The sequence below is a fragment of the Vibrio proteolyticus NBRC 13287 genome (genome assembly GCF_000467125.1).
GTDB lineage: Bacteria > Pseudomonadota > Gammaproteobacteria > Enterobacterales > Vibrionaceae > Vibrio > Vibrio proteolyticus.
This window is the reverse complement of sequence record NZ_BATJ01000010.1, coordinates 1-57,671: the sequence shown is the minus strand read 5'-3', so window position 1 is coordinate 57,671 and position 57,671 is coordinate 1. Positions and strand designations below refer to the sequence as shown.

Genomic DNA, 57,671 nt, shown 5'->3' with positions numbered 1-57,671 from the left:
AGATCGCTCAGGTGCTGGCCGGTTACACCTTGGGTGGTGCCGACATGCTGCGCCGTGCGATGGGTAAAAAGAAACCGGAGGAGATGGCCAAGCAGCGTGCGGTGTTCCAGGAAGGGGCCGAAAATAACGGCATCGACGGCGAACTGGCGATGAAAATCTTTGACCTGGTAGAGAAATTTGCAGGTTACGGCTTTAACAAATCGCACTCCGCCGCCTATGCTTTGGTGTCGTACCAGACCTTATGGCTCAAAGCGCATTATCCTGCCGAGTTCATGGCGGCGGTCATGACGGCCGATATGGATAATACCGAAAAAGTGGTTGGCCTGATTGACGAATGTATCCGCATGAAGCTAAAAGTGCTGCCACCGGACATCAACGCGGGTCTGTATCGGTTTAACGTTGATGAAACGGGCGCGATCGTTTACGGCATCGGGGCCATCAAGGGCGTTGGTGAAGGTCCGATTGAAGCGATACTTGAAGCGCGCAACAAAGATGGCTATTTCAAAGATTTGTTCGATTTCTGTGCTCGTATCGATCTGAAGAAAGTCAATAAACGAGTGATAGAAAAATTGATTTATGCCGGAGCCCTCGATCGCCTTGGCCCTCACCGTGCTGCGATGATGGCGTCACTGGACGATGCGGTGAAAGCGGCCAGCCAGCACCATCAGGCAGAGGCTTTTGGTCAGACCGATATGTTCGGTGTTTTGACCGACGCACCGGAAGAAGTCGAGCACAAGTACACCAAAGTGCCACCTTGGCCGGAAAAAGTTTGGCTGGAAGGTGAGCGTGATACACTGGGCCTGTATTTGACCGGGCACCCAATTAACGCCTATATCAAGGAACTCGGTAAGTACACCAGTTGTCGACTAAAAGACGCCACTCCGACCCGGCGCGATCAAAGCGTTACCGTGGCCGGGCTGGTCATTGCGGCCCGAGTGATGACGACGAAACGCGGTACGCGAATTGGCATCATGACCCTGGATGACCGCAGTGGTCGTATGGAAGTGATGCTGTTCTCTGATGCGTTGGAAAGGTATGCAGAGCTACTGGAAAAAGATAGAATTTTGGTCGTTTCCGGACAGGTCAGCTTTGATGATTTCAATGGCGGTCTTAAAATGTCGGCGCGCGAGGTTATGGATCTCGGTGCCGCACGTGAAAAGTACGCTCGTGCCTTGTCCGTATCGATCAATGCAAAGCAGATTGACGATCAGTTTTTTGAGCGCTTTAGTCAGATCCTGGAGCCTCACCGGGCAGGCACTGTCCCAGTCAATGTATACTATCAAAAGGCCGATGCCCGGGCGCGTTTGACGCTGGGTACCGAATGGCGCATTACGCCATCAGATACATTGCTAGATGAATTAAAACAGTTACTTGGCAAAAGCCAGGTAGAACTCGAATTTAACTAAAATTCGATTCTGAAGCAGAAAGAGTCGAGTAGAAAAGGATCCCTAGATGAGCCTAAATTTTTTGGAATTTGAAAAACCTATTGCCGAACTTGAAGCCAAAATCGAAGCACTTCGTGATGTTTCTCGTCACGGTGGTGAGTCAGGCGTCGATCTGGAGAAAGAAATCCAGCAACTGGAAAAGAAAAGCCTGGAGCTGAAGAAAAAAATCTTCAGTGACTTGGGTGCCTGGGAAACCGCTCAACTGGCCCGTCACCCGCTGCGTCCGTATACACTGGATTACATTGAGCATGTATTTACCGAGTTTGATGAACTGGCTGGTGATCGTGCGTACGCTGACGATAAAGCGATTGTGGGTGGTGTCGCTCGTTTGGATGGCCGTCCGGTGATGATCATCGGTCATCAAAAAGGCCGTGAAACGCGTGAGAAAGTGAAACGTAACTTCGGCATGCCAAAACCGGAAGGTTACCGTAAAGCGTTGCGTTTAATGGAAACCGCAGAGCGTTTCGGTATGCCAATCATCACGTTTATTGATACGGCGGGTGCTTACCCGGGTGTCGGTGCGGAAGAGCGTGGTCAGTCAGAAGCGATCGCGACCAACTTGAAAGTGATGGCAGGCCTGAAAGTGCCGGTTATCTGTAACGTCGTGGGTGAAGGCGGTTCTGGTGGTGCTTTGGCGATCGGTGTCGGTGATTACGTCAACATGCTGCAATACTCAACTTATGCTGTGATTTCACCAGAAGGCTGTGCGTCGATTCTGTGGCGTGATTCTGACAAAGCACCTCAGGCAGCAGAAGCCATGGGGCTGATTGCGCCGCGTCTGAAAGAGCTGGAATTGATCGACGAAATCATCGAAGAGCCACTCGGCGGTGCACATCGCGATCATGCACAAATGGCGGCCAACATGAAAGCCACTCTGCTGCGTCAGTTGGAAGATCTGGAGCAGCTGGATCAGGACTCGCTGCGTGAGCGCCGCTACCAGCGTCTGATGAACTACGGTTACTGCTGATAATTGGTTTGGTTTCATGAAAGGTCGGCTTCTGCCGGCCTTCTTTATTTCTCAGGAACCCGCGCGCGACAAGCCGTTACTGGCGTTGTAAGATGGCACTCATCGTTTGTCTGACCCTCAAGCCCCATGCTAGATATTTATCCGCGTTTTTGCGCTGCCGTTACGCCCTACTGCCAGCCTTCATCACGCCTTGTGGTGGGGCTAAGCGGTGGTGTTGACTCTCGAGTGTTGTTGGCGCTGGCTGCGCGTTATGGGCGAGAGTATCAGGTGCCATGCGTGGCGGTTCACGTGCATCACGGACTCAGTCTCAATGCCGACGACTGGGCCAGTCAGTGTGCGCACTGGTGTGAGGAAAGCGGGATTGCACTGGTGGTTGAGCGAATTACACTGGCGCGTCAGGGCGGGGAGAGTTTGGAGCAGATTGCCCGCGACGGACGCTATCAGGCGCTGCACCGCCATATTTGCCCTGGCGATTTACTGTTGACGGGACAACATGCCGATGATCAGGTTGAGACCTTTCTGCTGGCATTGAAGCGCGGCAGTGGGCCGAAAGGGCTGGCTTGCATGGCGCCAGTGTCATCTTTTGGTGAAGGCATGTTGATTCGCCCGCTACTGGAGGTCACTCGTGAGCAGATCGAAGCTCTGGCCCTGAGTGAATCGTTGGAATGGGTGGAGGATGAGAGCAATCAGGATACCCGCTTTGAACGTAATTTTATTCGCCATCAACTGACGCCACAACTAACGGAGCGTTGGCCAGTTTTTCGCCGCTCGGTGCAGCGCAGCGCCCGTTTGTGTGCAGAGCAGGAAGCGTTGCTGGATGAATTGCTTGCCGACAAGTATCAGATGGTCAGCGCGAAGGACGACAGCTTGAGTATCTCTGCATTGGATGAATGCAGTACGGTGATGCGTAACCGCCTTCTCCGGATGTGGTTCGCCGTGCACCAGCAACGTATGCCGGGCCACGCTCATCTGGCGCTGATCTGGTCGGAAGTCGCGTGTGCACAGCAGGATGCGAATCCACGCCTCAAGATCGACCAAGTTGAAGTTCGTCGTTTCGCCGGGCATTTATATCTGGTGGCCCATTGTGCCGATGTGTCTGGTTGGCAACATCCAATCTTACCAGATCAGCCTTTAAGCTTACCGCAAGGGCTGGGCCAGTTAAGAATAATACATACCGAAGGCCAGGGGCATCTCAACTTGTCGCATTGCGACCCGAGTCAGTTCTGGGTGACGTTTGATCCAACAGGGCTCAGTGCGCACCCGGCAGGGCGCTCCCACAGTCGGAAGCTGAAAAAACTGTTTCAGGAGTACGGAGTGCCCAGTTGGCTGAGACGGCGTACGCCGATCCTGATGTATCAGGAGCAGGTCGTTTGTGTGGCCGGTGTGTTTGTCGACCGGGCATTTAAAGGTCAAGATTGTGAACTGATTTGGGACAAGTAAACCGTTTTTGTGTCAAAATCGTACAATAAAAACGCATAAAAACCACGATTACATAAGGAAAAGCAATGAATAAAGTCGCTCTAGGAATGGTGCTTGGAATGAGTTTGTTGGCCTCTCAGGCCATGGCTGCTGGTGATATTGAAGCAGGGAAAGCGAAAGCGGCCGTATGCGCTGCGTGTCACGGTGCGGATGGTATTGCGGTGATCCCGGGGTATCCGAACCTGAAGGGACAAAGTGAGCAATACTTAGTCAGTTCGATTAAAGCCTACAAAAATAAAGAACGTACTGGCGGTCTGGCGGCAGTGATGCAAGCTCAGGCTGCGATGCTCAGTGATGAAGACATCGAAAACGTGGCTGCGTACTTCGCCAGCCTGAAATAATTTTTGCAGTGCAATCGTCGAGAAAAGCCCGGGCTGATGCTTGGGCTTTTTATTGATTGTTGTTGTCAGCTAACAGATAATAGCCAAAATAACAAAGTTTAAGGGATGAACATGAAGAAGATCGAAGCGATTATCAAGCCGTTCAAACTGGATGATGTTCGTGAGGCGCTGGCCGAAGTTGGTATTACCGGTATGACAGTCTCTGAAGTAAAGGGGTTTGGGCGCCAGAAAGGTCACACGGAGTTATACCGCGGCGCAGAGTACATGGTGGACTTTCTGCCGAAAGTGAAATTGGAAATTGTCGTTACGGATGATGTGGCGGATCAGTGTGTAGACACGATCATTGAAACAGCACAAACTGGCAAAATTGGCGATGGTAAAATCTTCATTACCGATGTGGAACGCGTGGTGCGTATCCGTACTGGCGAAGAAGACGAAGACGCAATCTAAACAGATTTTACCAAAGAGCCGCAAGGCTCTTTTTTCTACCAAGGCCAGCGATGTTAACACCAGCCAACCCAGCTTGATGGTGACTGGTTATTGGTAAGACTCCCTATATGAAGAAAAAGCTATTATTTGGTGTACCGGCCGTGGTCGCGGCCGGCATGACGATCGGTTATCAGGTCGTATTTTCCCTTCCGGAACAGCCTCAATTGTCTACCATTACCAACAGTGATGTTGAGCTGGCGTTGCGCTGCTATGACAACCCTGCGCCTGTTGCCATTGATGACAATGGTCGGCTGAATATTCTGGTATGGAACATCTACAAACAGAACCGCTCCAACTGGCGCCGGGCATTGAACAAATTTTCTGCCGATAAACAACTGGTGCTGTTGCAAGAAGCCAGCATGGGCGATGAGCTAAAAGCCTGGATCAATCAGGGCAAGTGGAACGGCAATCAGGTCGACGCATTTAAAGCGTTTGATAAGACGGCGGGAGTGTTGAACCTGGCGCCGCAGTTGCCGGTGGAAGCCTGCGCGTACACTGAATTGGAACCCTGGATTCGTTTACCCAAATCGGCGTTATACGCCACATACCAGCTATCGAATGGTGCGCAGTTAGCCGTCGTTAACATCCATGCGGTTAACTTTACCTATGGTACTAAAGAGTATCGACGCCAACTGAACACACTGACTGAGGCGCTGATGCAGCATCCGGGGCCTGTGATCATTGCTGGAGACTTCAACAGCTGGAGTAAAGAGCGTCTGCAGGTGATGCGAAACACACTGGAGATGATTGGGGTACATGAAGTGAGCTATTTACCGGATCACCGCAAGCAGTTCATTAATGGTCTGCCGCTCGATCACGTGTTCTATAAAGGGCTGAAGTTTGAAAAAGCAGAGGCGCCTTCAACTGACGCCTCTGATCACAATCCGCTGATGGTTCAGTTCAGTCTTTAAAACAGAACAATATACAACGCCCAGATGAGATAAAATGCCAACCACGGCAGCGTAGCAATCACCAGAGCCTGACCGCGCTCGAACTCGGTCCAGGTTCCGACGGCGGCATACCCCAGCGCGATGTACCAGGGTAAGAGCAGTGGAAATGCACTGGCAAACTGGGCCCAGTCACTGGTCAGAGGCAGTTTAATCAACCCGTTCAGGCTGTTGAGATCCGCCGCGTATGACATTACCTGGCCGTGTTTTAGCAGGACGCTGACGTAGCTGGCCAAATCACCAAGTACTGCCGGGAACGTGATAACAGCACTGGCAGCAAACCAGCGCCAATATCCGTGTTGATGCTGGCTGGCTTTGGTCGCAAGGTTAAACCACAGCGCCAGCATGGCGATGGTCAGGGTGCGGCCAAACACATCACTGATGATTTCACTCGCCATCAGGGTGTTTTTATCCAGTAGCTCCAACTGGCTGGGGTCGACGTTGGGTAACTGCTGCGTCAGAGCGGCTTTCAGCCAGGCAAAATCGACGATATCAAAATACGCGCCCCAGAACAGGAAAGGGGTCAGCAGTAAGACGATATACGGTTGCCATCCCCACATTCCTCTTTGATAAAGCGCGACAAACGCTGCCGATGGGGAGCGGAAAATATCCACCAACATGATCAACGGATTACTTGACGGGGTCATACACTTACCTTAGTCACATCCACGTACAGTTTAAGCTTCTGTCCGGGTTGCAGGTAGCGACCGGCACTCAGACCGTTCCACTTCACGACATCCTGACTGCGTACTTTGAATTTCTTCGCGATGCCGCTGAGGGTGTCACCGGAACGCACCGAGTAGAACACCGTACGGATGATTTTGCCGTCGCTGGCATTCTTCCAAATGACCAGCTTTTGCCCTACGCGTAGCGTGTCTCTCGGGCCCATGCCATTCCATTTAGCCAAGGCGCCGGAAGACACCTTATTGGCTTTGGCGATGGACCACAGACTTTCCCCGGATTTAACCGTGTGTGTCAGTTTAAACTGGCCACGGCTGCGTTGCTGAGTCTGCTTGAGGCGGTTAGCTGCACTTAGGGTGTACGCCTGTTCATCTTTGGTCGAGGTCGGGATCATCAGATACTGACCGATACGAATATTGTTATTCGACAGGTTATTGGCCTTTCGAATCACTTTGCTGGTGGTGTTATATTGATTTGCCAGGACACTGAGAGTATCACCCGATTTCACTTTATAATGCACCAGTTTCATCCCTTTACCGCGGTTTTTGCTGACGTTTGCGGTAAAGTGTGCCACAGAATCGATCGGCAGCAGCAACTGCTGTGGTCCGTTCGGAGAAGTGGCCCACTGATTGTAGGCTGGGTTCAGGCTTTGCAGTTCTTTGACCGAAATACCCGCGTAGTTCGCGGCAATGGCCAGATCGAGTTGTTCTTTTGGATCGACCAGTTGTACGACAGGTTTGTTCGGGATAGTTGGAAGACCGATGCCGTATTTTTTCTGATTAGCAATAACGTCTGCCAGCGCGAGCAATTTCGGTACGTAGCTGCTGGTCTCTTTCGGCAGATCCAGCGAGAAGAAATCCGTCGGCTTGCCCAGCTTCTGATTCTTGCGAATGGCGCGGGACACCCGGCCGCCGCCACTGTTGTACGCTGCAATGGCGTGTTCCCAGTTTCCGTCAAAACGTTTATTCAGGGCTTCAAGATAGTCCAGTGCGGCATCTGTGGCGGCATCCACATCCCGACGTCCGTCATACCAGAAATTCTGTTCCAGGCCATAGGTTTTACCCGTGGCGGAAACGAACTGCCAAAGCCCGGCTGCGCTGCCATGCGAGTAGGCAAATGCATCAAATGAGCTTTCTACTACTGGCAAAAGCGCCAGTTCCATTGGCATATTACGTTGTTCAATTTTGGTCGTGATCAGGTACAGAAACGGCTTCGCACGCTCGGACACCACTTTTAAGTGGTTCGGGTGTTTCAGATACCAGGTCCGGTAATAATTGACCTTCTGTTCATCAGGTACGCGCATCTCAAGTTGCATTGCAATTCGTTGCCATACATCTTGTTGATCCTGAGGAGTGATCGTGACTAGGGGTTTATCTGAAGGGACACTTGCTGGAGTTTTTGTGACCGATTCTGGCGTCGGTTTTATGGGTTTATTCGTGTCTTTCGTTGTGTCTGTCTGTGTTTGCTGGGTCAGTTGACAGCCTGCTAAGAGCAGAGCCAACGCCCAACTGTACTTTACTCGCATTCTACAGCCCTTTTTTTGAACGGCTGCTGATAATACTTGCCACTTTGGTCAAGTGGCAAGCAGCAAATCGTTAAAATTCGTTTTTCCACTCACGCAGCGCAGTAAAAATGGCGACTGGATCTGCTTTTGATGTGCGACTGGAAGCGGACTTGATCACCGCCGGTTGATCGCAGCGCAGGAACGGGTTGATCCATTTTTCGCGGCGGATGGTGCTTGGCAGCGTGGGCTTGTCTTGCGCACGCAGGCGAATCACTTCATCACGGTACTGGCGCAACTGATCATTTTCAGGTTCAACGGCCATAGCAAAGGCGACATTGGCCGCCGTGTATTCATGGGCGCAGTAGACCTCGGTTTCTTCCGGCAGCGCAGCCAGCTTGTTCAGTGAGGCGAACATTTGCTCCATGGTTCCTTCGAAAACCCGTCCGCAACCGGCAGAGAACAGCGTATCGCCACAGAACAATTTGCCGTCGCCGACATAGCCGATATGTCCGAGCGTATGCCCCTCCAACCCTAAGACCATAAACACCTCATCAAACAGCTCGATTTGATCGCCTGCTTCCACCGGGTGAGTCAGCGTGGGGATTGGTTCCTGTTTGGGGCCAACCACGTCAATGGTTGGAAAGTGATAAACCAAGTCTGGTACGCCACCGATATGGTCATGATGGTGGTGCGTGATAAGAATGGCGTCCAGCTGTAGTTCATGTTGTTTGAGGTAATCGAGCACTGGTTGCGCCTCACCCGGATCGACCACTGCACACCGCTGATCATCATTTTGAATCAGCCAGATGTAATTATCGTTAAATGCAGGTATGCTTTTGATATGTAACATTGTTAAATCTCCAGTCACCCAGGGTGAAACAGGTTATTTGATGAAGCCAGCTCGCAGTGAAAAAAAGCTAGAAAAGCCACATTCTTGGTCGCAGCTTAAGAACGGTCAATGGGTGAGTGAATCCATTCAAACCCGTTTGGACGAGTGGTGCCCCAAATTGTTTGGCTACCATATGCTCAAACTGGGCGGGTTGAGCTGTGAGCTTTCCAGCGGTAATTGTAACATTCAACACCAAGTAAATCTCGATATCCATAACCCGTTGCATAATGTGATCGCCGATGGTTACGATTTGCCCTTTTTAGAAAAAAGTTTTGACGCTGCTATTCTGGCTCATCAGTTGGACTACTGTAATGATCCTCACCGCATCTTACGAGAAGTAGACCGGGTGATGATAGACGATGGTTATCTGATTGTGACTGGATTTAACCCGCTTAGTCTGACGGGGCTCGCGAGTCTGATGCCATGGCGCAAGAATAATTTGCCGTGGAGTGGACGGATGTTTACTCTCAATCGCATCAAAGACTGGCTGGGGCTGCTCAACTATCAGGTGATCCATTGTGACTGCTATGCGTTGTTTCCAATGCAAAAATACCGCACGATGTGGACCTGGCTGGAGGGTGGGTTTGGTGATTGGGCTTCGCCGTTTGGTAGTTTGTATTTTATCGTGGCACGCAAACGGACGTATCCGCTTAAACCGATCAAACCGCACTGGCGCATTAAACGCCGCCTGTCACCGGTGAGTGTTAATTATCGGCTCAGACGGCAGAATTCATCGGATCAGCTAGGGACGTAGCCAGTGTCTTCTTCCGTTGGGTTTTCAGCGGCGGCTCGGGCTAGTTCATCACAGATTTCATTTTCGCGGTGGCCGGCATGGCCTTTAACCCAATGCCACTCAACCTGATGGCGTTGAGTTTCTTTATCGAGCTCCTGCCACAAATCCGCATTTTTGACCGGCTTTTTGTCCGCGGTTTTCCAGCCGCGTTTTTTCCAATTGTGAATCCATTGCGTGATCCCCTGACGAACATATTGGCTGTCGGTGGTCAGTATCACGTGGCACGGCTCTTTTAACGTTCGCAGTGCCACAATAGTGGCCAGCATTTCCATCCGGTTATTGGTGGTCAGTGTGTAGCCTTTGGCTAAAGTTTTTTCGGTCTGCTTGTAGCGTAATACAATGCCATAACCGCCGGGGCCGGGGTTGCCAAGACAGGAACCATCAGTGAAAATTTCCACCTGTTTCGTCATGATTTGATACTATTTGGTTTAAGCACATTATTTGCATAGTCTGACACACATTTTGTTATGAATACCAGCGACAATTCCAGCCAGCGACGTATAGTGGTACTCGATACCGAAACCACAGGTATGAACCGCGAAGGTGGCCCTCATTATCAGGGACACCGCATTATCGAAATCGGTGCTGTTGAGATCATCAACCGCAAACTGACCGGTCGTCATTTTCACGTCTATATTAAACCGGATCGGGAAATCCAGCCGGAGGCGATTGAGGTTCACGGTATTACCGATGAGTTTCTGGTCGATAAGCCCGACTACCGGGCAATCCACGATGAATTTCTAGAGTTTATCAAAGGCGCCGAACTGGTTGCCCATAATGCGCCCTTCGACGTGGGCTTTATGGATTACGAGTTCGGTATGTTGAGTCCAGACATCGGTAAAACAGATGATTTCTGTAAGGTGACCGATACGTTGGCCATGGCGAAGAAGATCTTCCCGGGCAAACGCAACAACCTCGACGTCTTGTGTGACCGTTACGGCATTGATAATTCACACCGGACGCTCCACGGGGCCTTGCTCGATGCGGAAATTTTGGCGGATGTTTATCTGCTGATGACTGGCGGTCAAACGACGCTCCAGTTTAATGCCGGCAGCAGCGATGGCGGGGCCGGTGAGTCGATCCGACGGGCCAGCAGTGGCCGAAAAGCGCTAAAGGTTCTACGTGCATCGGCCGATGAAATGGAAGCACATCAACAGCGATTAGACATCGTAGCGAAGAGTGGTAACTGCCTCTGGCGTCAATAGGAGAAAGGATGTTGAGGATTTTTCTGGCCCTGGTTGGGGCATTGTTAGCGACACACAGTCTGGCGAGTGAGGAATCCTCCCTGTCACTGCTCGATAACCGTTTTCGAGTTGATCCGACCATCAAGCAGATTACTTTTGTGATTTATCGGGCTGAGCGCTCCCAGCCTGTGGTGTTGGTGCGTCCCGACGGTAAGAAGTACTATTCGTGGAAAAGCCCGGACAATGTCAACTGGTATCAGGAGTCGGCGATGGACATCGTAACCATTGACGATCCGATGCCAGGCCCCTGGCAGGCGATTGGCAAAGTAACGCCGAAAAACAAAATCAAGCTGCTCTCGCATCTCAAGTTGACCACAGATACTTTCCCCAGTCGTTTGTTTCATGGTGAACAGATCAAGTTCACCGCGCGTTTGACCTCAGAAGATAAACCTGTGGTGCTGAGGGATTTTCTCGACCGGGTCAAACTCAAAGTCACTTTTACCAAGTTTGTTGAAAATGAAGATTCACTGGCCAACGAAGCCCGTCCAGTGCCGGAAGTGATCGGTGAATTTGCCGACGATGGGCGCGGTCTGGATGAGCTGCCGGGTGACGGTATATTTACGGTCTCGCTGCCCATTTCCCCTCAACCTGGCAAATATCGGGTCCGGGTTACATCTGGAAACGGAGTCTTCCTCCGAGCTCAGGAGCAGGAAGTGCTGGTGTACCCAACGCCAGTTCAGGCTACCTTTATTCAGGCTCGTGAGAAACAACAGGCGCATCAGATCGTCGTCTCCGGAGAGCAGGGCATGATAGAGCCCGGCACGATCGCCGCGCATATTGAACATGAAAACGCCCAGGGTGACAAACTGGATGTGGAACAGGCGGCCAGCCAGGATGCGATGAAAGTTACCTTGATTGTACCGCAGGCCGATGAGCTGGGTAATTTTCGCTGGAGTGGGGTAGTGTATGCGTCAGAGTTGTCTACGCGTCGCCCGTTAGTGTTCCCGTTGACGGAGAAAACATACAGCGTAGTGGACGATGTGAATATCGCGGAAACGCGTCGGTTGCAGGAAGAAGAACAAGCCAAGCGGGATGAGATGCTGGAACAGATTCGTTTGTTGCAAGAGCGGGAAGCACAGCGCCAACGCAGCACGATGATCATACTTATCGGCAATATTGCGGCTATCGCTTTAGGCCTGATTGTGTGGTTGGTGCTGCGCAAAATTCGGATGAAGCGAGCGGCCATTCCTGAAATGCAACTGGATATGCCAACGAAAAAGTGAAGACCAGAGCAATAAAAAAGGCTGCCATGGGCAGCCCTTTTTCATGGCGGTGATTTGGTTATGCCACGTCATCCATGGCCGGATACTGTGGCTTTGCGGCCAAAGCTTGGGGGGCAAAGTCGTCCACGTTAATGGTGTACAGGCGATGCGTTTCGGCGTCTTTCAGTAGCTGAGCTTCCGCTTCACTGATCAGTCCTTTTTCCAGCCCTGTTTCTGCCAGGCTGTCCAGATTCATGAACGGCCGACGCTCGTTGAGGGCTTTACACAGTTTGTTGAAGACTGGCTCTGCTTCCAGAACCACTGTCAGTGCCTGCTCAATTTTACCAGCCGGGTTGTGCTCGGTTGGCTCCAGGTATTGGAATCGGCCCAGACGAGAGCGTGTCGCACACGGTGTTTGTAGGATCTGTGCAACCTGGTTGTCCAGTTTGTCATTTGGCGCTTTACGTACGCGGCCAAATGGCAGGATCAATACCCGCAAGGCTTTTGCGATGACTTTGTTCGGGAAGTTCGCCAGAAACTCGTCAATCGCGACTTCCGCTTGTTTCAGGCTGTCTTGCAGTCCCCAGTGCACCAGAGGCAGATCGTCCGCTGATCGCCCGTCCTGCTCAAAACGTTTGAGTGTGGCTGAGCTTAAGTACAGCTGACTGAGAATATCACCAAGGCGCGCAGACAAGCGCTCTTTACGCTTCAGTGAGCCGCCAAGCACGGCCATTGAAATATCGGCCAGCAGGGCAAGGTTAGCGCTATAACGGTTGAGTTGCTGATAGTAGCGCTTAGTAGTGTCTTTGGTCGGGGCAGAAGAGCCACGACCATCCGTCAGACCAAGCCACGCACTGCGAATCAGGTTACTCATCGTAAAACTAACATGGCCGGCGAGCGCGCTGTCAAACTGTTCTACTGCGTCGGAGGCGTCAGAGTAAGCGGCATCCATTTCTTTTAACACATATGGATGGCAGCGAATCGCCCCCTGGCCAAAGATGATCATCGAACGGGTAAGGATGTTCGCGCCTTCAACCGTCACGGCGATCGGTGCGCCCTGATAAGATCGGGCCAGGAAGTTGGACGGCCCCATACAGATCCCTTTACCGCCCACGATGTCCATCGCATCAATGATCGAGCGCTGGCCCCGGTGGGTACAGTGGTATTTCACAATAGCCGAGATAACCGACGGCTTTTCGCCCAAGTCGATACCAGCGACCGTCAGATTGCTGGCAGCATCCATCACATAGGCGTTACCCGCCAGACGCGCTAATGGCTCTTCGATGCCTTCCATGTGACCAATCGGCTGTTTGAACTGACGACGGATACGGGCGTACGCACCGGTCGCCATAGCGGCCGTTTTAACACCGCCGGTAGAGTTGGATGGTAAGGTGATGCCGCGTCCGACCGACAGACACTCCACCAACATTCTCCAGCCTTGGCCTGCCATTTCCTGACCACCGATGATGAAATCAAGAGGCACGAAGATGTCTTTCGCGCGAGTCGGACCATTTTGGAATGGTACGTTCAGCGGGAAGTGACGGTTACCGATTTCGACGCCTTTCAAGTGAGTCGGAATCAGGGCACATGTGATCCCCAGATCTTCTTTGTCACCCAGCAGGCCGTCAGGATCGCGCAGTTTGAATGCCAGGCCAAGCACAGTGGCTACCGGTGCCAGCGTGATGTAACGCTTGTTCCAGGTCAGGCGCATACCCAGTACTTCTTCGCCTTCCCATTCGCCTTTGCACACCACACCATAATCGGGAATGGCGCCAGCATCAGAGCCGGCTTCCGGACTGGTCAGTGCAAAACAGGGGATCTCTTTCCCCTCCGCCAGGCGCGGCAGGTAATGGTTCTTTTGCTCTTCAGTGCCGTAATGCTGCAGCAGTTCACCGGGACCCAGAGAGTTTGGAACGCCGACGGTGGAAGACAGTACGCCAGAAACACCAGTCAGTTTTTGCAGCACCAGCGATTGGGCATAAGCTGAAAACTCCAGGCCGCCATATTTTTTCTTAATGATCATGGCAAAGAATTTGTGGTCTTTCAGGTATTGCCAGACTTCCGGAGGCAGATCGGCCAGTTCATGCGTGACCTTATAGTCACTGACCATGGCACACACTTCGTTGACCGGGCCATCCAGGAAAGCCTGCTCTTCCGCGCTTAATGTCGGGGCGGCAATGTTATGCAGTTTGTTCCATTCTGGTTTGCCTTTGAACAGCTCCGCTTCCCACCATACCGTGCCGGCATCGAGAGCTTCTTTTTCTGTCTGTGACATCGCTGGCAGGACTTTCTTAAACAGTGACAGGGCTTTCGCACTGATCAGCTTTTGACGTACTGATGGGACGGCCAGCAGTGCCACCGCTGCAAGGTACACCACCCAGCTGATTGGGCCGACACTACCAAAGATGGTTAACGCCGCCATGGTAACCGTCAGGACGGTCAGCGCGGTGCCGATCGACGTCCTGTGATAAAGGCACGCAGAGAGTACCGCGAGGAAACCAAGTGTAGAGAGCAAGATGTCCATAATTATTGTTCCTTCTGAAACATACCCGCTGTTTGGATATGTGACGTATTATAAGTGGTCTAACCAGTTATAAGTGTAATCAAAATATTAATGAAATGTAAAACATGAAAGTGTGCAAAAAGTGATCTCAGTAGAGTGAATATTCTAAATAGGTGAGCTGTGGCAGACCCTGAGGTAACAGAAATAGCGAGAAAGACAGAATTCTTACCGCTTCACTATCGACAGTGAGAATTGTTTGAGTAAACTCAGATTAACCGTGCGCTCTCCCCGGAGCGTAAACGAAATAACAAATAAGAGATGAACCTATGTACCAGGATCTGATTAGAAGTGAATTAAACGAAGCGGCCGACGTTCTGCATAAATTCCTGAGCGATGATCACAATATCGCTCAGATTCAAGCTGCGGCCAAAGTGATCGCGGATTCGTTCAAACAAGGCGGCAAAGTGTTGTCTTGCGGCAACGGCGGCTCTCACTGCGATGCGATGCACTTTGCTGAAGAGCTGACGGGGCGTTACCGAGACAATCGTCCGGGTTACCCTGGTATTGCGATTTCCGATCCGAGCCACCTTTCTTGCGTCAGTAACGATTTTGGCTACGACTACGTCTTTTCTCGTTATGTCGAAGCGGTCGGCTCTGAAGGGGACGTACTGTTCGGTTTATCGACTTCTGGTAACTCTGGCAATATTCTGAAAGCGATTGAAGCGGCCAAAGCCAAAGGGATGAAAACCATAGCTCTGACGGGTAAAGACGGCGGCAAGATGGCTGGTCTGGCGGATGTGGAAATTCGGGTACCGCATTTTGGTTACGCAGATCGTATTCAGGAAGTGCACATCAAGATCATCCACATCGTGATTCAATTGATTGAAAAAGAAATGGAATAAGCCTTATAGGGCGATCAGGGAGTTTTTAAAACCATGTGTGAACTGCTCGGCATGAGCGCAAATGTACCCACCGATATCTGTTTCAGCTTTACCGGACTGATGCAGCGGGGAGGAAAAACCGGCCCACATCGTGATGGCTGGGGGATCACCTTTTACGAAGGGAAAGGGTTTCGTACCTTTAAAGACCCTAACCCGAGCTGCCAGTCTAAGATCGCGGAATGGGTGCAGAACTATCCGATCAAAAGCTGCGCGGTTGTGAGTCATATCCGACAGGCGAACCGTGGGGGCGTGAATCTGGAAAATACCCATCCGTTCACTCGCGAGCTTTGGGGACGTTACTGGACATTTGCGCACAATGGGCAGTTGTCAGGTTATTTGGACATGGACACCGGTCGGACCAGGCCGGTGGGCCAGACCGACAGCGAGCTGGCTTTTTGCTGGCTGCTCAACGAGATGGAAGAGAAGTTCCCAGAGCCACCTCAGGACATGATTGGTGTTTTCCAGTTCGTGGCAGCGCGCTGTGGCGTCCTCAAAGAGAAAGGAGTATTCAACATGCTGCTTTCTGACGGGGAATATGTCATGGCCTACTGCACCAATCATCTGTACTGGATTACCCGCCGGGCTCCGTTTGGCAAGGCGACCCTGATTGATGAAGATGTGACCATCAACTTTCAGGAAGAAACCACCCCGAATGACATTGTCTCGGTGATCGCGACCCAGCCACTGACCGATAACGAAAACTGGCATCGGATGAAGCCTGGCGAATACGGTCTGTTTCATTTCGGTGAATTGATCGATGGTAATGCGGCACAGCTGCATGATGTGCCGTTTGCAGCGGCCAAGCCGGGGAATCAGGCGCCGACTGAGCCTCTGGAATAATTCCAGGAAAAGAAAAAAGGGTTGATAAGACATCAACCCTTTTTTGATCGCGTGAGTATTTTACTCGCTGGCGTAGCCATGAATACCAAGCTGCTTGCCATCGAGAAACGCTTTACCGCCGCGCATTTCCAGGCGGTCGTTTACAAACCATTCCACCACCAGTGGGTAGATTTTGTATTCTTGCGTTTGAACCCGCTCAGTCAGCGTGTCGATGGTATCGTCATCGAAAATGGGCACTTTTGCCTGGAGGATAACCGGCCCGCCATCCAGTTGCTCAGTCACGAAGTGAACGCTGGTGCCATGCTCTTCATCACCCGCATGAATGGCGCGTTGATAGGTATTTAAGCCCGGATATTTCGGTAGCAGTGAGGGGTGAATGTTGATCATGCGCCCCATGTAATGGCGAACGAATTCACCGCTCAGGATGCGCATGTAACCAGCCAGCACAATCAAATCCGGGCTGTACTCGTCAATCTGTTTCATCAGTTCATGATCAAAAGCGTCACGGGTATCGAATGACTTTGGATCGAGAAAGACACCTGCTGCCCCGGCTTTCTTGGCACGCTCTAAAGCATAAGCAGTTGCTTTGTTTGAAAAAACAGCGGTCACTTTGCCATTATTAATGCTGGTTTCACAAGCATCGATAATCGCTTGTAAGTTGGAACCATTTCCTGAAACTAAAACAACAATACTTTTCATGCTCAGTTGATCTCTACCTGTTCTTCTCCAGCTTGAGCATCAGCGATTTCACCGATGATCCAAGCGTTTTCTCCTTCCTGCTGCAACAGAGCAACCGCAGCATCGGCGTGCGCTTTTGGCAGTGCGACAATCAGGCCGACACCACAGTTGAAGGTGCGATACATTTCATGTGTCGTGACGTTGCCTTTTTCTTGCAGCCATTTAAAAATGACTGGCCATTCCCAGCTGTTTCCATCAATCACCGCTTTAGTGCCTTGTGGTAATACACGTGGAATGTTTTCCCAGAAGCCGCCGCCAGTGATGTGAGAAATGGCGTGAATGTCGTGTTCGGCGATCATTTTCAGCGCTGACTTGATGTAAATTCTGGTGGGTTCCAGCAGGTGTTCACCGATGGTACGACCATCCAGCTCTTCGTTTTTGTCCGCGCCAGAGACTTCCAGGATCTTGCGGATCAACGAGTAACCATTTGAGTGCGGGCCGCTTGAACCAACCGCGATCAGTGCGTCACCGGCTTGTACTTTTGCACCGTCGATGATGTCTTCTTTTTCAACAACACCAACGCAGAAACCTGCAACGTCGTAGTCTTCGCCTTCGTACATGCCCGGCATTTCAGCGGTCTCGCCACCAATCAGGGCACAACCTGCCTGAACACAACCATCGGCGATCCCGGTGACCACATCGGCTGCGGTATCGACATCCAGTTTGCCTGTCGCGTAGTAATCTAGGAAAAACAGCGGCTCAGCACCTTGAACAATCAGGTCATTGACACACATCGCAACCAGGTCAATACCGATGGTATCGTGTTTGTTCATATCCAGAGCCAGACGCAGTTTCGTACCAACGCCATCGGTACCGGAAACCAAAACCGGCTGTTTGTATTTCGTTGGCAGTTCGCACAGAGCGCCAAAACCGCCGATACCGCCCATCACTTCAGGACGACGAGTACGTTTTACTGCACCTTTGATTCGGTCAACAAGCGCATTGCCTGCATCGATGTCTACACCAGCGTCTTTGTAGCTAAGAGAAGAGTTGTTACCGCTCACGGGAAAGTCCTCGAACTTAAGTTGGATATGAAAACGGCGCTATTCTACCAGTGCTTAAACACAAAGAGCAAACGTTTGCGCGAGTTTTTTATCTTAGCTCAGATCAAGATATTGAGAGGGAAATCGTTTATAATCGGAAAGTTTGTTTAAAAATTGCCAATACTAAGCCGGAGATGGAAATGAAAGTTGTTGAAGTTAAACACCCTCTAGTGAAGCACAAGATCGGTCTAATGCGAGAAGGTGATATCAGCACAAAGCGTTTTCGTGAGCTAGCAACAGAAGTAGGTAGTCTGTTGACTTACGAAGCAACCGCGGACTTTGAAACTGAGAAAGTAACCATTGATGGCTGGAACGGCCCGGTAGAAGTCGATCAGATCAAAGGCAAGAAAGTGACTGTTGTACCGATTCTGCGCGCAGGTCTGGGTATGATGGATGGTGTTCTGGAGCACATGCCAAGTGCACGTATCAGTGTGGTCGGTATCTACCGTGACGAAGAAACCCTGGAGCCAGTTCCGTACTTCAACAAGCTGGCTTCGAACATCGGTGAGCGTATCGCGCTGGTGGTGGATCCGATGTTGGCTACTGGTGGTTCGATGATCGCCACTATCGACCTTCTGAAAGAGCAGGGCTGTAATCAGATCAAAGTTCTGGTGCTGGTGGCGGCGCCGGAAGGGATTGAAGCGTTAGAAAAAGCACACCCGGATGTTGAGCTGTACACTGCTGCGATCGACGAAAAGCTGAACGACAAAGGCTACATTGTTCCGGGACTGGGTGACGCGGGTGATAAGATTTTTGGTACGAAATAACACGCGATAACCCTGAATAGAAAAGGGGAGCATGACGCTCCCCTTTTTATTGGTGATTTATTTTTTCAGGCTGAGAGTACCACCGGTGCGAGGTTTCGCACTTGGCCGTGGCGCCGAGTGACCTGCTGCTGGCTTTCGGTACGGTTTGTGACTTTCGGATGTTGGCTTTTGTGGGCCGCGACCTTTTTTCGAATTCGGCGCGTGGCGGAATGCGTCGGCATTGTTGCCTTTAAACGTGCGGCTCTTTGGATTTCGGCGAGCACTGGAGTTTTGATTTTCTTCCCGGCTGTCAAAGAGCTTAGCATCCGTGGCTTTGCGAATGCGCTTACCCTGGCTGTCGACTTTTGATGCTTCTTCGGTGCTGCTGGAGTCTTCACACATCGCCAGAATGTCATTCACTTCCGCGTCACTCAGGTAGCGCCACTGGCCGTTAGGAATACCGTCCAGAGTGATGTTCATAATGCGTACCCGACGCAGCTTAAACACTTCGTACCCCAAAGCTTCACACATCCGGCGAATCTGACGGTTAAGACCTTGTGTCAGGACGATACGGAAAGAAAATTTGGTTTCACGCGTCACTTTGCATGGCAGGGTGACGGTATCGAGAATTTGGACGCCTGCGCTCATTTGGCGAATGAATTCATCACTGACAGGTTTGTCGACCCGAACAACGTACTCTTTCTCGTGATTGTTCCCGGCGCGTAAAATTTTATTAACGATATCACCATCATTGGTGAGGAAAATCAGACCGTCAGACGGCTTATCGAGACGGCCAATTGGAAAAATACGCTTTTTATGCCCGATGAAGTCGACGATGTTGCCCGGAATATCACGTTCGGTGGTGCAGGTAATACCGGTCGGCTTATTCAGCGCAATATAAATCGGCTTTTCTTTGGCGCTAACCGGGTTGCCGTCGATGCAGACATCATCTCCGGGAAGGACTTTTGTCCCCATTTCCGGAACGGTACCATTGATGGTTACCCGACCCTGTTCGATCAGTTTATCGGCTTCGCGACGAGAGCAGTAACCTGTCTCACTGATGTATTTATTGAGGCGTTTTGCTGAATCTTGTGACATGTTGTTCTCTCTACGTTTCACAACGGCAATCGGTAAAAACAGAGCAGCTATTAAAGCTGCTCACTATCTGCGCGGAGTGTACCATTAATGGTGCTGTTAGCCCATGCGTTTTTGGTGGCGCTCCCGGTTTTCCATTTTTTTGTCGCTGCTCTTTCTGAGCAAGACGTACACCGCCCCGGTGCCGCCGTGGAAGCGCTGTGCACTGTGAGCACACTGCACGTCGCGTATTTGTGTCAGCCAGGTTGCCACATAGCTTTTCATCAGAGCTGGCGGGTTGGATTTTTCCCCCCGGCCATGCACGATCACAACCGTGCGGATATCCATAGCGATGCATTGACGCAAGAAGGAAATGACTTCGTCACGGGCTTCTTTCAGTGTTTTTCGGTGCAAATCCAGCCGAGCCTGAATCGGGTACTTCCCGAGCCTCAGTTTGCGATAGACGCCTTCCTGCACACCGTCACGCTTAAACTCGATCACGTCTTGCGGCTTGAGCATACTGGCATGTTCGGTCGACAGATACTCAGGGTCATCTTCGGTAAGCCAGATGGCGGCCTCACGTTTGGCCAGTTGCGCTTCGGTCACGCTGTGGCTTTTTTTCAGTTCCGCGGTATCGTTTTTGAGCGGTTTGACGTCTCCCATCATTTCATGGAAGAGGGCAAAATCATCGTCATGAGACATAACGGCATCTCACAGGTAGGGATCAGTAACAGGATTATACCAACCGAAAAAGGTGAGTGATCACTTATCTTTTCAATTCAGTCTTAAAGGCAATAAAAAACCGGATTAGACAGGCAATCTAATCCGGTGCATAGCGTCACACTACTCTACGAATAGGTGCTAAGCGATCTAGTGAGGAGATTTGTCGTTCATAACCTTGTAAATGAAGAAACCGCCGTAGAACAGCATCAGACCCAAAGCGCCAAAGATTACTATCATTGAAGATAGCCCCACTGCATTACCAAATAGGAGATCAAGCCAAAAGTCCATGTTTCCTCCAAAGTTGCGAAGACGGGGTTAACGTTAATGCTTGCTTGGCTCGGCGACACTGATCTGGATCAATTGTGTTGCATAGGTTGATAATATGTTTCTTCGGGTGTGTTTTTTGTCACAATTTGTGGCCCGTTGATGATGTTTTAGCCGAACAAACTGAAATTCAGAAAAACTGAGCCAAATCACTTGCGTTCAACATGAGAATCCGTAATATACGCATCCGTTGACGGGCAATAGCCTGAACAACTTTTTCGGTGAATAGCGCAGTTTGGTAGCGCATCTGGTTTGGGACCAGAGGGTCGGGGGTTCGAATCCCTCTTCACCGACCACATTTAAGGCCCCAGCAGAAATGCTGGGGCTTTTTCGTTTTTGGTGTTTAGGCTTAGTAGGGCCACGACTCGGGTCGTGGGCTGGAGCGCCAGTCCGATCGAATCCCTCTTCACCGACCACATTTAAGGCCTCAGCAGAAATGCTGGGGCTTTTTCGTTTTTGGTGTTTAGGTTTAGTAGGGCCGCGACTCGGGTCGTGGGCTGGAGCGCCAGTCCGATCGAATCCCTCTTCAGCGACCATATTGCTTAGCCCCGACAGTGATGTCGGGGCTTATATTGGTGTCTTCGTCTTGTTCACAGCATGCAGTGTGCGATTTGGCTGTCCGAAAGCTGAGCGATCTGAAAGCCTTTTTGTGTGAGTAGGTCGATCAGGTTATCTTTACCGACCAAATGAAGCGCACCAACTACAACCAGATAGCGACCAGCCGGCTTGGGCAATATCGTGCCATTGTCGAGCTTGGTGGCCCAGTCACGATTACGCTGATAGAGAAATTGTTCCGTGAACGTGTCGCTGACCGATGACAGATCCGCAGACTCGACCAGCTTTTGCGCGTCGCCAGCCTTCCAGCTGTTGATCAGGCAATCCGTTAGTTGCTCTCCTTTATCATAGTCATTGAGTATGGAGGTCAGTAACTCTTTACCTCCCTGCGGCTGGCGGGTGAGCATGTCAATCTGAAACTGCAAAGGTTCAAGGCTCAGCACCGGAACATTGTTGATGGTCGCTTTGGACATTAATCTCATATCAACCCCATCTCCCGGGTTGTAGCCAAGATGAGAAAATTGTGCCATTTGGATACTTAGGGCGGTTTGCCAGGGTGGGAGTTGCATCAGGACTTCATAAGAGAGCCCGGTTTCTTTTGCAATTCGGGCAATTTGGCTTGCTTCTTGTTCAGAAGTGACCTGCTTCGTGAGTAACGTTGCTGGCGGGTATACTGCGCCTTCGGTTTTGCGTACATCCGTTTCGATAATCAAGCCGTCACTCTTGGCCAGAAAGTGCGTGATGGCTGTTGGTAATGGATACATGCTTTCGTCACCAACGTGCACCGAACCGAGAATGAGGTAGTGGAGGTCGCCTTTTTGTGCAGACCAGAAAAGTGGCTGGGCAAATAGATTTGCGCTCCATAGGCACGTCAGTGTAATGGCGAGTAGCCTCAACATATCAATAATCCTTTCTTGTTGTTTTTGTCCGAATGCCAGTGCGGAAAAAACGTCATTTTGCGACTATTTAATCGCAATTGACGCACTGTTAAGTGAGAGTCATTTCACAAAATGGCACTCTGCTTGTTATAGCACCACTGCATTGCTTAATGATGAGAGTTATGTGGATCATCATTTCTCTTGCTGTGGTAAGCAAATAAGTGACATTGTTCGCAGTAATCTCGTTAATTTACTCTTTTCGTTTTTAACGTATTCTATAACCTTTTGATATTTATGTTTTTTATTTTTTTAGTTTCAGGCTCATTTTGATACGGATCACGTCTCAATCTGAATAATTTTACGCTAAAAAATAACTTCTTGTATGGTGAAGAAAAGCCGGGCTAGCGGCTGTTTTTTCACTGTTTGGGGGGAAGTAGGATGTTGAAACATAGTGTTGTAGCGGCTTCAGTGATTGCGATGTTGGCAGGATGTGCGTCGATGCAAAGTACGGAGCAGCAGGTTGTAAATGCTCTGGCTGACAATTTGGATATTCAGTATCAGGTCATCACCAATCACGGTGCAAATCAAGGTTTGGCGTGTCAGGATTTAGGGGCGGAATGGGCATCTTGTAATCAGGTGAATATGACGCTGGTCAATCAGGGAGATGCGATTAACGCCACTGACTGGGCAATCTACTTCCACAGTATCCGACTGATTCTGGATGTGGATAACGATCAGTTTAAAGTAACCCGAGTGACCGGGGATTTGCATAAACTGGAGCCCACTGAGAAATTCGACGGTTTTGCGCCCGGCGAAAAAGTGGTGTTGCCGCTGATTGGTGAGTATTGGCAATTATTCGAAACCGACTTTCTGCCTGGTGCGTTTGTCACAGCGCCCAATGCGCAACCGAAAGTGATGGCATCGCTCGACAGTGAAGATGTGGGCACGTTTGTGTCAGGTCTGACAGGTGGCAACCTCAAGCGCACACCGGATGACAACAATGTGTTTGCTACGGCGGAGTCGCGTTTTGATAACAACACCGATTTGTCACTTCAAGATGTGTCCGCCACGTTATTGCCCACTCCGCAGCAAGTGAACGTTGGTTCGGGCAGTGTGGACATTGCCCAGGGGATAGCATTGCCAAAGTCGGTCTTCAATGCAGATCAATTTGCTGCCCTTGAAGCGAGAGCGAATGTGCTTGGTCTGAACATCAACGGCGCATTCCCCGTGACCATCTCAATTAAACCGGATGATTTTTCGACTGAATTTGCCCGATCCGGTGCCTATGAGCTGAACATTAAGCGTGATGGCATCAGAATCAAAGCGTTTGACCAGGCCGGCGCTTTCTACGCGGTACAATCAATTTTTGGCCTGACGGACAGTCAGAATCCGACATCGTTGCCGCAACTGGCGATACAAGATGCTCCTCGTTTTGACTATCGAGGGATCATGGTGGATGTTGCACGTAACTTCCATTCCAAAGCGGCGATTCTGGCGACTCTGGACCAAATGGCTGCATACAAGATGAACAAATTGCATCTTCATTTGACCGATGATGAAGGGTGGCGTATCGAAATTCCGGGCTTGCCTGAACTAACAGAGATTGGCTCAAAGCGCTGTTTTGATACTGATGAGCAACGTTGTCTGCTACCTCAGTTAGGATCTGGGCCGACAAGCGATAACTTTGGTAGTGGGTATTTCAGTAAGGCGGATTACATTGCTATATTAAAATACGCCAAAGCGCGCAATATTGAAGTGATACCGGAAATTGACATGCCGGCGCATGCGCGTGCAGCAGTTGTTGCAATGGAAGCGCGTTATACACGTCTGATGGCGGAAGGTAAGGAAGCATTGGCGAATGAGTTCCGCCTAATGGATCCGCAGGATACGTCCAATGTCACCACGGTTCAGTTCTACAATAAGCAAAGCTTCATTAACCCTTGTCTGGAATCTTCCACCCGTTTTGTTGACAAGGTCATCTCTGAAGTCGCTGCGATGCATAAGCAAGCTGGTATGCCACTGACAACCTGGCATTTTGGCGGTGACGAAGCGAAGAATATTAAGCTGGGAGCGGGATTCCAGGATCTGAATGCAAAAGACAAAGTCAGTTGGAAAGGAACGATTGATTTGTCAAAGCAGGACAAACCGTTTGCCAAATCCCCTCAGTGTCAGACCCTGATTAATAGCGGAGAAGTCAGCGATTTCGCGCATCTGCCAAGCCATTTTGCTGAACAGGTATCCAAGCTGGTGGCCGAAAAAGGCATTGCCCACTTCCAGGCCTGGCAAGATGGGCTAAAGTACAGTGACGCTGGTGCTGATTCATTTGCGACGGAAACAACCCGCGTCAACTTCTGGGATGTATTGTATTGGGGCGGCACCTCATCAGCCTATGAATGGGCTGAAAAGGGTTATGACGTGATAGTGTCGAACCCGGATTATGTCTACATGGACATGCCCTATGAAGCGGACCCGAAAGAGCGTGGTTATTATTGGGCGACGCGAGCAACGGACACTCGTAAGATGTTCGGCTTTGCTCCGGAAAACCTTCCGCAGAACGCAGAAACATCGTTCGATAGAGACGGCAATGGCTTCTCGGGAAAAGGTGAGATCGAGGCTAAACCATTTTATGGACTATCGGCTCAGTTATGGTCTGAAACCGTACGTAATGACGAGCAGTATCAGTACATGGTTTTTCCTCGAGTACTCGCAGCGGCTGAACGTGCCTGGCACCGCGCCGGTTGGGAGAACGACTACAAGGTGGGTGTGGAGTATTCACAGCAAACCAACCTTGTCGATAAACTGGCTTTAAATCAGGATTACAACCGGTTTGCTAACCTGTTAGGGCAACGTGAACTGGCGAAACTGGAAAAGGCGGGTATTGATTATCGTCTGCCCGTTCCGGGGGCGAGAATTGAGCAAGGACAACTGGCAATGAACGTGCAATTTCCCGGGGTTGAGTTGCAATATTCTCTGGACGGCACGCAGTGGCAGACCTACATCGACTCACAGCGTCCAGAAGTGAGTGGAGAGGTTTTTATTCGCTCAGTGTCTGCCAGTGGTGAGCGGAGTAGTCGGATCACCAGTATCAAGTGAATATAGACTTTGATATCTAGCCAGCGGAAACGCTGGCTTTTTTGTGCTAATTTTTTGTTCGATTTAATTAAAAATTGGTAATAAGAACAATAAGTTGATCTTTGATGATAATGTTTGTTTTTTAACCGCATGAATTTTAATGACTTTACTTGTTGGTATGTTTTTTGCGCAATGGATTTCTTATTTCAAAGGATTGAGGTGACAATGAGTAAGCCATTTCCATTTCCGCCCGAGACATCCATGTTCTGGAAGGACAATGCCTACGATTACGATGCGGCCGCAGAGGTGTACAGCAATGCAGGTACGCTTTCGGCGGTGAACCAAAAGCCGACGAAGGCGTCCGATGACCAGGGAGGTTATCCACCAGAGCACAGTGTTTTCTGGCAAGGCGGGACCGACAAAGCGGAACAACAGCAGTCGGTGAGTAGCAGTGCCAGTGAACTCAACTGGATTGAAATTCGCTTGGTGGATGAGCACAACCAGCCGTTTAACAGCGTGCCTGGAGTACTCAAAGATAGTGCGGGCAAGTGTTTTCCAGTCAAGGCCAGCCAAGGCAACATTCTGTTATGTAATATTGCTCAAGGAGCCGTCGAGCTACAATTTGACAACCCTGCGTGGTTACAGGACTCGGAAGCGCGCAAACCATATCAAGGTGAGCAAGATCCTGTCTGTGTCTGGATTGAAGAAAACGTAGTGGGATATAAAGCCACCCCCAGACAACTTCTGAATGCCACGGCGGGGGATTTTGTCGTACTGCAACCCGAGCAAGTGTTGCCAGAGCGGCATCAAGCGGGCAAAGCCGATACGATAAATCTGGAGTCGGGGAACAGCTACCTGATCAAAGTGCGAGGGTTTAATTACATCACGCTTCGCGTCGGGATGTTCTTCGATGGCACAGGAAACAACACATTCAGTGCCCAATGGGGCAAGCAACAGTTTGAGCGGTATATTGGTGAATGGAAACAACGCTTTGAGCAAGGTAAAAATGAAATTGCTAAAAAAGCAGGGATTTCTCCTTCTGAGGTGAAAATTAAAGATTTACCCGGCAACTGTTTTAGTTATCCAAACGATCGTTTTTATTGGTTCTGGCAAGATGATGAGAGCGTTGATGGTAGTGCAACAAATGAACTGACCAACATACAAAAACTGCATGACCTTTATTCGAGTTTTTTCCGGGAGAAAACATTATTACAAGATCAGAATCTGTATGTTCATCGGGAATATGTCACAGGTATTGGAACTGGGAATGAAACTAATCTAGCACCTGCAGATGAATCTATTTTTCCAGGTCAGGCGCTAGGGACCGGTGACTATGGTGTGGTTGCCAAAGTATCGACAGGGATTGAACAGCTCTGTGACCACATATCTCAATTGTCTGTCGATATCGAACCTTATACGTTTGATGGAATAGGATGTATTGAGTTTGATGTTTTTGGCTTTAGTCGCGGGGCTGCTGCTGCACGTCATTTTGTTAACGTGATGGCCGAAGGAAGTCGTGGTGAATTGGCTCAAAACCTAGAAAAAGCGATGGTATCTCAGGGAATAGTTCTATCCTCCTCTTTCGCTTGGGATGAATCCCGAAATTGCTGCGCTAATTTTGTTGGGCTGTTTGATACTGTTGCGGCGATAGTGGATTTTGGACGGGCTGACTTCACTCCTCACAATAATGACAACGGCGATGTCCGGTTGTGGTTAGATCCTGCTAAAGTAAAGAGCGCAGTACATCTGACCGCGCACCCCACAACGGAATATCGTTACAACTTTTGTCTCAATAAGCTCAACCCTGCCGGGCATTTTTTAGAAGTCGTATTACCGGGAGCGCATTCCGATTTAGGTGGCGGATATCACGCTACGGGATATTATGACGATCCAGAGTATTTGCTCCCACGCTTAGAAAGCAAGTGCATTGCTAAAGTGCAGCGTCCTCACAACGATAATGTATACAGCTACGAAAGAACACGAGAGTATCTTAGTAAGCGACTAGATGTGGAATTGGCCAAGGAAGTCAGTTTAGGGTGGGAAGCCTCCAATTATACGAAAGAGTTTGTTTCCAGAGGTGCGGGCAACCGCCCGGTCTTGATCGGGAAACTATATAAAAAGAGGGTCGTGGAAGGTGAACTCTCGAGATTGTATCTGAGGCTGATGTTCGGGCTTGCTTTAAATAAAGGCGTGCCATTCCATAGCAATGCCATTCCTGATATTAACGATGTGAATAACAAAAACTTTAATGTGAGTGAAAAAATTGGTGATATTGAATTTAAAAAGAAAGCTGACTCCGTGTTGGAGCAAGCTCTACAAGGTTGCGTTGATCCTAGCTTAATGAACCAAGATATGCTGATAAAACTGCAAAAGTCTAATCTTATTCACCATTCTTCGGATAATGGAATTGCTAACAAGCCAAATGAGCACAAACAATCTGGGCGGTATGTTAGGCAGGTCTTCGAATGTAAGGAATAATAATGATACGTATTATAATATTAGTGTTTAATCTATGCCAATTCTCCCCAGCGTTTGCATTTGTTAGTGCCTCTACCCTCCCTGAGGATTTGCTTGCATGGCGTATTGGTATTGCATCCCCGTCTTTTTATCCGGCACATTTGACAAAAGGATATGGTGTTAACGAAAGTGAAAACTGGACATCTCTGCTTCATAATGAGACGCCAGGGGCAACATTGTCGGCAACCAGCTTGAAAGGTGTTAGAAGTTTAGACCCTGACTATGATGGATTTGGTTTGTATATTGGTACAGGTGTTAATTACATAAGACAGGTAGCGGAAACGAACCATTTACCAGACACAGTATATTTATATTGGGTATCACTGTTTAATCAGCGCTTTTTTGTTACCAAGTTCGAACTTACGGATGATATCAAGCAACGCATGATGGTACTGACCACGAGTCCATACAATGCCAAACGCACTTGTTACCAAAGTGATTTGATTTTCGGATTATTACCGAATGGTCATGCCAAAGTTTGGATCGCCGGTTGCAATCGTTTTTCCTACCTGACAGAACTCGAACCCGCAGCAGAAAACAGTAAAGATACCGATGGACGTAACGCAGAAAGCTATCGTAGCAGTTGGACCTTTGAGCGCATTCAAAAGCGTGCTGATGAAGAGAAGGTTAGCTTGACGCCAATACCTTGGGACAAGGTCAATAAGACATACACTTTCAAACCAAGATAACTTGGTTACCACAACTTTCACCTCTGGTCGATGATTCCATGAAATTGATATTGGCGTTGTTCTTGCTATTGTTCTTTTTTGTCAATCAGGCTCGTGCATTTACTCATCTGCCTGAGTTACCAGACGATCTTAAAGCGTGGAGGGTTGGCATCACAATGTCATCTTTTTATCCAGTTGAAATAAATAGGATTTATGGTGTTAATGAATCTGAGGACTGGACGTCTTTATTACATAATCATTCATCAAGACGTTCGTTGGCGGCCAGTCGTTTTTCAAATGTTCGTGTAGACTTCCCCGAATACGATGGTTTTGAGCTGTATTTAGGGCCGCCAGTTTCGTACATACGTCAAATAGCTGAAACAAGCCATTTACCAGATACGGTGTATCTCTATTGGACATCATTATTTAATCAGCGCTTCTTTGTCACTCAGTTTCACCTTTCAGAACAGTTGAAAGCCAAGATGATGATCCAAAAGCAGTTTTTCTACGATAACCGAATGAGCTGTTACGAAAATGATTTAGTTTTTGGCCTGCTCCCTAATGGTCTGGCTAAAGTTTGGCTGTCTGGGTGCGGTACTTACATCTTTATAGATGAAATCGCGCCAGTGAAAGAGAGGAATAAAAGCATCGACGGCAGGGATGCAGAAAGCTATCGAAAAGGCTGGGAATACCAAGATATTCTTGAGCGCGCAAAATCAGAGAATGCGACGATTGATCCGATCCCATGGGAGCGTGTAAATCATGTTGTGACTTATCTTCGTCCAGACTTTAGAACAAAGACTTTTAGCCATTAAGCGATGTTATTGTGGACATCTTCCTCACTGAGTTAGGAATATCAATTGATTCGTCATTTAATTGCAGTGTTCGTTTTTGTTCTGAGTTTTCCGGTGTTGGCATTCGTTCGCTCTCCTAGCTTGCCTGAGGATTTCCCCCCATGGCAGGTTAGGATTAGCACTCCTTCATTCTATCCTGTAAAAGTAGGTCGTTCGTATGGCATCAATGAGGCACAAGATTGGACCTCACTGATGCACAATGACACGAGCGCTGCGGCAATGGCGGCAAGTCGTTTATCTAATATTAGAGCGTTGCTGCCTGACTATGACGGATTTGCTCTTCCCCTTGGATCCGGCAATAGACGCTTGCCTCAGATTGCAGCGATGAGATATTTACCTGATAGTATTTACGTTTACTGGACCTCACTGTTTGATCAGCGCTTCTTTGTCACTCAACTCAAGTTATCGAAAGAGATCAAAACTAAAATGTTGGCGAGGCAACAGTTTCTTTATAATAAAAATGTGAGTTGCTTTGAGAATGAAGTAGTTTTTGGTTTGCTCCCTAATGGTCAGGCTAAAGTTTGGCTGTCTGGGTGCGGTACTTACACCTTTATCGATGAGATCGCGCCAGTGAAAGAGAGTGATAAAAGCATTGATGGCAGGGATGCAGCAAGCTATCGAAAAGGCTGGGAATACCAAGATATTCTTGAGCGCGCAAAATCAGAGAATGCGACGATTGATCCAATCCCATGGGATCGTGTAAATCAGGTTGTGACTTACATCCGTTCAGATTTTAGGTAAAAAAGCCCCGTCTTACGGGGCTTTCTTTATTGGTTATAGCTGCTGAAGGTGTAGATCTGGCCTTGCTCGTTAAACGCATAAACATGAAACGCGTCTTTTTGGTCTCCGTACTCCATACCAGGTGAGCCAACAGGCATTCCCGGTACAGCTAAACCTTTGGCATTGGCTGGTGGGTTATCGAGAAATGCCTTGATATCTTTGGCTGGCACGTGGCCTTCAAACACGTAACCATTGATTTCAGCAGTATGACAGGAAGCGAGTTCAGGCTTAACTCCGTACTGCTGCTTCACGTTGTTCATGTCTTTGTGCAGCTTTTCTGTGACAGTAAAGCCAGCGTCACGCATGTGTTTGGTCCATTCGCTGCAGCAACCACAGTAGGGTGATTTGTGGTTAATGATTTCGGCAGCCAGTGCTTGTGTCGATAACGCGCTCAGAACCAGCAGCGAGAGTGTTTTTAGTTTCATATTGACCTCTTAAGAATCAAAAGTGGACTTAAATAATCTTAGTCGATTTGCGTTGCTGACGACTGTGATTGACGACAAAGCCATCGCCGCACCAGCAACGACCGGGCTTAACAGGAAGCCAAAGGCCGGATACAGAACTCCAGCCGCAACCGGAATGCCTAAGGAGTTGTAAACAAAGGCTCCAAACAGGTTTTGTTTCATATTTCTGATTGTTGCCTTAGACAGTTCAATCGCTTTGAGTACAGCCATTGGTGAAGAATTCAGTAAAGTCATCTGAGCACTTTCAATCGCCACGTCACTGCCGCTGCCCATCGCGATACCAATATCTGCTAATGCCAGAGCCGGAGCATCATTGATGCCATCACCCACCATGGCGACTTTGCGTCCTTGTTTTTTGAGCGCTTCAATATGGCCAGCTTTTTCATCCGGCAGAACCTGAGCGATCACCTGATCAACGCCGAGCTGTTGACCGATAGCATCCGCAACAGACTGGTGATCACCAGTCAGCATCACGGTATGGATTCCCAACTGTTTCAATGCTTGAATCGTGCCTTGAGATTCGGCTTTCAGCGGGTCTGCAATGGCGACTAAGCCGATAAGCTTTTGTTCCTCGGCAATGGCCACGGGGGTCCAGGCATTGCGCTCTAAAGTGGCCTGTGCCTCTTTCGCGATGCTCATATCCACGCCAGAGGAAGCAAGGTATTGCAGAGAGCCCACCGAGATGCGCCGGCCTGCGATGGTGGCTTCAATACCCCGGCCCTTCACGTTTTCAAATGTGTCTACTTCCAGGGTATTCGCCTGATGCTCTCGTGCATACTGGCAGATGGCTTTGGCAAGTGGATGCTCTGACTGACGTTCGGCGGTATAAAGCAGCTCAAGCAGTGCCGGTTCGTTGGTACCAAACGTAAACACCTGCTGTACACCAGGTTTGCCCTGAGTCAGGGTGCCGGTTTTATCGAACACCACCGTGTCGATTTTGCTGGCGGATTGAAGCACATCGGCGTCTTTGATCAGAATCCCCATTTCGGCAGCTTTGCCAACGCCAACGGTGACCGAAAGTGGCGTAGCCAGCCCCAGCGCGCATGGACAGGCGATGATCAGTACGGTTGTCGCGATAACCAACATATAACTTGCTCTTGGATCCGGGCCAACGGCAAACCAGATCAGCGCTGCCACAATGGCAATCGCGACTACCACGGGAACAAAGACCGCTGAAATCTGGTCAGCCAATTTGGCAAGGGCAGGTTTGCTGCTTTGCGCTTCACGGACCAGACGTATGATGCGTGCCAACATGGTCTGAGCGCCGATACCTGTGGCTTCCATTACCAGTGAACCATCACTGTTCAGTGTTCCGGCTGAGAGAGGTTCGCCAGTGTGCTTGATGACCGGAAGAGGTTCGCCGGTCAGCATCGATTCATCCACATACGATTCACCACTCACTACTTTTCCGTCGACCGGAATTTTCTCGCCCGGCTTGATGCGCAGTTGCATGCCGAGCTGAATTTGCTCAACCGCAATACTTTCGTCGCCTTGAGGGCCTATTAAAGTCGCGGTTTGAGGCTGCAGATTGATCAGAGCCTGCAGTGAACGGGTGGTTTTGGCTTTGGCCTTGGCTTCAATGTAATGACCGAAAGATATCAGGCCGACTATCATCGCACTGGCTTCAAAATAAACATGACGCGCGGCGGGGGGGAACCAATCAGAAAAAGCAATCACCAGCATCGAGTACAGCCAAGCCGACCCTGTGCCCAGAGCGACCAATGTATCCATGGTGGCTCGTTTGTGTTTCAGTGCCTGCCAGGCGTTGATAAAGAAGTCGCGTCCGGCCGTGGCCAGCAACCATAAGCAGAGCAACCCCACGATGCCCCAAGCGAACTGATCACTGGCATTGCGGATCATCATGTTGCCACCCAATACTCCCCATAACATAAGGGGGGCGCCGATGATTAAGCCTTTAATGGCGGCACTCAGGTGCCACTGTTGTTGCTGTTTCAACTGTTTGGCTTGCTCTTCCTGCTGCGTGGCAGGGTCGGCCACCAGTTTGGCTTTGTAACCTGCAGTGCGAACCGCATCGGTCAGGGATTGGGTCAACTGTGGCTGCGCCAGATTTGAAAAGACGATCGCACTTTGTTCAGCCAGGTTCACCTGCGCTTTGTCTACGCCCTCAACCGACAACAGAGCCCGTTCAACAGAGGAGACGCAGCTTGCGCAGGTCATGCCTTCAATCAACAGGTGAGTCGCAAGGCTATCCGGTGAGGCTTTTGTGTCAGGTGTATGTTGCGCGCTCACTTGTGCTTCATCTGCTTGTAGGGATACGGCTGAGTCAGCCGGAATTGCTTGGTATCCCAGTGACTCAACGATCGCGATAATGTCTTCCGGGGCGAGAGGGGTGTAAACACTCAGGTGTTGAGTGTCGATATTGATTTCACTGACCGATTCAGTTGCTTCCAGTGCGGTGCGGACTTTGTTGACACAGTGGTCACAACTCAGCCCTGACAGATTCAGCTCAACATTATTGCCAGCCTGATAACCGAGCGCAGTAATATGGCGCCGGATTTGCTCAAACGACTTGGAGGTATTGACCACAACCTGTGTCGGAGACAGCTCGATAATTTCGGCGTCGGTGTTCTCTTGCAGGCTGCGCTCGACTTTTCTCGCACAGCCCATACAGCTGAGCCCGGAAAGGGCAATAGAGAAATGGTTCATGTTGAAATCCTTGCTTTTTGTTTACTGTGAATGAGCATAAACCTTGCCGCAAGGGTAAGGTCAAGCAGGAAAAACAAACAAAAACGTTGATTCAATTCGTGAGTGAATCCTTTGGATGCTTTTTCTTTCAAGATAGTTTCTTGCCGAATCGCCAACGATGCTTAGAGAGGTTAGAAGAGGGGACGAGTACTTTATCCCCCCGGAGAACAAAAGTTTTCTTTAGGGCGAATTGTCGTGAATGTTTCTGGAGTGCTAGAATACCGCCCAACTATTGCTCGCGCTGATGATCTCAGCAGAAGTGTTCTCATAAAGGTAAATGACAAATGACGGTTAAAACTCGTTTTGCTCCTAGCCCGACTGGCTATCTTCACGTTGGTGGTGCACGTACTGCACTTTATTCCTGGTTATATGCAAAGAACCAGGGTGGTGAATTTGTTCTGCGTATCGAAGACACTGACCTGGAGCGTAACTCTCAGGAAGCCGTAGACGCGATTCTGGAGGGGATGAAGTGGATGGGGCTGGAGTGGGATGAAGGTCCTTATTTCCAATCTAAACGTTTTGATCGTTATGATGAAGTGATCGAAAAGCTGCTGGCGGAAGACAAAGCGTACAAGTGCTACGCGTCTAAAGAACTGCTCGAAGAGATCCGCGCAGAGCAGGAAGCGAATAAAGAGATGCCTCGTTACGACGCGAACCATCCGAAAGTAGTGGCGGCTAACGCGGCGGCAAAAGACGGTGACCCATGTGTGGTACGTTTCCGCAATCCAAAAGAAGGCAGCGTGGTTTTCGATGATCAAATTCGTGGTCGTATCGAGATCAGTAACGCACAAATGGACGATCTGATCATCCGTCGTACGGATGGTGCACCAACTTACAACTTTGTTGTGGTGGTAGACGACTGGGACATGGGCATTACTCACGTTGTCCGCGGTGAAGACCACATCAACAACACGCCTCGTCAGATCAACATCTACGAGGCGCTGGGCGCACCCGTTCCGACCTTTGCTCATTGTGCGATGATTCTGGGCGATGACGGAGCGAAACTGTCTAAGCGTCATGGCGCGGTTTCTGTCATGCAATACCGTGATGAAGGCTACCTGCCGAATGCTCTGAACAACTATCTGGTTCGCTTAGGTTGGTCACATGGCGATCAGGAAATCTTCTCTCAAGAAGAAATGATCGAAATGTTTAGCCTGAACGCCATTTCTAAGTCTGCGTCGGCCTTTAACACCGAAAAGCTGTTGTGGTTGAACAACCATTATATTAAGACGTCTGATCCGCAGTACGTAGCTGAACATCTGCAATGGCACTTAGACAACCAAAAGCTGAACACAGACAATGGCCCGGTCATTACGGACGTGATTCAACTGGTCGGTGAACGTTGCCATACTTTGGTTGAGCTTGCGGAGCAAATTCGATACTTCTACGAAGATTTCTCTGAGTTTGAAGCGGGCGCGGCGAAGAAACACCTGCGTGGTGTGGCTAAAGCGCCATTAGAGTTGGCGTTGGCGAAAGTGGAAGCGCTGTCTGATTGGACTACCGAGAACCTGCATAACGTCATTAAAGAAGTGTGTGACGAACTGGAAATCGGTATGGGTAAGATCGGCATGCCGCTGCGCGTTGCAGTCACCGGCGGTGGTCAGTCTCCATCAGTGGATGCTGTTATGCAATTGATCGGTCGTGAGCGAGTGATTGCGCGTATTAAATTGGCGCTGGATTTTATCACTGAGCGAGAAGCTAACGCGTAAAAACATCAGCAATGTCAATGACAAGCCGTGGTTAATACCACGGCTTTTTTATGTTTATTGAAAAAGTTCCCTCAATATCACAAATTATTTGTCTCAAAAATGAGAAAAAATGCTTAGTTATAAGGTTGTTATTATAGAGGGTTGTACTCACTAAAAATGCGTTGGAGCCAGATTTAATAAGGGCTGGCGGTGAATTGGTTAACTAAATACTCAGATTTCAGTGACAAGAAATTGACATTTTTCCTCTTTCATCTTGCTGCAAATTGATTATAGTTCGCTGCGTCAGTGAGTTGCGGACAAAAATCGCAACCCGCTAGGTGGAATACGCAAACGGAATTGGAACTAAATCAGTCCGGTGCTAATCACCAAAGCGCTGTATGTAGAGACAACGTTTTGGGGTGAGCACTGAGGCGCATCATCCATTTCGAATAAGTCTGCCTCAAGCAGAAATTTAGAGGATTTATAATGAAAAAGTTAGCAGCGGTAATTTCAGCGTCACTTCTAATGGCATCTACTTCAGCAATGGCTCAAGTATACGTTGGTGCAAAAGTTGGTAAAACTTGGCTAGACGACGCGTGTATCTCAGGTCAACCATGTGATGACGAAGATTCAACTCTGGGTGCATTCGCAGGTTACGAGTGGAACAAATACTTCGCGCTTGAAGCTGGCTACGATTACCTGGGTGAATTCAACACTGGTACTGCTGGCCTTAACGGTAGCAATGACGATGTATCTGCCATCACTCTGGCTCCTAAACTGAGCCTGCCTCTGACTGATGATATCTCTCTGTACGGTAAATTCGGTGGTGCATACGTTGATTACGGTAGCAAAAACGACTGGTCTTACCTAGGCGCAGCTGGTCTGGAAATCGATTCTCACCAGAACGTGACTGTACGTCTTGAGTACCAAACAATTACTGACATGAACAACGACCGTGTTCGCGCAGCAGGCAACTCTGCAACTCTGGGCGTTGTGTACAAATTCGGTGGCCAAGAAGCAGTTCCTGCACCAGTTGTCGTTGAAGAAGAGCCAGTGGTTGCAGAACCACAACCTGTAACTAAGACGTTCGAAACGAAAACGCTTGGCACAGGTAACTTTGCTCTGAACAGCACTGAGCTGAAAGCAGAAAGCGCAGCACAGCTGGATGACCTGGTTGCATTCCTGAACCAGCACCCACAAGCTAACGTAGAAATCGTTGGTTACACTGATACTTCAGGTTCAGCAGCTTACAACCAGAAGATCTCTGAAAAACGTGCTCAATCAGTAGCGAAAGCTCTGAACGCAAAAGGCATCGATTCTTCTCGCATCGCGACTCGTGGCGAAGGTGAGAACAACCCAGTTGCAGACAACTCAACTCGCGAAGGTCGTGCGAAGAACCGTCGTGTAGAAATCGTTGTTCCTGCGTTCGAATACACAGTTCAGCAGTAATTCCTGAATTCTGTAGAAGATGAATAAAAAGCCCCGGAGCCTTGCTCCGGGGCTTTTTTGTAGCGCTCATTTGAGATCGATACTGCTCAGACGTCCCATGAACTCCAGAATCTCCAGGTTATCCTTGTTCGCTTCAAGTAATGCTTTCTTCGTCTTGGTATAAGCGCCCAACCGACCGTGCTTACTGACGGAACACACCACACTTTTGTACGTGAGTCTGCCATTGTCATCGTAGGTACGCCAAGCCGCGATGTAGCATTCGTCTTTGTAATCCGGGTTCGATTTTGTGGGTCTGGGCTTATATATGATTTTGGGTTCGACAGAATGGGGGAGGCGTGTCATCAGGTAAGGGTCTTTTAGCAGGCGCCGCCAGAACTTGCCCCACATCGCCCGGCCCAACTCATTACGTATCTTGATTGCCTTTTTTAAGCCACGTTTTTCCCCGATACGAACATACCCTACCGAGCGATGCAGCACGGTATCATCCGGTGTGTGGATGTGGATCTTGTATGCGGTCTTGGCTTTGGAAATAAAGCGGTGACCGGTGTTCGTAATGAGATTACTCTTTTTCATCTTTTATTATCGATAGTATTGTTAATAATAATTTTAGTTGAATCGATACATTTGGTGAAGTGATGGCGAGGGATTTTAGTCAGTGAGACAACAGATGACATGCCTGTTTGACTTAACTGGCTGATTTTTATGAGGGCATAAAAAAGCCCGGACTCATGATTGAGTCCGGGCTTTTGATATTTGGCGCTCCCGACAGGATTCGAACCTGTGACCTGCCCCTTAGGAGGGGGCCGCGCTATCCAGCTGTGCCACGGGAGCGTGGTACCGCGATATGATACTCAATTCTATGCGTAAGTTAAGGGGTAATACCTTAAATTACATGAGTTTGTGCATTACATCGCCAATCTGGATGCTGCTGGCCAGGTCATCTTGATCAACTGACAATTCTGCCTCACTCTCGTACACACGGGAGACCGTCAGAGTAATTTCGCTTTCCGTGACTTTATTGCGCGGCAGACCATTTTGATCAATGAACGAACTGGTGTGCCACAGTTTGAGTCGATCACCTTGTTTGACGCCATGTACACGGCCGAGATCGATGGTGATGGTGTTGCCGAACTTAGCCACTACTTCCGGCAGTGAAATTTTGCACGACAGCTCCGATTCCAGATCCAGCATGATATTGCGGCTCACTCGTAGCATCATTTCACCGTACGTGGAAGCCCAAAAGCGCGCGCTCTTGGTGTCGACCTGGCTGGTTTTGGCAAATGGCCAGCGTGCCAGTTCGCGGTAATTGCGCTTATAAATCTCATGGCCGGTTTTCCCGTCAAACACTTGCAGTTCCATGGCAAACTGACGGTTAATCACATCGTCTTTAAGGACTTTCTGTTCGATGGTGGCCGTTAGGTCTGTGATACGTCCGCCGATGATGTATTGCGCGCCCGTATCCTGAGCAATCATTTTCAACCGTTCCGGATACCGCTTATTGATTTCGTAATCGGTGGTGCCAACGGTAACAAAACTGGCCGATTCACTGTCTAGCTGGCGGTTAATGACCTGAGCAAAGTCGTCTCCCAGACTGTAGATTTGCCCCATCACGGCTTGTTGAGGTGATTCGACATCAATATTGCCGACCAGAAACGTCTTTTTATACTGGCTGACGTGGCAACCCGTTGCCGATGGGTAAATGTCAACCCGGGCTCTGACTTGCATCACGCCGCCGCGACTTTTTTCTTTCTCGACCAGAATGTAACGTACTTCATGGTTGGTAAACTGGTACTCCTTGCGGTTTTTTTCCAGGAATGGCTGCAAATTGGAGATACTGCCGATATCCGCACCCGAAAAACTGACCGCCTTATACAGGGCATCCTCCAGGGCATGCAATCGGGCTTGCTCTTCGGACGACACAATTGTGGCGGTGCCAGTCACTTCATACCACGCTGCCTGCGCCTGAAATGACAGGCTGGCTGGGCAAAGTATCGATAATAAAAGGAGAATAAAGTTTTTTTTCATGCTTTTCGCCAGTTAGGTATAGTTTTTGCTTTTCAAATCTTAGCTGATTTAGGCATTGCCTTTCTGAATAGTTGCCAAAACAGAATAGCAAGTAGCGTTCCACTTTTTGCGTCGGTAAACCAACGGTGGAGCATGCCTTAAAAAATCTGGAGAAAATGAGAATGAAAAAGTGGCTCCCCTTTTTGTCAGCATTTGTGCTGACAGCGTGTGCCTATGCTCCAATATACAATGGTAAGGAGCAATACCAGGGCTCGCAGTTTATGTTGATGGATAGCCCGCGTCATACCATCGATTTTTTCGTCGAAAGTATGACCGAGGATTTAATGGTGTCGAATACCAGTATTTCGGCGCGCACACCGATCGCGATTACCTCGTTTGTGGATCTGCAGAACATGGATGCCACCAACTGGTTGGGGAATACGGTATCGGAAGGGTTTATTCACCAGTTTCAGCGTCGTGGTTTCAAGGTGGTCGATTATAAAACGACCGGCTCCATTCAGGTTACGCAGCAAGGTGACTTTGCCTTCAGTCGTGACTGGAAGGACTTATCTCACGAGCAGGATGTTCAGTTTGTGCTGACCGGAACCATGCTGCGTCAAGAAGGCGGGGTATTGGTCAATGCGCGGGTTGTCGGGATGCAGTCACGTGTTGTGGTCGCTACCGCTCAGGGCTTTTTACCAGCGGATCGCATCGGCCGCGATCTGGATACGCTCAACAGCATGCGCACTCAGGATGGGGTGATCATTCGCTCGAATCCATACATCTCTCAACCTCACACCGTCATTCTTCGTCCATAGGTAAGTGGTTATGAAAAAAGTATTATTGCTCGTGATGGCACTCGTTATGGTGGGATGTCAGCCACTGTCGACCATGCGTCCGGATGACTGGCTGACTGCAGTTGGCTATGCCAGCATCAGTGAACAAAAAGGCCGCAATGAAGAAGAGCGTCAGGTTCGGGCCATGCGCGCTTCGAAGATCGATGCGTACCGTGAGCTAGCGGAGCAGGTGTACGGCATGCGCGTTAGCGGCCGGGCCGATCTGCGTGATCAGCGATTAGGAACTGAATTTACCTCAGGCGCGGTTGACGGTGTGATCCGTGGTGCTGAAGTGGTACGTGCGTATAAGGTGGGTGACAGCTATGTCACTGAGCTGCGTCTGGATATCCGTAAGATGGACAAACTGCGTGACTACGGCGAAGTACAGGTCGTGCCGGACAAACGTCAGCAGACGCTATTCTGAGTTTTTCTCTCAATATCTCCAGAACGAAAAAAGCGGCAATCTGATTGCCGCTTTTTTATTATGCTTTGTCATCAGGCTTTTATATTGGTACCCAGAGTGGACACGGTATGAGTTTGCCCCCCGGCATTGTAGGTCATGCCTATTTTGCCATGGCTTTGTTGCATTAGGTTATTGAGCTTGTTGAAGCTCAATTGTGCGCGTTGCAAGGCATCACCGTTGATCTGATTCGCTTGTTGGCAATCGTGTATGATCGCACGGATCTGTTGAACTATAGGGCTAAGTTCAGGATCCGTTTTCAACGTGTCAACATCCGGATGTCGGCCAATCCGCTCATCGGTTTGCTGAAGCTGAGCGATCAGCTCAATTTTCTGCTTGGCCAGTTGTTCGATGTCTTTGGATACACGATTGGCGATCGCGACTTTTTCTTTCTCGAGCAGAGAAGAGAGGGCCGTTGCGCTCTGAAGTTGAAATTCCACCAATCCTTTTAATGCAGCCATAATTTACTTACAGGTTTTGTGAGAGTCAGTGACAGGTTATAGGCCGCCCAGCTCTTTTTCAAATTTGATCATGTTGTCCGCCAGTTTTTCCGGATCAACGGTGTATGAGCCATTGGCAATCGCTTCTTTGATTGCGGCGACTTTCGCTTTATCAAAACTCGGTTGCGCTGCCATTTCACTGTGCATTTTACCCATCGCTTTGCCTTGCGAGCTCAGTGACACCGCGTCCTGATTGGAGGCCGAGTGACTGACGCTCTCGTTGCCTGAAGTCTTGTTGCTCTCTGTTCGCGCGCTACTTCGGGTCGAAGTCGTCAGCGTCTGACCAGAGCGAATGTTATCAATGCCTGCCATAAAAAGCCCTATTTACAAAAATCAAAACCTGCGTAGTAAATATCGACAGTCAAAAAGATTACTTTAGAAATTTTTAACGGTTTGTTCATTATCCCGGGTTTTCGGGACCAACCTCTCTAAAATTGCACCGTGACTTCGCCAATACCGGTTACTCTTCCGTCAATTATACGATTGGATTTACTATTTTTCACTCTAATCTGTTCACCGAGTGAGCCGTCGGTCAAGGCGATGCCCTTCGTCGTAATGGTCATACCTTTATTCATCGCCTTTATCAGTACACTCTCATTGCGGCATACTACACAAATATCACGCGCTTCGAGCACTTCGCCAAGACGCATGCTTTTCTTGAGCTTAGCGCCAATCACTTCGTGCGTATCGGCAAAACCCTCGCGACGAAAGCGGTTCAGATCGACCATGGTGATATTTAAGTCGGATGCCGATAAGATATGACCTTTCGGTAAGGCGCTAGCCAAGGTCACCTGAGGGCCGGACAGAGACAGGCGCACTGGCACATAGATACGCCAGTCATCTTCAGGGCATTCCACCAAAACCGTGATGGTGCTTGCAGATGGATTGTTCGAGCTGGCGGATGTACGTAGCGGCGCTGGACAGTCGGTGGCAAATATACGAGAGTCGACATTAGAGGCGTTCGCATCTAGCTTACCGCCTACTGGCCATTCGACGGTCGACAAAATATGTTGTTCAGCAGCTTGTTGAATATTGACGATTTGCTCTTGTGTGGCCGCATAGACAGAAAGGCTAAAGAAAAACGACAATAAGCCGATAAACAAAAAAACATTACTATATATAAGTCTGCAGGCTCCGGGCGGTGCCGGGCGCAAAGTTTGTCGCAAAAAAGGCATTTTGTTTCCCTGTTCGTCACTTAGCCAGAGTTAGACTACCATTTTTCGCATCAAAGTTTGAATGGAGATGAGCTTATGACGGGTATCCTTGATTCAGTGAATCAGCGTACACAACTCGTCGGTCAAAACCGATTAGAACTGTTAACGTTCCGTTTAATGGGACGTCAACGTTACGGCATCAACGTATTTAAAGTTAAAGAGGTACTGCAGTGCCCTAAGCTGACTTCCATGCCAAACCTTCACCCATTAGTGAAAGGTGTCGCTCATATTCGCGGCCATACCGTGTCTGTGATTGATTTGAGTCTGGCCATTGGAGGCCGTCCAACCACAGACGTCGAGAAGTGCTTTGTGGTGATTGCGGAATTCAACCGAACGATTCAGGCCTTTTTGGTCACGTCGGTTGAACGCATTATCAACATGAACTGGGAAGCCATCTTGCCGCCTCCAGACGGTGCGGGTAAAGCCAACTACCTCACCGCAGTGACCAACATCGACAATGAATTGGTCGAGATCCTTGATGTTGAAAAAATCCTGGCTGAGATTGCGCCGGTGGATGAGACCATGGATGAATCTATTGGTCAGGGAATTGCAGAGGCTGAACAGGAAAAAGAAATTGTTCGTCGCATCCTGATTGCTGATGACTCGACGGTCGCGCGTAAACAGGTTGAGCGTGCGATTGCGTCGATCGGTTTTGAAGTCGTATCGGTCAAAGATGGCAAAGAAGCGTACGAGAAACTGGTCGAAATGGCTGCTCAAGGCAGCATCTATGAACAGATCTCTCTGGTGATTTCTGACATTGAAATGCCGGAAATGGACGGCTATACCTTAACTGCTGAGATTCGTCGAAATGCGGATCTGAAAGATTTGTATGTTATTCTTCACTCCTCCCTGAGTGGAGTCTTTAACCAGGCTATGGTGGAGCGAGTGGGCGCCAACACCTTTATCGCGAAATTTAACCCGGATGAGCTTGGTAATGCGGTGAAAACTGCACTGACAAATTAAAAGAGACATTAATGACAGCGATAACTATAAGCGATCAAGAATATCGAGATTTTAGCCGTTTTTTAGAATCCCAATGCGGTATCGTACTGGGAGACAGTAAGCAGTATTTGGTTAGAAGTCGCTTAAGCCCTTTGGTGACTAAGTTTAAACTGGGCTCGTTGTCTGAGTTGCTCCGTGATGTCGTGACTGGACGGAATCGTGAGTTGCGCGTTGCCGCCGTGGATGCCATGACAACCAATGAAACGCTCTGGTTTCGTGACTCTTACCCATTCACGGTCTTGGCCGAGAAGTTGCTGCCAGAGGTGGCCGCCAACAAACGGCCAATTAAGATCTGGTCGGCGGCCAGTTCATCAGGGCAAGAGCCATATTCAATTGCCATGACGATCCTCGAAACTCAGTTGCGTAAACCAGGCATGCTGCCATCGGTGTCGATCACGGCGACCGACATCTCCAGCACGATGTTGGATGTCTGCCGCGCGGGCGTGTACGACAATCTGGCGTTAGGGCGAGGCTTGTCTCCAGAGCGTCGTCGCAACTTCTTTGAAGATGCCGGTGACGGACGGATGAAGATTAAAGACAACGTGAAGCGTATGGTTAACTTCCGCCCACAGAACCTGATGGACAGCTATGCTCTGCTGGGCAAGTTTGACCTGATTTTCTGTCGTAACGTCTTGATTTATTTCTCTCCGGATATGAAGTCTAAGGTATTGAACCAGATGGCGAACAGCCTCAATCCTGGCGGTTATCTGCTGTTGGGGGCTTCTGAGTCACTGACCGGTTTGACGGATCGTTTTGAAATGGTGCGCTGCAATCCTGGTATCATCTACAAACTGAAGTAAATCGTTTCCTCCTCCTAAAGCCCGGCATTATTTGCCGGGCTTTTTGTTTTCCGCTATAGATAAGAAGACATTCCAAGATCCCACGTTTTTTGTTAACGCCATAAAGAGCGTGGAGTAAAAACGGCGTAATTATTGCAAATCTGACCGGAACTCGGCGTCGAGGTGTGGCAATTTCAAGTTGGTACGCTAATTGCAGAGTTCTAGTTAGTAAAGAGTCAGTTCTTTGGGTAGAGGCAGATATGGCAATTTCTTTTGACAACGCTCTGGGTATCCATCAGTACACGGTAGGGGTTCGTGAGCGCAATGCTGAGGTGATTTCCACCAACATTGCACAAGCGAATACACCGGGGTACAAGGCCCGCGGTGTTGATTTTCAGAAAGCGCTACAGGCGGCAACATCGGAGGCAAGCATTGGTCTTAGCCGAACCGATGGTCGGCATATTTCTGCCTCAACCAGGGTGACAGGGGAAAAGTTGTACCGCATGCCAACGCAACCCGACACCGGTGACGGTAACACGGTCGATGTGGATCTGGAGCGTAACCTATTTATGCAAAACCAGCTTCGCCACCAAGCGTCACTTGACTTCCTGGGAAGTAAATTCAAGAACTTAACGAAAGCGATTAAAGGGGAATGATTTAGATGAGCTTATTTAATGTATTCAATGTGACTGGTTCCGCAATGAGTGCTGAATCTGTTCGTCTGAACACGACCTCCAGTAACCTGGCGAACGCGGAAAGTGTCTCAAGCTCAGCCAAAGACACCTACAAAGCTCGCCACGCGGTTTTTGGCGCCGAGTTAAGCAAAGCACGTTACAATCGCGACGACAACGTGCCGGTGAAAGTGTTGGGGATTGTTGAAAGTGATAAACCACTGACGGCGGAGTATAACCCGGACCACCCTCTTGCGAATGATGAAGGCTATATCTACAAGCCAAACGTCAACGTGATGGAAGAAATGGCAAACATGATTTCTGCTTCCCGCTCATACCAAACGAATGTTCAGGTAGCAGATGCGAGTAAACAAATGCTGCTGCGTACGCTGCAGATGGGTCAATAAGGATAAGGAGGTAACGTAATGGCCGGAATTAATCAGGTTGGTCAAAGCGGCTTGTCCTATGTTGACCAGCTTAAAAGTCTTCAAGAGCAAAAGCAGAAAGAGAACGCGGAAGTTACCGGTAAGCAAGACCTGAAACAGGAAGACTTCTTGTCGCTGCTCACCAAGCAGCTTGCTCAACAGGATCCTTTTAAGCCGGTCAGTAACGACCAGATGATTGCGCAAATGGCTTCATTTGCCACGGTTGATGGTATCGGCAAAATGAACAATCAGTTTGAAACACTGAATGCGTCGATGACGTCGAATCAGGCGCTGCAGGCTTCGTCTCTGGTAGGTCGTGATGTATTGGTGCCAGGGGCAGCCGGCGTGAAGAAAGATGACGCAGGCATGGCCGCGATGGTGAAGTTACCCCAGTCGGTGGATAACCTGATGGTCCGAGTCGAAAACGAGGCGGGTCAATTGGTCAGAACCTTTGATGTGGGGGCAAAGCCATCCGGTGACAACCGTGTCGAATGGGACGGTAAAGACGAAAACGGTAACCCATTGCCGGCCGGCAAATACAAGGTGAAAGCCGCAGGTTTGCTGGATGGGGAGAGCAAAGAGTTTGAAGTATCGACTTACGCAAACGTCAACAGCGTTCTTCTTGGTAAAGGTGATGGTAACGTACTGCTCAATCTGGCTGGCTTTGATTCGCCAGTTCGACTTGCTGAAGTACTAGAAGTGGGCAAAGCGTAAGCGCGCCAGAGAGGAGATTTTGGAATGTCATATGTATCTTTAAGCGGTCTTTCCGCAGCTCAGTTAGATCTGAACACCACCAGTAACAACATTGCCAACGCCAACACATTCGGCTTTAAAGAGTCGCGTGCGGAGTTTGGTGATGTGTACTCGAACTCTTTGTTTACCAACTCCAAGACCACCGCTGGTCAGGGTGTTCAGGCAAACAAGGTTGCTCAGCAATTTCATGAAGGTTCCAGTATTTATACCAACAACCCAATGGATTTGCGGATTTCGGGAACCGGTTTCTTTTCCGTGGCAAAAGATCGCCTCGTGCCTCAGCAGAACGAGCTGACACGTAACGGTGCTTTCCACCTCAACAAAGACAACTACATGGTGACATCTAACGATGAGTTTTTGCTTGGTTATCAAGTCAATCCGGATACTGGTGATGTGAGCTCTTATGAGCCGCAGCCGCTGAACATTCCTGCGGAGTTCGGTAAGCCGAAACAGACTTCCAACATCGAAGTCGGGGTTAACCTGCCCGCCAATGGCGATCTGAAAGATCCAACCCTGTTTGATTTCACTGATCCGGACACGTATAACCGTTCAACGTCTTCGACAATCTATGACTCAATGGGTCAGTCATATAAGTTGACGACGTACTACGTGAAAGATCAGACCCAGCCGAACACCTGGCAAACCTACTACACGGTGACGGATTCTGCTGGCGAAAAGCCCCTGAATATTACAGGTGGTGATGCGTCAACGCCGGGCGGTCATGTCGGACACACCATGAAGTTTAACAACGACGGTACTTTGGCCAGTTTGAATAACGGTCAGAATATTGTGTCTGAGCCTTTGGGGACTGGGGCAAACCCGATTGATCTCAACGGTGCGGATCCAAATCAGGTGCTGTCATTTGGCCTGGACTCTGCCACCCAGTTTGCGGCGCCATTTGAGCTGACCAAGTTTGATGAAGATGGAGCCACAACCGGCTTTTTGACCAAAATTGATTTCGATGAAAACGGCAGTGTGCTGGGTACTTACTCCAACGGTGAAAACGTTACTCTGGGTCGCGTAGCGCTGGTTCGGGTTCCGAATGAGCAGGGCTTGGATAAGAAAGGTGGCACTCAGTGGGATTCAACGCAGTTCTCTGGTGACAAGATCTGGGGGGAATCCAACAAAGGGTCGTTTGGTACCATTAACAACGGTACGCTTGAGCAGTCGAACATCGATATGACTCAAGAGCTGGTGGATCTGATTTCCGCGCAGCGTAACTTCCAGGCCAACTCTCGCTCTCTGGAAGTTCACAACCAACTGCAACAAAATATCCTGCAGATTCGTTAATACATCCCTATCAGCAATCCTCTGCATACCAGACTGGCGGCAACCGCCGGTCTGGTATGGTTGCCATCTGCCGCGTTCATGGCGGCAAGCTTGCCTCTTTCTCGAATAAAACCATCTTAATTACCTGATTTATATGCTAAATAAAAATTGGCACGCCAATTGCTTTTGATGATCGTGAACTCAGATTATCGGAGCAATTTATGGACCGCGCACTGTTTCTCGCCATGAGTGGCGCTAAGCAAAACATGCAGGCAATGCAACTGCGTGCGAACAACCTGGCAAACGTCAGTACCACGGGTTTCCGTGCTGATTTGGCGCAAGCCCGTTCAATGCAGGCCTACGGTGAAGGGTTGCCAAGTCGTGTTTTTAGCATGACAGAACGTCCGGGCCATAACTTCGAGCAGGGCAGTGTGATTACCACAGGCCGGGATCTGGATGTCACCATTCAGGGGGATGGGTGGATTTCCGTGATGGATAAAACCGGCCGTGAAGGCCTGACTCGTAACGGTAATTTGCATGTGGGCACCAATGGCTTATTAAGCAATGCTTCCGGCCATCTGGTTCTGGGGGAGAATGGCGCGCCGATTACGCTGCCGATCCCGCTCAGCAAAATTGAAATCGGTAACGACGGCACGATCTCGGTGGTTCCTCAGGGCGCTCCGGCGGATGCTATCGAAGTGGTTGACCGAATCAAGCTGACCCGCACCAATAATCAGGATTTGTTCAAAGACACCAATGGTCTTTTCCGTGCTAAAGACCCCAATGCGGCATACGAAGCGGATGCCGGCGTTAAGCTGCTCACCGGTGCGATTGAAGGCAGTAATGTCAACGCCATCGGCGAAATGACCAGTCTGATTGACCTGCAACGTCAGTTTGAAATGCAGGTCAAAATGATGGGTACCGCTGAGGATATGGATAAAGCATCCGATTCACTGCTTCGTATGAGCTGATCAATTAGGAGATTATTATGCAACCGGCATTATGGGTCAGTAAAACTGGTCTGGACGCACAACAAACCAATATTTCAACGATTTCCAACAACCTGGCGAACGCCTCGACCATCGGTTTCAAAAAGAGTCGCGCCGTATTTGAAGATCTGTTTTATCAGAACATCAATCAGCCAGGTGGTCAGTCTTCCCAGAACACCGAGTTGCCAAGCGGTCTGATGTTAGGGGCGGGCTCGAAAGTGGTCGCTACGCAGAAAGTGCATACCCAAGGTAACGTGCAGACCACCAACAACAGTCTCGACATGATGATCGAAGGGGACGGTTTCTTCCAGATCCTGATGCCGGACGGCAACATTGGTTACACGCGCAATGGTCAATTTACCGTGAATGACGAAGGTGCGATCGTGACATCCGGCTCTGGATATTCGCTCGAGCCTGAGATCGTGATCCCCGATGATGCGATCAGCATTACGGTCGGCAACGACGGTGAAGTGTCGGTGCGTGTCCGTGGACAGCAGGACAACCAGGTGGTTGGTCAGATAGCGACCGTCGACTTTGTCAACCCAGGTGGTCTTGAGCCAATCGGCCAGAACCTCTACCTGCCGACGGGCGCCAGTGGTGATCCGCAAGAAGGCGTGCCGGGTCTGGACGGCTTTGGGCAAGTTCGCCAATCGATGCTGGAAACCTCCAACGTGAATGTCACGGAAGAGCTGGTCAACATGATTGAAGCGCAGCGTGTCTACGAAATGAACTCGAAAGTCATTTCAGCCGTGGATAAGATGCTGAGCTTTGTGAACCAACAACTGTAATTTAAGGTCGAGGGTTGCCGATATGTTTCGTTTGCTGGCCGTTTTAGGTATTTGTCTGCTTTCTGGATGCGCGATGCTGGATCCGGAAGTGGAAACGTCAGATGTGGTGCAGGGCACGACCACGGTCGATGCGGTGGAAGGAGACAAAGCATCAGAGGAAAGCTCGGGCCTAGTGGACACCATGCGTGGCCGCACGGATCCGGTGGCCGGTGACCCGGCCTGGGCGCCGATTCATCCCAAACATCAGCCTGAGCACTACGCGGCAGAAACCGGATCACTGTTTAACCTGCAGCAGGCCAGCAGTTTGTATGACGACTCGAAGCCTCGTGGCATCGGAGACATCATCACCGTGATCCTAGAAGAAAAGACCAAGGCTGCTAAGAGTTCGGATGCCAATTTGTCCAAGAGCAACGACTCATCCATGGACCCTCTCGAAGTCGGGGGGCAGCAACTCAATGTGGGCGACTATAATTTCTCCTACAAGCTGAACAACGACAACAATTTTGAAGGCAACGCCGAAGCGAATCAAAGCAACAGCTTAACAGGCTCTATCACGGTTGAAGTGATTGAAGTGTTGGCCAACGGAAACTTAGTCATTCGCGGTGAAAAGTGGTTGACGCTCAATACCGGAGACGAATATGTACGCCTGAGTGGCACGATTCGTCCTGATGATATTGATTACGACAACACCATTGCTTCTAAGCGAATCTCCAATGCGCGGATTCAGTATTCCGGCACGGGCACCAACCAGGATATGCAAGAACCTGGATTCTTGGCACGATTTTTTAATGTCTCTCTCTAAACAGCAGGTTTAGTCGAAGTATTGTCACTTCGCTCAGTTAGAGAAACAGGTACGCACAATGAAGAAACTCACACTGTTACTGATAGGCATGATGCTTTTTGCCACTGGCGCGCAGGCTGCCCGCATTAAGGATGTGGCTCAGGTAGCAGGCGTCCGGAGCAACCAACTGGTCGGATATGGCCTGGTGACCGGATTGCCGGGAACCGGTGAGTCGACGCCGTTTACCGATCAGAGTTTCAATGCCATGCTGCAAAATTTCGGCATTCAGTTGCCACCGGGCACCAAACCGAAAACCAAGAACGTCGCGGCTGTGATTGTGACCGCTGATCTGCCGGCTTTCACTAAGCAGGGGCAAACCATTGATGTGACAGTTTCGTCGATCGGTTCTGCCAAAAGCCTGCGTGGCGGCACATTGATGCAAACCATGCTAAAAGGCCTGGATGGGCAAATCTATGCCGTTGCACAGGGCAACCTGGTGGTGAGTGGCTTCAGTGCTACCGGAGCTGACGGCTCAAAAATTGTTGGTAACAACCCTACGGCTGGGATGATCTCCAGCGGTGCAATTGTCGAACGTGAGATTCCAACGCCGTTCAGCCGCGGTGATTACATTACGTTCAACCTGATGGAGTCAGATTTTACCACGGCGCAACGCATGGCCGACAGCATTAACAGTTTCCTCGGGCCGCAAATGGCCTCAGCAATGGACGCGACCTCGGTACGCGTGCGTGCCCCGCGAGATCTCAGTCAACGTGTGGCGTTTTTGTCGGCGGTAGAGAACCTGGAATTTAATCCAGCGGATGGCGCAGCCAAAATCATCGTTAACTCACGCACCGGAACGATAGTGGTCGGTAAGCATGTGCGCCTGAAACCGGCTGCGGTCACTCACGGCGGAATGACGGTGGCGATTAAAGAAAACCTTAATGTCAGTCAGCCAAACGCATTTTCAGGTGGTCAGACGGCGGTGGTGCCAGATTCTGAAATCGAAATCAAAGAAGAGCAGGGCAAAATGTTTAAGTTTGAACCGGGCCTGACGCTGGATGACCTGGTCCGGGCGGTGAACGAAGTCGGCGCGGCTCCGTCGGATTTGATGGCGATACTTCAGGCGCTCAAACAAGCGGGTGCCATTGAAGGCCAGTTGATCATTATTTAAGGGTGGATACATGATTAATAACGGCAACGATATTGGTTTTATCCACGACATCGCGAATCTGGACAAACTGCGTCAGAAAGCGGTGGACGGTGATGAGAGCAGTGAAAAGGCGGCGCTGACCGCAGCGGCAAAACAGTTTGAAGCCATCTTTACCTCGATGTTGTTTAAATCGATGCGTGAGGCGAACAGCGGTTTCGAATCCGATCTGATGCGTAACCAGAATGAGCAGTTCTACCGCCAGATGATGGATGAACAGATGTCGAGCGAAATGAGTGCCTCCGGCTCACTCGGACTAGCGGATATGATTGTGGCTCAGCTCAGTCAAGGCTCTGTTAAAAACCAGGGCGCCGCAGCCAAGGCGGATGATTTTGAAGCCATGATGGAGCGTGTGAAGCAAGTGCGTCAGGAACGTGCAGAGCAGCCAGAAGAGGTTGTGGCCAGTGCTTCTCAGACTCAGAGGGTGGATAAACCGGCCCGGTTCGATACGCCAGAAAATTTCATTTCGTCATTGCGTCCATACGCGCAACGCGCGGCTCGGGCACTGGGTGTGGATCCTTCGCTATTGCTGGCCCAGGCGGCACTGGAGACCGGCTGGGGACAGAAAGTGATCCATAATGCTCGCGGCAGCAGCAACAACCTGTTCAATATCAAAGCTGATCGCAGCTGGGGCGGTCACAAAGTCGCGACGCAAACACTGGAATATCATCAAGGTGTACCGGTAAAAGAGCGGGCGGCATTTCGTTCCTACGCCAACTATCAGGACAGCTTTGACGATTACGTCCGCTTTCTGAACGATAATCCGCGTTATCAGACAGCGCTGCGCCACGGAGGCGACTCTGAGCAGTTTATCCGCGGGATTCATAAAGCTGGTTATGCTACCGACCCGAAATACGCCGATAAGGTATTGCAGGTCCAACAGAAAATCGACCAGATGTAATGACACCACCCGCCTCGAGCGGGTGGCGTCTTTTTATCCTAATTACACCACCGGCGCTCCGCCAATATACTCTCTGGCATATATATTGCTAAATAACTTTAAGTAGTTCAGTGAAGACTGATTTTTCAAGGTTTTTTTGGGGGCAATATGGCGTCGGATCTTCTGAATGTTGGTGCACAAAGTGTTCTGACCGCTCAGAGACAGCTCAACACCACAGGCCATAACATTTCGAACGTGAACACAGAGGGCTACAGTCGTCAGTCTGTGATTCAGGGCACGAATATGCCGCGCCAGTACGGCGGGGAAACGTACGGCATGGGCGTGCATGTGGAAAATGTTCGCCGCTCCTGGGATCAGTTTGCCGTCAACGAGCTAAACCTGTCTACCACCAACTTTGCCAAGCAACAGGACATCGAAGCCAACTACGATTTGTTGTCCGGGATGTTGTCTTCCGTAGCGGCAAAAAAGATCCCCGAAAATGTGAACGAGTGGTTTGATTCTGTGAAGTCACTGGCCGACAGCCCCAATGATGTGGGCGCGCGTAAAGTGGTGCTGGAAAAAGCCCAGTTAGTGACACAAAACCTGAACGATTTCCATGAAACCGTTCGCCGCCAGTCGGATGTGACCAACAAGAAACTTGATGTGGCCGTTGAGCGGGTCAACCAATTAGGGATGGAAATCCGTGACTTACACCGGTTGATGATGCGCACACCCGGACCACATAATGATTTAATGGATCAGCATGAAAAGTTGATCAAAGAGCTGTCGGAATACACCAAAGTGACGGTGACGCCGCGCAAAAATGCAGAAGGTTTCAATGTCCACATCGGCAATGGCCACACCCTGGTCTCCGGGACGGAAGCGAGTCAGCTGAAGATGATTGATGGCTACCCAGATGTCCATGAGCGTCGTCTGGCGATGGTTGAAGGCAAAGGCATCAAAGCCATTACCACCAAAGACATTGATGGCAAAATCGGCGCCTTGCTGAAAATGCGTGATGAACAGATCCCATACCTGCAGGACGAACTGGGCCGGATGTCGGCAGCGTTTGCGTTTGAAGTCAACAAATTGCAGTCACAGGGGCTGGATTTACGTGGCAACGTGGGCCGCAACATGTTTACCGATGTGAACTCAGACGTAGCGGTCAAGTCACGTGTGGTTCAGGCGCCGGACTCACAAGCCGATCTGGCGGTATTTATCGATGATCCGTCTCAGCTCAAAGGGGGCGAATACTCACTGCAATACAATGGCGGAGATTATGTGCTGACGACGCCAGATGGCGAGCAGAAAGTGGTGCCGGTCAGCGGTAGCGCGATTGCTGTCGACGGTGTACGCATTGATATTCGCAGAGATTTAGCCGCAGGAGAACGGGTGATCATCCGCCCAACCCGTGATGCCGCTGCGCAGATCAAAATGGCAATTAATGATCCTACGCTGATTGCCGCGCAGAGTTACGAAGCATCGACCACCTTCGCGCAGGGCGCGGCCAAATTTGATATTGCGTCAGTTGGCGATTTACGTGAATTCGAAGTGGTGATCTCACCGGGCGGCGATCAGTTTGCCGTGACCGACACCAAAGGTAATGTGCTGCTGGATCCACAGAGCTACCCGCCATCGGGCCCGGTCAGTGTAATGGGTACAACATTTAACCTCAGCGGCGGCGCATTGCCGAACGACAAGTTCACGGCAAATCTTGTCCCATCGGAAGGGGATAATGGCAACCTGCTGAAGATGCAAAGTATCCAGACCGCCAAGACGCTCAATGATCACGAATCAACGGTGGTGGATATTTACCACAACCTCAATACCGATGTTGGCCTGCAGATGTCGACGGCTTCTCGTCTGACCGATGTGGCACGGCTGGAAAATGAGGCTGCGCAGGAGCGCGTAGCATCGATTGCTGGTGTGAACCTGGATGAAGAAGCGGCCAATATGATGAAGTTCCAGCAGGCCTATATGGCGTCATCGCGCATTATGCAGGCCGCCAATGATACCTTTAATACCATTCTGGCGCTGAGATAAGGAGGCCGATAAATGCTCAATCGTATATCCAGCTTCCATAACTATCAGTCGGTGCAAAATGATCTGCGCCGCCAGGAAACCAAAGTGCATCACAACCAGGAGCAAATGGCGTCGGGTAAGAAATTACTTAAGCCAAGTGATGATCCGCTGGCGACACACTATATCCAGAATGCCAGTCAGCAGTCACAACTGTTGCAGCAATACCTGGACGCGATCGTGCTGGTCAGAAACCGTCTCGAACATCAGGAAGTGATGGTGTCGGGGGCGGAAAATTTTGCCGATGATGCCAAACGTACGGTGATGGAAATGATCAACGGTGCGTTGTCACCCGAAGATCGCCTGGCACGTACGCGCGAACTGGAAGAGATTTCCAATAACTTGCTGAATCTGGCGAACAGCCAGGACGAAAACGGTAACTATGTGTTTGCCGGAACGAAACCTAAGAACCAGCCGTTCTTTCGCGATAATGCCGGCAACGTGACCTACGGTGGCGATGATTATCAGCGCAAGATGAAAGTGGCCAATACGCTGGAAATGGCCATCAATGATCCCGGCAGTAAAGTGTTCATGGAAATAGACAATCCGTTTGGTGATTACCAGCCGCAATATCAGCTCCAGGACGGATCGGAGCTGTTGCTGGAGCGAGCCACCAACTTAGATGGCAGCGATCAGTCCACGTATCAGGTGACGTTCGTGGACATGCAAGACGGTAAGTTCGGTTATCAGTTAGAGCGCAACGGTTCGGTGGTGCAGGCCGACGAGTTCAATCCGGCGCAAGGTATTCAGTTTGAAGATCTGAGCATTCAGTTTAAAGGTCAGATCACCAAAGGGGATGTGATCAGCATTGAACCGCGTAAGACATTCAGTATTTTCGATACATTCCGGCAAACGCGTGAGTGGGCAGCCAAACCCGTATCGGATGCTTCGGCATCGGCCAAATTACATCAGATGACCGAAGAGTTTCATGCGGCTTTTATTCATCTGAACAAAGCCCGTACCGATCTGGGGGCTCGGATGAGCACTCTGGATATTCAAGAGCAGCAACATGAGGATTTCAAGATTGCTCTGGCCAAATCCAAGAGCAATTTTGAGGATCTCGATTATGCGGAAGCCGTGATCGATTTCAATGAAAATTCACGTGCGTTGCAGGCCTCACAGCAAGCGTTCGGCAAAACCAAAGATTTAACGCTGTTCAACTACATCTGATCTTTGTTGCCATATGTGCTGACGCCATATGTGCGAAGGTGGAGTAGGGAGGCAAGCGGGCGGCAAACCAGCGGCAAAAGATAGTAATGGCCGCTCAATGAAAGGCGAGACACACATAAGCGGTATGAGTGTTATTTTGTAACTCATTGTATGATAAGTGTTTTGTTTCAAATGCATGATTGGTTAAAAAGTTGGCACACAACTTGTATTTATCCAGTTAAGTGAAAACAGAATTATAAATCGGCTTCAGGGCGGATTTAGCAAGGCATTTACGGTCAGTGCTTCCAAATGAGACTAAGCTGGCCGCTTCGCAAGCACTTGCGAACTCACTAGGAGAGCAAACTATGACCATCAACGTTAATACCAACGTCTCGGCGATGACCGCTCAGCGTTACTTAAACAAGTCGTCTAATGATCTGAATACTTCGATGGAACGCCTGTCATCGGGTAACAAGATCAACAGTGCAAAAGACGATGCGGCTGGCCTGCAGATCTCGAACCGCCTAACGGCTCAGTCCCGTGGTTTGGATGTGGCTATGCGTAACGCCAACGATGGTATTTCCATTGCCCAAACGGCAGAAGGGGCGATGAACGAATCGACCAACATTCTGCAACGTATCCGTGATCTGGCGTTGCAATCGGCCAACGGTACTAACTCAGCGTCGGAGCGTCAGGCTCTGAACGAAGAAGTGACGGCTTTGCAGGACGAATTGAACCGTATCGCCGAGACCACGTCTTTTGGTGGACGTAAACTGCTGAACGGATCCTTCGGTGAAGCTTCATTTCAGATCGGCGCCAGTTCCGGTGAAGCGATTATCATGGGCTTGACCAGTATCCGCGCAGACGATTACCGCATGGGTGGTCAGTCGTTTATCTCGGAGCAGGGCAAGACCAAAGAGTGGGGAGTTCCGCCAACGGCGAAAGATTTGAAACTCGAGTTCACCACGCAAGATGGCGAAGCCGTGACCCTCGATATCATTGCCAAAGAGGGAGATGACATCGAAGAGCTGGCGACGTACATCAATGGTCAGACAGACAAAATGAAAGCGTCGGTCGATCAGGATGGCAAGCTACAGCTGTTTATGGCCGAGCCAAACCTGCAAGGGAACTTGAACATTTCCGGTGGCTTGGCGACCGAACTTGGTCTGAACGGCGGCCCGGGTGTCAGCACAACCGTGCAGAACATTGACGTGAACACCGTGGGTGGTTCGCAGAACGCAGTCGGCATCATCGATTCGGCCCTGAAATACGTGGATTCACAGCGAGCAGACCTCGGTGCGAAGCAGAACCGGTTGAGTCACAGTATTAACAACCTGGCCAACATCCAGGAGAACGTTGAAGCGTCCAACAGCCGTATTAAAGATACCGACTTCGCGAAAGAAACCACCGCGATGACCAAAAACCAGATTCTGCAACAGGCCGGAACCTCAATTCTTGCCCAAGCAAAACAGTTGCCAAACTCTGCGCTTACTTTGCTGCAGTAGTGTTGGAGTGCTTCATTAAGTTGTTCCCAGACGTGGGGTTAATGAAGCGTTTCCAGGCAATGCGCAGCGATCATCGAGTTCAGCCTCTCTCACTCTCACTGGCTGTTCTGGAGGGTCACTGCGTAAACGGTCAGTCAGTGATGTGATCATTTCTCTCGATCTCCACAAGGCGCTGACGGACTACTCTAGCCCCGGTTCTCTCAAAGGAAAGGGGCTTTTCTTTTTCTGCCATTCCACTCGCTCCCCCGACCAGCCTGATTGAAACTTTAGGTCTTTTTTCTATTTCTGCTATCCAGTTCGAGAAACGGATTATTGTGCGTTATTTTTCAGCAACATTGTATTTTTCCGCTAAAGGTATTACGTCCTGAGTCGCTACTAAGAGTAACTTTGAGAGAACGACTTGGTTTTCCGAGACGTCGGAAACCGTTTCTGGAAGTTCCGCTTCGACGGGAAAATCAACAGGAGAAATCACTATGGCAGTGAATGTAAATACCAACGTGTCTGCGATGACAGCACAGCGTTACCTGAACAGTGCCAGTAATGCACAACAGACCTCGATGGAGCGTCTGTCTTCAGGTTTCAAAATTAACAGCGCGAAAGACGATGCAGCGGGCCTGCAAATCTCCAACCGCCTGAATGTACAAAGTCGCGGCCTGGATGTAGCGGTGCGTAACGCGAATGATGGTATTTCGATTGCTCAGACCGCTGAAGGTGCAATGAATGAAACCACCAATATTCTGCAACGCATGCGTGATCTGTCACTGCAATCGGCGAACGGCTCAAACTCAAAATCTGAGCGTGTTGCGATTCAGGAAGAGATCACTGCATTGAATGACGAGCTGAATCGTATCGCAGAAACCACTTCATTCGGTGGTAATAAACTGCTCAACGGTACGTTTGCCACCAAGTCTTTCCAGATCGGTGCAGATAACGGTGAAGCGGTTATGCTAAGCCTGAATGACATGCGCAGCGATAACGTTATGATGGGCGGCAACGCGTATGTGGCAGCGAATGGTCAGGACAAAGACTGGGCGGTACAGGCTGGTGCAAACGATCTGACGATCTCGCTGACGGACAAGTTCGGCGCAGCGCAGAACATCACCGTCAATGCGAAAGAAGGCGATGACATCGAAGAGCTGGCGACGTACATCAATGGTCAAACCGACATGATCAAAGCATCAGTGAACGAAGATGGTCAGTTGCAGTTGTTTACCGATAACAACAAAGTGGAAGGTGCTGCTACCTTTGGCGGCAGCCTGGCAGGTGAACTGAGTATTGGTGGTCCTCAGGCTGAAACAGTTGATACCATTGATGTTCGTTCTGTGGGCGGTGCTCAGCAAGCAGTCGCTGTGGTTGATTCTGCACTCAAGTACGTTGACAGCCACCGTGCTGAGTTGGGGGCATTCCAGAATCGCTTTAGTCACGCGATCAACAACCTGGACAACATTAATGAGAACGTGAACGCGTCGAAGAGCCGAATCAAAGACACTGATTTCGCGAAAGAGACAACGGCGTTGACGAAATCTCAGATTTTGACTCAGGCATCAAGTTCAGTGCTTGCGCAGGCCAAACAAGCTCCAAATGCTGCGTTAGGTTTGCTTGGTTAACAAGAGTCCTAGGGTTAGCTCTGCAATCGTTCAAAATCCAGCTTCGGCTGGATTTTTTATGCCTAATATCTTCTAGATGATGTTCTTAGCGGTTTTTATATCAAATTCAACAGTGTTGCCGAAGTGAATCTAAAGAGACACACGGAGAGACGAGGGAGCATGATGGATAGTCAGCAGATAAAACAAAACCCAGCCGAAGCTGGGTTTTGTTGTTTTCGTTTTAACTGTG

The 57,671-nt window shown here is 49.8% G+C and carries 54 protein-coding genes and 2 tRNA genes (1 of these 56 running past the window's edge); 37 read left to right on the top strand and 19 right to left on the bottom strand.

The window, feature by feature from the left end; all coding sequences use genetic code 11:
• From dnaE to VPR01S_RS13140, 6 genes are all read left to right on the top strand, one after another.
• Positions 1–1,406, top strand: partial view of a DNA polymerase III subunit alpha gene (gene dnaE, locus VPR01S_RS13165; protein ID WP_021705830.1) — the 3' portion only. 2,074 nt of this gene lie to the left of the window's left edge; the window shows 1,406 of its 3,480 coding nt (coding positions 2,075–3,480); its start codon lies off the left edge, out of view; its stop codon occupies positions 1,404–1,406.
• 46 nt (positions 1,407–1,452) lie between these two features.
• A complete protein-coding gene (accA, locus tag VPR01S_RS13160; protein ID WP_021705829.1) occupies positions 1,453–2,412 on the top strand; it encodes an acetyl-CoA carboxylase carboxyl transferase subunit alpha in 960 nt (319 codons plus the stop codon).
• A gap of 126 nt (positions 2,413–2,538) precedes the next feature.
• Positions 2,539–3,852 carry a tRNA lysidine(34) synthetase TilS gene (tilS, locus tag VPR01S_RS13155; RefSeq protein ID WP_021705828.1) on the top strand — a complete coding sequence of 438 codons (1,314 nt, stop codon included), beginning with the start codon at positions 2,539–2,541 and terminating at the stop codon, positions 3,850–3,852.
• 65 nt (positions 3,853–3,917) lie between these two features.
• Positions 3,918–4,232 (top strand): c-type cytochrome, encoded by a 315-nt coding sequence (locus VPR01S_RS13150; protein ID WP_021705827.1) that lies wholly within the window; start codon positions 3,918–3,920, stop codon positions 4,230–4,232.
• 111 nt (positions 4,233–4,343) lie between these two features.
• Positions 4,344–4,682 (top strand): nitrogen regulatory protein P-II, encoded by a 339-nt coding sequence (gene glnB / locus VPR01S_RS13145; protein ID WP_038203435.1) that lies wholly within the window; start codon positions 4,344–4,346, stop codon positions 4,680–4,682.
• Positions 4,683–4,789: 107 nt separating this feature from the next.
• Positions 4,790–5,632, top strand: coding sequence for an endonuclease/exonuclease/phosphatase family protein (locus VPR01S_RS13140; protein ID WP_021705825.1), 843 nt, complete (start codon positions 4,790–4,792; stop codon positions 5,630–5,632).
• On the opposite strand, the gene VPR01S_RS13135 is transcribed toward VPR01S_RS13140, so the two are convergent.
• From VPR01S_RS13135 to gloB, 3 genes are all read right to left on the bottom strand, one after another.
• Positions 5,629–6,315: a YIP1 family protein gene (locus tag VPR01S_RS13135; RefSeq protein WP_021705824.1), complete on the bottom strand. Its 687-nt coding sequence runs from the start codon at positions 6,313–6,315 to the stop codon at positions 5,629–5,631. The two genes, VPR01S_RS13140 and VPR01S_RS13135, sit on opposite strands and share 4 nt — an antisense overlap.
• On the bottom strand, positions 6,312–7,874 hold the full coding sequence (locus VPR01S_RS13130; protein ID WP_021705823.1) for a LysM peptidoglycan-binding domain-containing protein: 1,563 nt from the start codon (positions 7,872–7,874) through the stop codon (positions 6,312–6,314). The genes VPR01S_RS13135 and VPR01S_RS13130 overlap by 4 nt, the downstream gene beginning before the upstream one ends.
• A gap of 70 nt (positions 7,875–7,944) precedes the next feature.
• Positions 7,945–8,703 (bottom strand): hydroxyacylglutathione hydrolase, encoded by a 759-nt coding sequence (gloB, locus tag VPR01S_RS13125; RefSeq protein ID WP_021705822.1) that lies wholly within the window; start codon positions 8,701–8,703, stop codon positions 7,945–7,947.
• 40 nt (positions 8,704–8,743) lie between these two features.
• On the opposite strand from gloB, the gene VPR01S_RS13120 reads away from it, so the two are divergent.
• Positions 8,744–9,496, top strand: a complete 753-nt coding sequence (locus VPR01S_RS13120) for a methyltransferase domain-containing protein (RefSeq protein WP_021705821.1) — start codon at positions 8,744–8,746, stop codon at positions 9,494–9,496.
• Here the strand turns inward: VPR01S_RS13120 and rnhA are convergent.
• Positions 9,481–9,945 carry a ribonuclease HI gene (gene rnhA / locus VPR01S_RS13115; RefSeq protein ID WP_021705820.1) on the bottom strand — a complete coding sequence of 155 codons (465 nt, stop codon included), beginning with the start codon at positions 9,943–9,945 and terminating at the stop codon, positions 9,481–9,483. The genes VPR01S_RS13120 and rnhA overlap by 16 nt on opposite strands.
• A gap of 57 nt (positions 9,946–10,002) precedes the next feature.
• On the opposite strand from rnhA, the gene dnaQ reads away from it, so the two are divergent.
• Together dnaQ and VPR01S_RS13105 are read left to right on the top strand one after the other, a co-directional pair.
• A complete protein-coding gene (dnaQ, locus tag VPR01S_RS13110; protein WP_021705819.1) occupies positions 10,003–10,740 on the top strand; it encodes a DNA polymerase III subunit epsilon in 738 nt (245 codons plus the stop codon).
• An 8-nt stretch (positions 10,741–10,748) separates the two neighbouring features.
• On the top strand, positions 10,749–12,002 hold the full coding sequence (locus VPR01S_RS13105) for a TIGR03503 family protein (RefSeq protein WP_021705818.1): 1,254 nt from the start codon (positions 10,749–10,751) through the stop codon (positions 12,000–12,002).
• Positions 12,003–12,060: 58 nt separating this feature from the next.
• Here the strand turns inward: VPR01S_RS13105 and fadE are convergent, their stop codons facing one another.
• Complete coding sequence (gene fadE / locus VPR01S_RS13100) at positions 12,061–14,505, bottom strand: acyl-CoA dehydrogenase FadE (RefSeq protein WP_021705817.1); 2,445 nt, start codon at positions 14,503–14,505, stop codon at positions 12,061–12,063.
• Between the two features lie 305 nt (positions 14,506–14,810).
• Here fadE and lpcA point away from each other — a divergent pair, with 305 nt between their 5' ends.
• Both lpcA and VPR01S_RS13090 read left to right on the top strand, forming a co-directional pair.
• Positions 14,811–15,386: a D-sedoheptulose 7-phosphate isomerase gene (gene lpcA / locus VPR01S_RS13095; RefSeq protein WP_021705816.1), complete on the top strand. Its 576-nt coding sequence runs from the start codon at positions 14,811–14,813 to the stop codon at positions 15,384–15,386.
• Between the two features lie 33 nt (positions 15,387–15,419).
• On the top strand, positions 15,420–16,265 hold the full coding sequence (locus tag VPR01S_RS13090) for a class II glutamine amidotransferase (protein ID WP_021705815.1): 846 nt from the start codon (positions 15,420–15,422) through the stop codon (positions 16,263–16,265).
• Positions 16,266–16,325: 60 nt separating this feature from the next.
• On the opposite strand, the gene purN is transcribed toward VPR01S_RS13090, so the two are convergent.
• Positions 16,326–16,964, bottom strand: coding sequence for a phosphoribosylglycinamide formyltransferase (purN, locus tag VPR01S_RS13085; RefSeq protein WP_021705814.1), 639 nt, complete (start codon positions 16,962–16,964; stop codon positions 16,326–16,328).
• 2 nt (positions 16,965–16,966) lie between these two features.
• Positions 16,967–18,007, bottom strand: coding sequence for a phosphoribosylformylglycinamidine cyclo-ligase (purM, locus tag VPR01S_RS13080; RefSeq protein WP_021705813.1), 1,041 nt, complete (start codon positions 18,005–18,007; stop codon positions 16,967–16,969).
• Positions 18,008–18,186: 179 nt separating this feature from the next.
• Here purM and upp point away from each other — a divergent pair, with 179 nt between their 5' ends.
• Positions 18,187–18,813 carry a uracil phosphoribosyltransferase gene (gene upp, locus VPR01S_RS13075; RefSeq protein ID WP_021705812.1) on the top strand — a complete coding sequence of 209 codons (627 nt, stop codon included), beginning with the start codon at positions 18,187–18,189 and terminating at the stop codon, positions 18,811–18,813.
• Between the two features lie 57 nt (positions 18,814–18,870).
• On the opposite strand, the gene rluF is transcribed toward upp, so the two are convergent.
• From rluF to VPR01S_RS22335, 3 genes are all read right to left on the bottom strand, one after another.
• On the bottom strand, positions 18,871–19,890 hold the full coding sequence (rluF, locus tag VPR01S_RS13070; protein ID WP_021705811.1) for a 23S rRNA pseudouridine(2604) synthase RluF: 1,020 nt from the start codon (positions 19,888–19,890) through the stop codon (positions 18,871–18,873).
• A gap of 96 nt (positions 19,891–19,986) precedes the next feature.
• Complete coding sequence (gene smrA / locus VPR01S_RS13065) at positions 19,987–20,568, bottom strand: DNA endonuclease SmrA (RefSeq protein WP_021705810.1); 582 nt, start codon at positions 20,566–20,568, stop codon at positions 19,987–19,989.
• Between the two features lie 168 nt (positions 20,569–20,736).
• A complete protein-coding gene (locus VPR01S_RS22335; RefSeq protein ID WP_039424584.1) occupies positions 20,737–20,877 on the bottom strand; it encodes a DUF3149 domain-containing protein in 141 nt (46 codons plus the stop codon).
• A gap of 255 nt (positions 20,878–21,132) precedes the next feature.
• On the opposite strand from VPR01S_RS22335, the gene VPR01S_RS13055 reads away from it, so the two are divergent.
• Positions 21,133–21,209 (top strand) — tRNA-Pro (locus tag VPR01S_RS13055).
• 294 nt (positions 21,210–21,503) lie between these two features.
• On the opposite strand, the gene VPR01S_RS13050 is transcribed toward VPR01S_RS13055, so the two are convergent.
• Entirely contained in the window at positions 21,504–22,367 is an 864-nt protein-coding gene (locus tag VPR01S_RS13050; protein WP_021705809.1) for a TraB/GumN family protein, read from the bottom strand.
• Between the two features lie 417 nt (positions 22,368–22,784).
• On the opposite strand from VPR01S_RS13050, the gene VPR01S_RS13045 reads away from it, so the two are divergent.
• The 5 genes from VPR01S_RS13045 to VPR01S_RS13025 all read left to right on the top strand — a co-directional run bounded on the left by VPR01S_RS13045 (position 22,785) and on the right by VPR01S_RS13025 (position 30,198).
• Positions 22,785–25,439, top strand: a complete 2,655-nt coding sequence (locus tag VPR01S_RS13045; protein WP_040902754.1) for a beta-N-acetylhexosaminidase — start codon at positions 22,785–22,787, stop codon at positions 25,437–25,439.
• A 204-nt stretch (positions 25,440–25,643) separates the two neighbouring features.
• Positions 25,644–27,896: a T6SS phospholipase effector Tle1-like catalytic domain-containing protein gene (locus tag VPR01S_RS13040; RefSeq protein ID WP_021705807.1), complete on the top strand. Its 2,253-nt coding sequence runs from the start codon at positions 25,644–25,646 to the stop codon at positions 27,894–27,896.
• A gap of 2 nt (positions 27,897–27,898) precedes the next feature.
• Positions 27,899–28,624, top strand: a complete 726-nt coding sequence (locus VPR01S_RS13035) for a DUF2931 family protein (RefSeq protein WP_021705806.1) — start codon at positions 27,899–27,901, stop codon at positions 28,622–28,624.
• A 38-nt stretch (positions 28,625–28,662) separates the two neighbouring features.
• Positions 28,663–29,418: a DUF2931 family protein gene (locus VPR01S_RS13030; RefSeq protein WP_040902753.1), complete on the top strand. Its 756-nt coding sequence runs from the start codon at positions 28,663–28,665 to the stop codon at positions 29,416–29,418.
• Between the two features lie 45 nt (positions 29,419–29,463).
• Positions 29,464–30,198 carry a DUF2931 family protein gene (locus tag VPR01S_RS13025; RefSeq protein ID WP_021705804.1) on the top strand — a complete coding sequence of 245 codons (735 nt, stop codon included), beginning with the start codon at positions 29,464–29,466 and terminating at the stop codon, positions 30,196–30,198.
• 26 nt (positions 30,199–30,224) lie between these two features.
• Here the strand turns inward: VPR01S_RS13025 and VPR01S_RS13020 are convergent, their stop codons facing one another.
• Both VPR01S_RS13020 and VPR01S_RS13015 read right to left on the bottom strand, forming a co-directional pair.
• A complete protein-coding gene (locus VPR01S_RS13020; RefSeq protein ID WP_021705803.1) occupies positions 30,225–30,662 on the bottom strand; it encodes a DUF411 domain-containing protein in 438 nt (145 codons plus the stop codon).
• A 9-nt stretch (positions 30,663–30,671) separates the two neighbouring features.
• Positions 30,672–33,368 carry a heavy metal translocating P-type ATPase gene (locus VPR01S_RS13015; RefSeq protein WP_021705802.1) on the bottom strand — a complete coding sequence of 899 codons (2,697 nt, stop codon included), beginning with the start codon at positions 33,366–33,368 and terminating at the stop codon, positions 30,672–30,674.
• A 323-nt stretch (positions 33,369–33,691) separates the two neighbouring features.
• Between VPR01S_RS13015 and gltX the strand changes: the two genes are divergently transcribed.
• Both gltX and VPR01S_RS13005 read left to right on the top strand, forming a co-directional pair.
• Entirely contained in the window at positions 33,692–35,116 is a 1,425-nt protein-coding gene (gene gltX / locus VPR01S_RS13010) for a glutamate--tRNA ligase (RefSeq protein ID WP_021705801.1), read from the top strand.
• 465 nt (positions 35,117–35,581) lie between these two features.
• Complete coding sequence (locus VPR01S_RS13005) at positions 35,582–36,544, top strand: OmpA family protein (protein WP_021705800.1); 963 nt, start codon at positions 35,582–35,584, stop codon at positions 36,542–36,544.
• 66 nt (positions 36,545–36,610) lie between these two features.
• Here VPR01S_RS13005 and VPR01S_RS13000 read toward each other — a convergent pair whose 3' ends face one another.
• The 3 genes from VPR01S_RS13000 to VPR01S_RS12990 all read right to left on the bottom strand — a co-directional run bounded on the left by VPR01S_RS13000 (position 36,611) and on the right by VPR01S_RS12990 (position 38,569).
• A complete protein-coding gene (locus tag VPR01S_RS13000) occupies positions 36,611–37,117 on the bottom strand; it encodes a hypothetical protein (RefSeq protein WP_021705799.1) in 507 nt (168 codons plus the stop codon).
• 181 nt (positions 37,118–37,298) lie between these two features.
• Positions 37,299–37,375: transfer RNA gene (locus VPR01S_RS12995), tRNA-Arg, on the bottom strand.
• 57 nt (positions 37,376–37,432) lie between these two features.
• Positions 37,433–38,569: a flagellar assembly protein FlgT gene (locus tag VPR01S_RS12990; RefSeq protein ID WP_021705798.1), complete on the bottom strand. Its 1,137-nt coding sequence runs from the start codon at positions 38,567–38,569 to the stop codon at positions 37,433–37,435.
• Between the two features lie 161 nt (positions 38,570–38,730).
• On the opposite strand from VPR01S_RS12990, the gene VPR01S_RS12985 reads away from it, so the two are divergent.
• Complete coding sequence (locus tag VPR01S_RS12985) at positions 38,731–39,366, top strand: FlgO family outer membrane protein (protein WP_021705797.1); 636 nt, start codon at positions 38,731–38,733, stop codon at positions 39,364–39,366.
• A gap of 10 nt (positions 39,367–39,376) precedes the next feature.
• On the top strand, positions 39,377–39,808 hold the full coding sequence (gene flgP / locus VPR01S_RS12980; protein WP_021705796.1) for a flagellar assembly lipoprotein FlgP: 432 nt from the start codon (positions 39,377–39,379) through the stop codon (positions 39,806–39,808).
• A 71-nt stretch (positions 39,809–39,879) separates the two neighbouring features.
• Here flgP and VPR01S_RS12975 read toward each other — a convergent pair whose 3' ends face one another.
• The 3 genes from VPR01S_RS12975 to flgA form a co-directional block, all read right to left on the bottom strand.
• On the bottom strand, positions 39,880–40,305 hold the full coding sequence (locus VPR01S_RS12975; RefSeq protein ID WP_021705795.1) for a flagella synthesis protein FlgN: 426 nt from the start codon (positions 40,303–40,305) through the stop codon (positions 39,880–39,882).
• Positions 40,306–40,341: 36 nt separating this feature from the next.
• Complete coding sequence (gene flgM, locus VPR01S_RS12970; protein WP_021705794.1) at positions 40,342–40,656, bottom strand: flagellar biosynthesis anti-sigma factor FlgM; 315 nt, start codon at positions 40,654–40,656, stop codon at positions 40,342–40,344.
• A gap of 116 nt (positions 40,657–40,772) precedes the next feature.
• Positions 40,773–41,519 (bottom strand): flagellar basal body P-ring formation chaperone FlgA, encoded by a 747-nt coding sequence (flgA, locus tag VPR01S_RS12965; protein WP_040902751.1) that lies wholly within the window; start codon positions 41,517–41,519, stop codon positions 40,773–40,775.
• 75 nt (positions 41,520–41,594) lie between these two features.
• Between flgA and VPR01S_RS12960 the strand changes: the two genes are divergently transcribed.
• From VPR01S_RS12960 to VPR01S_RS12890, 15 genes are all read left to right on the top strand, one after another.
• On the top strand, positions 41,595–42,521 hold the full coding sequence (locus VPR01S_RS12960) for a chemotaxis protein CheV (RefSeq protein ID WP_021705792.1): 927 nt from the start codon (positions 41,595–41,597) through the stop codon (positions 42,519–42,521).
• An 11-nt stretch (positions 42,522–42,532) separates the two neighbouring features.
• Complete coding sequence (locus VPR01S_RS12955) at positions 42,533–43,360, top strand: protein-glutamate O-methyltransferase (protein ID WP_021705791.1); 828 nt, start codon at positions 42,533–42,535, stop codon at positions 43,358–43,360.
• A gap of 239 nt (positions 43,361–43,599) precedes the next feature.
• Complete coding sequence (flgB, locus tag VPR01S_RS12950; RefSeq protein ID WP_021705790.1) at positions 43,600–43,995, top strand: flagellar basal body rod protein FlgB; 396 nt, start codon at positions 43,600–43,602, stop codon at positions 43,993–43,995.
• 5 nt (positions 43,996–44,000) lie between these two features.
• Complete coding sequence (flgC, locus tag VPR01S_RS12945; protein WP_021705789.1) at positions 44,001–44,417, top strand: flagellar basal body rod protein FlgC; 417 nt, start codon at positions 44,001–44,003, stop codon at positions 44,415–44,417.
• A gap of 18 nt (positions 44,418–44,435) precedes the next feature.
• The gene (flgD, locus tag VPR01S_RS12940) at positions 44,436–45,149 is read left to right on the top strand and encodes a flagellar hook assembly protein FlgD (protein WP_021705788.1); all 714 of its coding nucleotides are present in this window, start codon (positions 44,436–44,438) and stop codon (positions 45,147–45,149) included.
• Positions 45,150–45,173: 24 nt separating this feature from the next.
• Complete coding sequence (gene flgE / locus VPR01S_RS12935) at positions 45,174–46,478, top strand: flagellar hook protein FlgE (RefSeq protein ID WP_021705787.1); 1,305 nt, start codon at positions 45,174–45,176, stop codon at positions 46,476–46,478.
• Positions 46,479–46,678: 200 nt separating this feature from the next.
• Positions 46,679–47,428, top strand: coding sequence for a flagellar basal body rod protein FlgF (locus VPR01S_RS12930; RefSeq protein WP_021705786.1), 750 nt, complete (start codon positions 46,679–46,681; stop codon positions 47,426–47,428).
• 17 nt (positions 47,429–47,445) lie between these two features.
• Positions 47,446–48,234, top strand: a complete 789-nt coding sequence (gene flgG, locus VPR01S_RS12925; protein ID WP_021705785.1) for a flagellar basal-body rod protein FlgG — start codon at positions 47,446–47,448, stop codon at positions 48,232–48,234.
• 22 nt (positions 48,235–48,256) lie between these two features.
• Complete coding sequence (gene flgH / locus VPR01S_RS12920) at positions 48,257–49,036, top strand: flagellar basal body L-ring protein FlgH (protein ID WP_021705784.1); 780 nt, start codon at positions 48,257–48,259, stop codon at positions 49,034–49,036.
• 58 nt (positions 49,037–49,094) lie between these two features.
• Positions 49,095–50,186, top strand: coding sequence for a flagellar basal body P-ring protein FlgI (locus tag VPR01S_RS12915; protein ID WP_021705783.1), 1,092 nt, complete (start codon positions 49,095–49,097; stop codon positions 50,184–50,186).
• 10 nt (positions 50,187–50,196) lie between these two features.
• Positions 50,197–51,123: a flagellar assembly peptidoglycan hydrolase FlgJ gene (flgJ, locus tag VPR01S_RS12910; protein WP_021705782.1), complete on the top strand. Its 927-nt coding sequence runs from the start codon at positions 50,197–50,199 to the stop codon at positions 51,121–51,123.
• A gap of 147 nt (positions 51,124–51,270) precedes the next feature.
• Positions 51,271–53,145 carry a flagellar hook-associated protein FlgK gene (gene flgK, locus VPR01S_RS12905; protein WP_021705781.1) on the top strand — a complete coding sequence of 625 codons (1,875 nt, stop codon included), beginning with the start codon at positions 51,271–51,273 and terminating at the stop codon, positions 53,143–53,145.
• 12 nt (positions 53,146–53,157) lie between these two features.
• On the top strand, positions 53,158–54,351 hold the full coding sequence (gene flgL, locus VPR01S_RS12900) for a flagellar hook-associated protein FlgL (RefSeq protein WP_021705780.1): 1,194 nt from the start codon (positions 53,158–53,160) through the stop codon (positions 54,349–54,351).
• Positions 54,352–54,695: 344 nt separating this feature from the next.
• Complete coding sequence (locus tag VPR01S_RS12895; RefSeq protein WP_021705779.1) at positions 54,696–55,835, top strand: flagellin; 1,140 nt, start codon at positions 54,696–54,698, stop codon at positions 55,833–55,835.
• Positions 55,836–56,308: 473 nt separating this feature from the next.
• Positions 56,309–57,442, top strand: coding sequence for a flagellin (locus VPR01S_RS12890; protein WP_021705777.1), 1,134 nt, complete (start codon positions 56,309–56,311; stop codon positions 57,440–57,442).
• The last annotated feature ends 229 nt before the right edge of the window (positions 57,443–57,671 follow it).

Bases quoted from the DNA above. Each gene is read 5' to 3' on its own strand.
- smrA (WP_021705810.1), bottom strand. From the start codon at position 20,568: ATGTCTCATGACGATGATTTTGCCCTCTTCCATGAAATGATGGGAGAC.
- VPR01S_RS12955 (WP_021705791.1), top strand. From the start codon at position 42,533: ATGACAGCGATAACTATAAGCGATCAAGAATATCGAGATTTTAGCCGT.
- VPR01S_RS13090 (WP_021705815.1), top strand. From the start codon at position 15,420: ATGTGTGAACTGCTCGGCATGAGCGCAAATGTACCCACCGATATCTGT.
- VPR01S_RS13130 (WP_021705823.1), bottom strand. From the start codon at position 7,874: ATGCGAGTAAAGTACAGTTGGGCGTTGGCTCTGCTCTTAGCAGGCTGT.
- VPR01S_RS22335 (WP_039424584.1), bottom strand. From the start codon at position 20,877: ATGGACTTTTGGCTTGATCTCCTATTTGGTAATGCAGTGGGGCTATCT.
- VPR01S_RS13045 (WP_040902754.1), top strand. From the start codon at position 22,785: ATGTTGAAACATAGTGTTGTAGCGGCTTCAGTGATTGCGATGTTGGCA.
- upp (WP_021705812.1), top strand. From the start codon at position 18,187: ATGAAAGTTGTTGAAGTTAAACACCCTCTAGTGAAGCACAAGATCGGT.
- VPR01S_RS13135 (WP_021705824.1), bottom strand. From the start codon at position 6,315: ATGACCCCGTCAAGTAATCCGTTGATCATGTTGGTGGATATTTTCCGC.
- flgL (WP_021705780.1), top strand. From the start codon at position 53,158: ATGCTCAATCGTATATCCAGCTTCCATAACTATCAGTCGGTGCAAAAT.
- VPR01S_RS12915 (WP_021705783.1), top strand. From the start codon at position 49,095: ATGAAGAAACTCACACTGTTACTGATAGGCATGATGCTTTTTGCCACT.
- flgG (WP_021705785.1), top strand. From the start codon at position 47,446: ATGCAACCGGCATTATGGGTCAGTAAAACTGGTCTGGACGCACAACAA.
- rnhA (WP_021705820.1), bottom strand. From the start codon at position 9,945: ATGACGAAACAGGTGGAAATTTTCACTGATGGTTCCTGTCTTGGCAAC.
- VPR01S_RS13150 (WP_021705827.1), top strand. From the start codon at position 3,918: ATGAATAAAGTCGCTCTAGGAATGGTGCTTGGAATGAGTTTGTTGGCC.
- glnB (WP_038203435.1), top strand. From the start codon at position 4,344: ATGAAGAAGATCGAAGCGATTATCAAGCCGTTCAAACTGGATGATGTT.
- VPR01S_RS12990 (WP_021705798.1), bottom strand. From the start codon at position 38,569: ATGAAAAAAAACTTTATTCTCCTTTTATTATCGATACTTTGCCCAGCC.
- accA (WP_021705829.1), top strand. From the start codon at position 1,453: ATGAGCCTAAATTTTTTGGAATTTGAAAAACCTATTGCCGAACTTGAA.
- flgA (WP_040902751.1), bottom strand. From the start codon at position 41,519: ATGCCTTTTTTGCGACAAACTTTGCGCCCGGCACCGCCCGGAGCCTGC.
- VPR01S_RS13050 (WP_021705809.1), bottom strand. From the start codon at position 22,367: ATGTTGAGGCTACTCGCCATTACACTGACGTGCCTATGGAGCGCAAAT.
- flgP (WP_021705796.1), top strand. From the start codon at position 39,377: ATGAAAAAAGTATTATTGCTCGTGATGGCACTCGTTATGGTGGGATGT.
- VPR01S_RS12975 (WP_021705795.1), bottom strand. From the start codon at position 40,305: ATGGCTGCATTAAAAGGATTGGTGGAATTTCAACTTCAGAGCGCAACG.
- VPR01S_RS13020 (WP_021705803.1), bottom strand. From the start codon at position 30,662: ATGAAACTAAAAACACTCTCGCTGCTGGTTCTGAGCGCGTTATCGACA.
- fadE (WP_021705817.1), bottom strand. From the start codon at position 14,505: ATGGACATCTTGCTCTCTACACTTGGTTTCCTCGCGGTACTCTCTGCG.
- flgJ (WP_021705782.1), top strand. From the start codon at position 50,197: ATGATTAATAACGGCAACGATATTGGTTTTATCCACGACATCGCGAAT.
- VPR01S_RS13005 (WP_021705800.1), top strand. From the start codon at position 35,582: ATGAAAAAGTTAGCAGCGGTAATTTCAGCGTCACTTCTAATGGCATCT.
- VPR01S_RS12890 (WP_021705777.1), top strand. From the start codon at position 56,309: ATGGCAGTGAATGTAAATACCAACGTGTCTGCGATGACAGCACAGCGT.
- flgD (WP_021705788.1), top strand. From the start codon at position 44,436: ATGGCCGGAATTAATCAGGTTGGTCAAAGCGGCTTGTCCTATGTTGAC.
- flgB (WP_021705790.1), top strand. From the start codon at position 43,600: ATGGCAATTTCTTTTGACAACGCTCTGGGTATCCATCAGTACACGGTA.
- flgM (WP_021705794.1), bottom strand. From the start codon at position 40,656: ATGGCAGGCATTGATAACATTCGCTCTGGTCAGACGCTGACGACTTCG.
- tilS (WP_021705828.1), top strand. From the start codon at position 2,539: ATGCTAGATATTTATCCGCGTTTTTGCGCTGCCGTTACGCCCTACTGC.
- gloB (WP_021705822.1), bottom strand. From the start codon at position 8,703: ATGTTACATATCAAAAGCATACCTGCATTTAACGATAATTACATCTGG.
- rluF (WP_021705811.1), bottom strand. From the start codon at position 19,890: ATGTCACAAGATTCAGCAAAACGCCTCAATAAATACATCAGTGAGACA.
- gltX (WP_021705801.1), top strand. From the start codon at position 33,692: ATGACGGTTAAAACTCGTTTTGCTCCTAGCCCGACTGGCTATCTTCAC.
- VPR01S_RS13030 (WP_040902753.1), top strand. From the start codon at position 28,663: ATGAAATTGATATTGGCGTTGTTCTTGCTATTGTTCTTTTTTGTCAAT.
- VPR01S_RS13140 (WP_021705825.1), top strand. From the start codon at position 4,790: ATGAAGAAAAAGCTATTATTTGGTGTACCGGCCGTGGTCGCGGCCGGC.
- VPR01S_RS13035 (WP_021705806.1), top strand. From the start codon at position 27,899: ATGATACGTATTATAATATTAGTGTTTAATCTATGCCAATTCTCCCCA.
- purN (WP_021705814.1), bottom strand. From the start codon at position 16,964: ATGAAAAGTATTGTTGTTTTAGTTTCAGGAAATGGTTCCAACTTACAA.
- lpcA (WP_021705816.1), top strand. From the start codon at position 14,811: ATGTACCAGGATCTGATTAGAAGTGAATTAAACGAAGCGGCCGACGTT.
- VPR01S_RS12930 (WP_021705786.1), top strand. From the start codon at position 46,679: ATGGACCGCGCACTGTTTCTCGCCATGAGTGGCGCTAAGCAAAACATG.
- flgK (WP_021705781.1), top strand. From the start codon at position 51,271: ATGGCGTCGGATCTTCTGAATGTTGGTGCACAAAGTGTTCTGACCGCT.
- VPR01S_RS13015 (WP_021705802.1), bottom strand. From the start codon at position 33,368: ATGAACCATTTCTCTATTGCCCTTTCCGGGCTCAGCTGTATGGGCTGT.
- VPR01S_RS13120 (WP_021705821.1), top strand. From the start codon at position 8,744: ATGAAGCCAGCTCGCAGTGAAAAAAAGCTAGAAAAGCCACATTCTTGG.
- dnaQ (WP_021705819.1), top strand. From the start codon at position 10,003: ATGAATACCAGCGACAATTCCAGCCAGCGACGTATAGTGGTACTCGAT.
- VPR01S_RS13000 (WP_021705799.1), bottom strand. From the start codon at position 37,117: ATGAAAAAGAGTAATCTCATTACGAACACCGGTCACCGCTTTATTTCC.
- flgE (WP_021705787.1), top strand. From the start codon at position 45,174: ATGTCATATGTATCTTTAAGCGGTCTTTCCGCAGCTCAGTTAGATCTG.
- VPR01S_RS12960 (WP_021705792.1), top strand. From the start codon at position 41,595: ATGACGGGTATCCTTGATTCAGTGAATCAGCGTACACAACTCGTCGGT.
- VPR01S_RS12895 (WP_021705779.1), top strand. From the start codon at position 54,696: ATGACCATCAACGTTAATACCAACGTCTCGGCGATGACCGCTCAGCGT.
- VPR01S_RS13105 (WP_021705818.1), top strand. From the start codon at position 10,749: ATGTTGAGGATTTTTCTGGCCCTGGTTGGGGCATTGTTAGCGACACAC.
- VPR01S_RS12985 (WP_021705797.1), top strand. From the start codon at position 38,731: ATGAAAAAGTGGCTCCCCTTTTTGTCAGCATTTGTGCTGACAGCGTGT.
- flgC (WP_021705789.1), top strand. From the start codon at position 44,001: ATGAGCTTATTTAATGTATTCAATGTGACTGGTTCCGCAATGAGTGCT.
- VPR01S_RS13040 (WP_021705807.1), top strand. From the start codon at position 25,644: ATGAGTAAGCCATTTCCATTTCCGCCCGAGACATCCATGTTCTGGAAG.
- flgH (WP_021705784.1), top strand. From the start codon at position 48,257: ATGTTTCGTTTGCTGGCCGTTTTAGGTATTTGTCTGCTTTCTGGATGC.